This is a genomic window from Paraburkholderia caledonica (genome assembly GCF_000383275.1).
GTDB lineage: Bacteria > Pseudomonadota > Gammaproteobacteria > Burkholderiales > Burkholderiaceae > Paraburkholderia > Paraburkholderia caledonica.
This window is the reverse complement of record NZ_KB911034.1, coordinates 57,672-115,342: the sequence shown is the minus strand read 5'-3', so window position 1 is coordinate 115,342 and position 57,671 is coordinate 57,672. Positions and strand designations below refer to the sequence as shown.

Sequence of the window (57,671 nt, the reverse complement as noted above, 5' to 3'; positions counted from 1 at the left end):
CGCCACCAACCGCACCGACTCGAACGGTGCACCGGTGCTCGTGCCGCTGCGGCAGATCGCGGACATCGTCAAGACGACCGGCCCGGACGTGCTGAATCGCCGCGACCTGCAGCGCGAGGTCATGCTGACCACGAACGTGAACGGCCGCTCATCCGGCGAAGTCGCGTCGGACATTGCGAAGACGCTCGACGCGATGCATCTGCCCGCCGGTTACCGCTACCGCTTCGAGGGTTCGACCAAGAACATGAACGAGTCGCTGGTGTTTGCAGTCGAGGCGCTCGCACTCGCGGTTATTTTTATCTACATGATTCTCGCGTCGCAGTTCGCGAGCTTCGCACAGCCACTCGCGATCATGGCGTCGCTACCGCTTACGCTGATCGGCGTGCTGGTCGCACTGCTGCTGTTCGGCAGCACGCTCAACATGTTTTCGATCATCGGCTTCGTGATGCTGATGGGGCTCGTCACCAAGAACGCGATCCTGCTCGTCGACTTCGCGAACCAGGCGCGGCGCGGCACGCTGCTCGACGCCTCGGGCAAAGGCCGCGTGATGGAGCGGCGCGAGGCGTTGCTCGAAGCGGCACGCGTGCGCTTGCGACCTATTCTGATGACCACGCTCGCGATGATCTTCGGCATGCTGCCCCTCGCCGCTGCGCTCGGCGAAGGCGGCGAGCAACGCGGGCCGCTCGGGCAGACAGTGATTGGCGGAGTGATTACGTCGTCGATATTGACGCTCGTCGTCGTGCCTGTCGTGTACACCGTGCTGGAAGATTGGGCGGACTGGTTGCGCCGGAAGTTGCGGCGCCGCGCCGGCTGAGCCGCAGGGCGTCGGCGAAATTGTTAAAGTAATAGTCTTTCCCTGATCAGCGGTCCCACACCATGCGCACCACGCGAGCCATCCACGCTGTCGAGCGCTTGAAAACGCGCAGCGGCAATCCGCAGTTCGCCGCGATCAGCCTTTCCGGCGGCCTCTTCTATCTCGTCGACAAATCGGGCGGCACCGACAAGAAAGTCTCCGATCCGCTCGGGCTTGACGACTTCGTCAAATTTGTCGATGCATACGGTCCGCAGAAACCGCGCAAGGCGAGCAAGCTCGACATTGCGTTCGAAGCCCAGATCAAGAAGAGCAAAGGCGGATGAAGCGTAAAGCCGTGCAGCGACCGCGTGGCTCTACGACTTCTCGATCTCGCGCCATTGCCCGTCTGCAGCACTGCTCGCGAGCACCGCATCGATAAAGCGCAGACCGGCCACGCCGTCCTCCACCGTCGTGAGCAGCAGGCTTTCGGCCGGCAACGCGCGGCCCTCGTCCAACGCTTCGATCTGCAACGCGGCGTCTTTATACAACTGCGCGAATGCTTCGAGATAACCTTCAGGATGACCTGGCGGCACGCGCGTCGCATGAATCGCGCTCGCGCCGCTTACGCGTCCACGCGTCAGGCGTTCGGCCGCCCCGCCGAGCGGTGTGAACCACAGTTCGTTGGGCTGCTCCTGGTCGAACGATATGCCCGCTTTGGTCCCATAAACGCGCAGACGTAAAGCGTTTTCCGCGCCGCTCGCGACCTGGCTCGCCCATAGCATGCCGCGCGCGCCGTTCTCATAACGCAGCATCGCCTGCACATGATCGTCGATGCGGCGCCCCGGCACGAACGTGTGCAACTCGGCGGAAAGCGCGGCAGGCGTCATACCCGTGACGAAAGCGGCAAGGTGATACGCATGCGTGCCGATATCGCCGAGACAGCCCGCCGGGCCCGCTAATGCCGGGTCCGTGCGCCAGCCGGCCTGCTTGTTCAAGCCGCCCGTTTCGATCGGCTCGGCCAGCCAGTCTTGCGCGTATTCGACCTGTACGACGCGTATCTGCCCAAGCTCGCCCGCCTCGACCAACTCGCGCGCGTGACGCACCAGCGGATAGCCGGAGTACGTATGCGTCAGCGCGAAAAGCTTGTTCTTCTGATGCGCGAGTTTGGCGAGCGCTTCGCCTTCGGCAAGCGAAATTGCAAGCGGCTTATCGCACACCACATGAATGCCGGCTTCGAGAAACGCGGTGGCAACCGGCGCATGCAGATGGTTCGGCGTCACTATCGCGACGGCGTCGATACCGTCGTCGCGCGCTGCTTCCGCTCGCGCCATCTCCTGCCAGTCAGCGTAGCTACGCGCAATGCCCGCCTCGGCGGCGCTTGCTCGCGCGCGTTCGGGATCGGACGACAATGCGCCGGCGACGAGTTCGAAACGATCGTCGAGGCGCGCCGCGATCCGATGCACCGCGCCGATGAACGCGCCCTGTCCACCGCCGACCATGCCCAATCTGAGTCTTCTGGATGGCATCTTGTCCGCTCCTTTGCCTACCGCTGGCTCACTGTTGAAATCAGCGCCCTCAGATGCCGAGCACCCGCTTTAACTGCGCTGCATCGACGCCGCTGCCCGCGAAATCGTCGAATGCATGCTCGGCCACGCGAATGATGTGCTCGCGGATGAACTCCGCGCCTTCGCGCGCGCCGTCATGTGGATGCTTGAGCGCGCATTCCCATTCGAGCACTGCCCAGCCCGGGAAATCGTATTGCGCCATTTTGGAAAAGATCGCGCGAAAATCGATCTGGCCGTCGCCGAGCGAGCGGAAGCGCCCCGCGCGCTCCACCCAGCCGCTATAACCTCCGTACACGCCTTGCCTGCCGTTCGGCCGGAACTCCGCGTCCTTCACATGAAACGCCTTGATGCGCTCGTGATAGATGTCGATGAACGCGAGGTAGTCGAGTTGCTGCAGAACGAAATGGCTCGGGTCGTAGAGGATATTCGCGCGAGGATGCTGGTTTACTCCATTCAGGAAGCGCTCGAAGGTCACGCCGTCGTGCAGATCCTCGCCGGGATGAAGTTCGTAGCACACGTCCACACCCGCTGCTTCGAACGCATCCAGAATCGGCGTCCAGCGGCGCGCGAGTTCGTCGAACGCGGCCTCGATCAAACCGGTTGGACGCTGCGGCCACGGGTACACATACGGCCACGCAAGCGCGCCGGAGAACGACACGTGCGTGGTCAGCCCCAGGCGCTGCGACGCCTTCGCCGCCAGCTTCAACTGCTCGATGGCCCACTGCGTTCGCGCTGCCGGGTCGCCACGCACATGCGGCGCGGCGAAACCGTCGAATAATGCATCGTAAGCGGGGTGCACGGCCACGAGCTGCCCTTGCAGATGCGTCGACAGCTCGGTAATCGTGACGCCAGCGTTATCGACCGTCTCGCGCAGTTCGTCGCAGTACGCCTGACTCGACGCTGCCTGTTCGAGATCGATCAGGCGCGCATCGCACGGCACCTGAATGCCCTTGAAGCCGAGCCCCGCAGCCCAGCCAGCCAGATGCGCGAGGTTGTCGAACGGCACTTCGTCGCCCATGAACTGAGCGAGAAAAATCGCCGGACCTTTGATGGTTCTCATCGTATGGTTCCTTTAGCGGGGCACGCTGTCTGCCTACGCGCCCCGCTGCCAATAGACGGTGCAAAGGCTCAGAACGGCGAGTCCGGGAAATAGAACTGCTGCGCGTTCTCCTTCGTGATCAGCACCGACGGAATGATCGTGGTGGCCGGCAGCTTCTCGCCCTTCAGGCGGGCTTCGGCGGTGAGCTTGATTGCGTCGTAGATGAATTTCGGCGAGTACGACACGTCCGCCTGGATGCGTGGCGCGCCGTCCATCACATTCTTCACCATGCCTTTCGAACCCGCGCCGCCGAAAACGATCTTGACGTCGCTGCGCTTCGCCTGGTCGATCGCCTTGAGCACGCCGACCGCCATGTCGTCGTCGGCGGCCCAGACGGCGTCGATGTGCTTGAAGCGCGTCAGATAGTCCTGCATGACCTTGAACGCGTCGTCGCGATTCCAGTTCGCGTATTTCGCGTCGAGAATCTTGATGTTCGGATAGCCCTTCAGCACGCCGGTGAACGCGGTCCAGCGTTCGTTGTCGAGCGTCGTCGGAATGCCGCGCAGCGCGACGATGTCGCCTTTGCCGTCGAGCGCTTTAGCCAGATATTCGGCGGGAATCCTGCCGAACGCGGTGTTGTCGCCGGCCACGTAGGCGTCCTGCGCGCTGGTGTCCGTCAAGCCGCGATCCACCACGGTCACATACACGCCCTTCTTTTTCACCTGCGCGACCGGCTGCGTGAGCGAAGCCGATTCGAACGGGAAAATCACAAGCGCATTGATCTTGTTCACCGTAACCAGATCCTGCAACTGGTTTGCCTGTTCTGGCGCTCCGGCCGCTGTCTTCACGATGACTTTCAGATTCGGATGTTCTTTCTCGAGGTCGGCCTTCGCCTTGTTCGCCCACCAGACGATGCCGCCCGTGAAGCCGTGGTCGGCTGTCGGAATCGCGACGCCCAGCGTGACCTTGTCATCGGCTCGTGCAGCGCCCGCGGTGCCCAGTATCCCCAACGCCAGCATGCCGGCGCCGATCGCTCGAATGACCTGCTTCATGGTTGTGTCTCCAATTTGTGCTGTTGTGAGGCGTTCGTGCGCCCCTGCCATTGTGTCGCTTTGCAGCGCTACACCTACCGCCGTCCACGTTGAACGAACGCGACGAAGATAATCACCACGCCCTGCACCGCCGCGTTCAGATACACGCTGATGATGCTGGTCAAATTCAGAATATTGGCAATGACCGACAGCAGAATTGCGCCGATGACCGTGCCGATCACGCGCCCTTCTCCGCCCTTGAGCGCGGTGCCGCCCACCACCACCGAAGCAATCGCTTCGAGTTCCCATAGCAGACCGGTGGTCGGCGTCGCAGAGCCGAGGCGCGGCACATACAGCACGGTGGCCACGCCAACGCAGATACCGAGCAGCACATACGTGACGATCTTCACGGTATCGACACGTATGGCCGCATAACGCGCGACCTGTTCATTCGATCCGATCGCCTGCACATGACGTCCGAACGCAGTGCGATTCAGAATCAGCGCGCCGCCCGCCGCCGTCACGAGAAATACCCAGATCGGCACGGGCACACCGAACAGACTTGCGTAATAAACGGGACCATAAAGATCGGATAACGAATTATCCAGCGTCAGCGCGCCGCCGTCGGCGAGCCATGTCAGCACCGCGCGAAAAATGCCCAGCGTGCCGAGCGTGACGATGAACGGCTCGATGCGTCCCTTGGTGATCAGCAGCCCGTGCGCGCAGCCGAAAAGTCCGCCCAGCACGAACGCGAATGCGATGCCAAGCGTCACGATGACGAGCGGCGCGAACGTGTGCCCGCCTACGCCCGCTGCAAGCCCGTTCATCAGCCAGATCATGCTGCCCGCGATCAGCGCCGCCATCGAGCCGACCGACAGATCGATGCCGCCCGAGATGATCACGAACGTCATGCCCACCGCGATGATGCCGATGAACGACGTGCGCGTCAGCACGTTCATCATGTTGTCGAGCGTCGCGAAATCGCGATTCAACGCCGTGCCGACGATACACAGCGCGACCAGACCGACGAGCGGTCCAAGCGCATACAGTCGATGCGCGAAGCGCAACGCGCGGCCGGATTGGACGGCTTCAGTGGGTGCCGGTCGCATGGGCGATCAACTCCTCTTCGGTCAGATGGTCGAGCGTCAGCGTGGCTTGCAGGCGTCCCGCGCGCATGACGGCGACGCGATGGCACAAGCCGATCAGCTCGATCAGTTCGGATGAAATGACGATCACCGCGCGGCCCTGCGCGGCGAGACGATGAATCAGGAAATAAATGTCGCGTTTTGCGCCGACGTCGACGCCGCGCGTCGGCTCGTCGAGCACGATGACGTCCGGCTCCGGCTGTAGAAACTTGGCGAGCGCGAGCTTCTGCTGGTTGCCGCCGGAGAGCATGCGCGCGCGGCTCGACAGGTCGCCCGTGCGTATGCCGAATTCGCTCACTGCGCTCTTCAATGCGTCGCGGCCCGCTTTCATGTCGAGCAGCGGATGCGCGTAACGTTCGAGCGTCATAAGCGTCACGTTGTCCTGCAGGCTCAGGTTCACGTGCAGGCCCTTGCCTTTGCGGTCTTCGCTGAGATACGTGAGGCCGTGGCGCATTGCTTCGCGTGGACTTTTCAGATCGACGGGACGCCCCGCGATTTCGATGCGTCCAGCCGTGCGCTTGCGCAAACCGATGATCGCTTCGAATGCTTCCGTGCGTCCCGCGCCAACCAGTCCGGCGAATCCCAGCACTTCACCGGCTCGCACGTCGAAGCTCAGATCGTCGACCCATTCCGGCACGGCGAGCCCTTGCACTTTCAGCGCGACCGGCGCGGCGGCGGATACCGTGATCTTCTCGGGGAACATGTCTGACACGTCGCGGCCGACCATCAGGTTGGCCATCTGCTGCCGCGCGAGCGCCGCGGTTTCATTGCGCGCGACGAAGCGGCCGTCACGCATCACGATGACTTCGTCGGTAATGCGCTCGACTTCATCGAGCTTGTGCGAGATGTAAACGATGGTCACGCCATCGGCCTTCAACTTTGCCATCAGCGTGAAGAGACGCTCGGTTTCGGACGGCGTGAGCGTTGCCGTCGGCTCGTCCATGATGAGCAGGCGGGCGCGGCGCGACAGCGCTTTCGCGATTTCCACCATCTGCTTTTCCGCGACGATCAGTTCGCGCACCTTCGTGTCCGGAGCCTTGTCCAGTCCGACCTGAGCGAGGTAACGCGCGGCGTCGGCGCGCATCGCTGCATCGTCGACGAACCAGCCGCGCCGCTTCTCGTGGCCGAGATACATGTTTTGCGCGATCGTCAGATGCTCGGCCAGATTGAATTCCTGATGAATCAGCACGATGCCTTGCGCCTCGGCGTCGCGCGAACCGGCAAAGTGTTGCGCATGACCGTCCACCAGCAACGTGCCCGACGTTGCGGTTTCATAGCCGGCGAGAATTTTCATCAGCGTGGACTTGCCCGCGCCGTTCTCCCCGAGCAAACCGTAGATGCGCCCCGGCGCGAGATCGAAGCTCACGCCATGCAGCACGCGAACCGGGCCGAAGTCTTTGCGGATGTCGTCGAAGCGGATAGCGAGGCTCATGAGTCACGTGCTCCCGCGAATCACGAGCCGGTGCGGCAGCAGCACACCCGGCACGTTGGCGAGCGGATTGGCGAGCCGCTGCAGCAGAAGGCGCGCGGCGGTTTCGCCCAGTTCGCGCATGGGCTGCGCGATCGTGGTGAGCGGCGGATCGATTTGTGCGGCGATAGAGATGTCGTCGAATCCGACCACGGCGACATCGTCGGGTACGCGCTTGCCGACGCTTCGCAAGCCGTGAAGCACGCCCGTCGCGAGCGTGTCGGACACGGCGAAGATCGCAGTAGGCGCGTCGGGCGGCAGCATCAGCGTTGCCGCCGCCGACGCACCCGCCTCGTAGTCGAGGCTGTTCAGGTTCATGCGCCAGCCATCGAGCGGCGTGATGCCGGCGTCGGTCAGCGCATCCAGATAGCCTTGCTGACGCTGCCGCGCGTACAGATAGTCGATGTCGGAATTGATGAGGCCGATGCGCCGATGTCCGCGAGACAGAAGGTGCCGCACGGCGTCGCCCGCGGCCCGGTAGTTGTCGATACCCACATACGGCACGCCCACCGCCGGATCGAACTCGCAGCACGCCACCCACGGCAACGCGCCGGATGCATCGCTTTGTGCCTGCTGGATCGTCGCCGGGTCGAGACAGATCGCGCCGTCGGCGCGGCGGCGGCGCAGCAGGTCGAAGTAGCCGCGCTCGCGGCCGGCGTCCGCGCCCGTGTCGCAGAGCAGCATGAAGTAACCGTGCTGGCGCGCAACGCTGTCGATGCCGCGGACGATCTCGGCGTAGAACGGATTGCCGAAGTCGGGGACCATGGTGAGCAACAGGCGGCTTTCGGCGGTGCGCAGATTGCGCGCGAGCTCGTTGACGCGGTAGCCGCTCGCGTCGACGGCGGCGAGCACCTTGTCGCGAGTCGCGGGGCGCACGTTCTCGTGGGCATTCAGCACGCGTGACACAGTCGCCACCGACACTCCCGCCTGCCTCGCCACGCCCGCGATAGAGAGCCCTTCCGCCGAGCGCGACGCCCGCGAAAGCGGTTGCGGCCGCGACTCGTCGCCGGTTGCGGACACCGCTGCGGGCTTCGCTTTTGATGTCGATCTGGACAAGGCAGCGGCTTCCGGAAATGTAATCGATTACATTTTTTAGCGAACGAGTGTCGAAGTGCAAGGCCGGATTGCTAGGGATTTACACGGGGGCATCGGCGAAAAGCGAGGCGGCGACGAACACACGAGCTCCGCGACGAATGCGCGAACCCGGGCGGCGCCTGCGAAAGCCCGCTCGGCGCGATGCCCGCCTCGGCCCCGGACTGCCGGCACCATTTGGTACAATCCCGCAGTTACCCTGCCGCGGCTTGCGCATCGAGTGTTAGTGCGAACGTCAGCGGGCTCTCCGCCGAAGCCGCCGCGCAGTGGGAAAATCGCAAAACTCGCCAAACCAGAACCGCCAAACCCACCATGAACATCGAGCAAGCGCGTTTCAACATGATCGAACAGCAGATCCGCCCCTGGGAAGTGCTCGACCAGGACGTGCTGAATCTGCTGTCGATCGTCAAGCGTGAAAACTTCGTCCCCGCCGCGTACCGCGATCTGGCTTTCGCCGACTTCGAAGTGCCGCTGCCGGCCGGTCAGCACATGCTGGCGCCGCGCGTCGAGGCGCGCACGCTGCAGGAACTGGCGGTGAAGAAACATGAGAGCGTGCTGGAAATCGGCGCCGGTTCCGGTTACATGGCGGCGCTGCTCGCGCACCGCGCGCAACACGTGCTGACAGTCGATATCGAACCGGAACTCGCGGAACTGGCAAAGAACAACCTGATCGCGAATGGCGTGCTGAATGCCGAAGTCGCGACCGGCGACGCCGCGCGCGGCTGGGCCGCCGCTGCTCCGTACGACGTGATCTGCGTGTCGGGCGGACTGCCCGTGCTGCCGCAGGAAATTCTCGAACACCTGAAGATCGGCGGCCGTCTGGCGGCGTTTGTCGGCACCGCGCCGGTCATGAAGGCGCAGATCATCACGCGCATCGACGAAAAGCAGTACCGCGTTGCCGACGTGTTCGAAACCTACGTCGAACCGCTCGTCAACGCGGTGCAGCCGCCGCGCTTCAAGTTCTGATTCGCGTGTTTTTCACGGACGGCCGGCGCGCCGCCGTCCTCTGAACGGAAGTCTCGCTGATGCAAAACCTGACCGCTCCCGCACTCGCCGAATGGCTCGCCGACACGTCGCGCCCCGCACCCGTGCTGCTCGACGTGCGCGAGCCGTGGGAAATCCAGACGGCGTCGATGGCCGGCATCGTGTCGATTCCCATGCGTGAAATTCCCGCGCGCAGCGAAGAACTCGACGACGACGCGCAGATCGTCTGCATCTGCCACCACGGCGCACGCAGCGCGCAGGTCGCGATGTTCCTCGAATCGCGCGGCCACGCGAACGTCTTCAATCTGCAAGGCGGGATCGACGCATGGTCGCGCCAAGTCGACCCGTCGGTTCCCACTTACTGAGCCCACGGGCAATGAAGCGTCAGCGCGCGCCGCTCCTGGCGTCTGCTCTGGCGCTTGCTTGCGCGCTTGTCTGCGTGTTGCACGCGCCGCTCGCGCAAGCAGTCGATCTCTCCCAACTCTACGACGAAGCACTGTCCAACGACGCGCCTCTTCAAAGCGCGCGTGCCGCGCTCGCCGCCAATAGCGAGGAACTGCCGCTCGCACGCGCGAAGCTGCTGCCGCAAGTCTCGGCGTCGCTCAATGGCAGCCGTCAGAGCACGGACTTCGGCGGTGGCTTTCCGGCGTCGTATGGCAACACCTACGGCTATGTGGTCTCGCTTACGCAGCCACTCATTCATGTGGACAGCTGGTACGGCTATGCGCAGGGCAAACTCGCGGTCGCGTCCGCGCAGGCCTCGTTCGCGCAGGCGCGCCAGGATCTGATCGTGCGCCTTGGCGAGGCGTACTTCGACGCGCTCGCCGCGCAAGACAGCGTTGCCATCGCGCGGTCGCAGAAGGCGTCGATCGCGCAACAACTCGAATCGGCAAAGCGTTCATTCGAAGTGGGCAACACGACGATCACCGACACGAACGAAGCGCAGGCCAAATACGATCAGGCGGTCTCGCAGGAAATCGCCGCGCAGAACGATCTCGCCGTCAAGCTGGCGGCGTTGCAGCAGATCGTCGGGCATCCGGTCGAGCATATCGACGGTCTCGCGGCCGGTGCACCGCTGCCGCCGCCCGTGCCCGCGGACATCAACCAATGGGTCGATGCGGCGAGCGACGCGAACTATCAGGTCGTACTCAGACAGATCGCGCTCGATAACGCGCAGCGCGAAACGTCGAAGGCGAAAGCCGGCCATCTGCCGACTGTCGATCTGGTTGCGAGCCGCTCGCATAGCAGCCTGGGTGCGGCGGGAGCCGGCAACTTCGGCGGGAATTTCGGCGGCGGCTTCGGCAGCGGCGCGAATACGCCTTCGCCCGGCACGCCTGCGCTGGCAGCTGAACTCGGCAACCTGGGCTCCTCGTACACGAACAGCACGATCGGCGTGCAGGTCACGATTCCGCTTTTCGCAGGCGGCGCCACGCAAAGCCGCGTTCGCCAGACGCTCGCACTCGAAGACCAGGCTGCCGCCGATCTCGACACTGCCCGGCGCAACGCGGCGCTCTCCGCGCGCCAGGCGTTTCTCGGTGTGGTCAGCGGGCTCGCGCAAGTGCGTGCGTTGCAGACTGCCGAGCGCTCCGCGCGCACGTCGCTCGAATCGAATCTGCTTGGCTATCAGGTCGGCGTGCGCATCAACATCGACGTGCTGAACGCGCAAGACCAACTCTTCTCCGCACGGCGTGACCTGGCAAAGGCGCGTTACGACACGCTGATCAATAGTCTCAAGCTGAAGGCCGCCACTGCGAACCTCACCGATCAGGACGTCTTGCAGCTGAGCTCGCTGCTATCTCCCGTCGACGATGGCGCATTGACCGCGCTGCCACAAGCGCCCACAGTGCCGCATCCGGGCGCCGCGGCGAAGGGCGCGGCGGGCAAGCTCGGGCGGCGGGGGTTGTCCGGTACGGCCACAACGCAATAGCCGCTGCTGCAGTTCAAAGCCGGGCTGATCCGCGGACTGATCCGTTCACCCCGCATATAAATCTATCGCGCTCTCGCGGCGATCTTCCACGCATCTTCCTGCAGAACGGGACCCAACTGTGCGGCCTCACTCTCGCATTTGTCCTCGCGTGCGGCCGCTTTGAACCCTCTCCCATCTTTCTGAATGTCATCGGGGCTTAACTTGAGTTACTCAAGATCCGTTCCCATTCGATCTCTTACAACCGACATCAGGAAGCCTATGTTGTTCCAACCACCCGCACGCCGCCCGCTATCGACTTTCGTTGCTTTATGCACCCTGCTAGCGCTGGGCGCGTGCGGCAGCAGTGACGACCTCCAGAGCAGTGCGGCCGTCGCGCCCGCCCCGCCGGCGGATCCTGGATTTGTGGACAGTGCGTCCATTCCTCCCGTGCCGGCATTCGTCGACAATGCCGCTTCCAATCAAAGAAACGACGCGCACTTCGCGACCCTCGATACGAATGCCGGCGTACGTGTGGTCGCGCGCTTCCTCGACCTGTGGCAGCCGTCGACGATGATTGTCGACGCGGGAGCGTCCGCTCCTGCAGTCGACGGTTTCCCCGCCGTGGTTGCCTCCACATGCTCAGGTCTCATCAACTCAGGCACAGCGTGCGGCACGGTCCTCAATGCGGCCGTGTTGAATCAGAACACGCAGTTCGTCGTCAACGAGACGGTCTCGCGCACCCAGGCGCAAGCGGATGCAGCGTATTTCGACGACCGCCGCAACAAGGGATACAGCGTGACAGACGGTATGGGACCGTTGACCGGCGCATGGCTCGGCCTCACGCAGCAGACCACCACCATCACGTCGATTCCGGCGAACGCGACCACCACGCTGTACAACGACGCAGGCAACAACACGGGCGTTGGCCGTCCGGCCAACGCCGCGTTCGGCACCGTGGTCGACTTTGTCAACGCAATGAGCACGAACGGTTCGACAGAACCGGCGAAGCGCTTCTACAAATACGCGAGGCCGTACCGCTGGAGCAGTTCGGTGGTGGTCGTGCCGACACTCGTGCCGGCCGAAAGCACGACGCCCGCCACCGATGGCGGCTTCATCAGCGGCCATACGGCGGAGGCAATGCGCGACTCGATGGCCATGGCTTACGTGGTCCCGCAGCGCTTTCAGGAAATGATGAGTCGTGCGATGGAACTCGGCGAAAACCGTATCGTCGCAGGCATGCATTCGCCGCTCGACGTGACAGGTGGACGTATGCAGGGCCTGGCGGTTGTGGCTGCCAATCTGTATAACCCGGCCAACGCGTCTTTGAAGGCCACCGCCTACGCGCAGGCCCAAAGCGCTTTGATGGCGCAAACCAGCACGACGAACAGCACGTTCAACACGTTCGCGCATTCGGGCACGACCGCGACGGACCGTTTCGCCGACTACACGGCCAACCGGTCGAACTATTTGCGCCGCATGACATTCGGCTTCGCGCAAATCGAAGCGACCGATGCAGCGCCGGTGGTTCCGAAGGGTGCAGAACTGCTGCTGGAAACCCGCTTTCCGTACCTCAGCGCGGATCAACGCCGCGTCGTGCTGAAGACGACAGAACTTCCGTCCGGGTATCCCGTCATGGACGATGCCGAGGGCTGGGGCCGCCTGAACATGTTCGCAGCCGCGGACGGCTACGGCGCGTTCAACGGCAATGTGATCGTGTCGATGGACGCGACACAAGGCGGCTTCAACGCGCTCGACACCTGGCGCAACCCGATCTCGGGCACGGGCAAGCTCACCTTGCAGGGAACCGGCACGCTGAGACTGGCCGGAGCCAACACCTACTCGGGTGGCTCGCAGATTGCAGGCGGCACGCTCGAAGCCGACTCGGCGTCCGCGCTCGGAACAGGTGACGTGTATCTAGGTGCGGGCTCGCTGGTCGTCAATGCGCCCGGTGTGGTTTCGGTCGTCGGCAAATTCACGCAGCTTGCAAATACGACGCTGGAGCTCAATCTCGGCGCCAATGGACAAGGCTCGATGAAGGTCGGCGCTCAGACCACGGTTCTCGGCGGAACGCTGCATGTGAAGTTCGTCGACGGCTTCAAACCCAAGGCGGGCGATACGATCACTGTGATCAGCGGCAATGGTTCGAACGTGAAGTTCTCCGCTGTTTCCGTTGATGGCTTCAAAGCCACGCCGGTCTACTCATCAACCGGCGTTCAGGTTCATCTCGATTCGTAACTGAGGCGGCAAGGCTCCCCGCCTTCGCTACATCGGCAGCGAGTCCGCTCCACGCGGACTCGCTGCCTTGCATTTACCCCTGAATGAACGCCAGCAGATCAGCGTTGAGCACATCTGCGTTCAACGTCAACATGCCGTGTGGGAAGCCCGGATACGTCTTCAATGTTCCGTTCTGCAACAGCTTGATCGACTTCAGCGCCGCATCGGCAAACGGCACGATCTGGTCGTCTTCGCCGTGCAGCACGAGAGTCGGCACGCTGATCGCGCGAAGGTCTTCGGTCTGGTCCGTTTCCGAGAAAGCCTTGATGCCTTCGTAGTGCGCCTTGGCGCTGCCCATCATGCCCTGACGCCACCAGTTCTGGATCACGCCCTGATGGACCGTCGCGCCCGGACGATTGAAGCCGTAGAACGGCCCCGCCGGAACGTCGACGAAGAACTGCGCGCGGTTGTCGGCAAGCGCCTTGCGAAAGCCGTCGAAGACTTCGAGCGGCAGACCTTCCGGGTTTGCTTCGGTCTTGAGCATCAGCGGCGGCACGGCGCTCACCAGCACCGCCTTCGCGACGCGGCCAGCCGGTTCGCCGTGCCTCGCCACATAACGAGCCACCTCGCCGCCGCCAGTCGAATGGCCGATATGTACCGCATTGCGCAGATCGAGCGCTTCGACCACCGCGAACGCGTCGGCGGCGTAGTGGTCCATGTCGTGTCCGTCGGAGACTTGCGACGAGCGGCCGTGGCCGCGCCGGTCGTGAGCGATCACGCGGAAGCCCTTCTGAACGAAGAACAGCATCTGCGTATCCCAGTCGTCGGAAGACAACGGCCAGCCGTGATGGAACACGATCGGCTGCGCGTCCTTCGGACCCCAGTCTTTGTAGAAAATTTCGACATTGTCCTTCGTTGTCACGTACGGCATGGTCGTTTCTCCTGTTTCACGTTTTGGGCAATAGCAGACTGGATGATCCGGCGCGAGTGTTACGAAAGCCACCATGGTGGCAACAAACTGCAGAGCGAATCTGGCAACGCGCTGAAAGGAGAATACTGACACGCGCCGCGTTATGGAAGCGCGATGAAAAGAACTGATCGTTGCGCCGCTGCCATCAATCGCCTCTTGGCACGCTCACTCTCGTCGCAATTTATTGCGCCGCTTCGTCCACCCGATTGAGAAATTTCGCAGGGTTTCCCGAATACCAGACAGGCACCATGCTCGGTCCATTTCGGGAGCCGTGTGATGAGACTCATGAAGATAGCGATGCTGGCCGCAACCGTGTTGCCGTTGGCGTCGTATGCCGCACTCGGCGGCCCGCCGGTCACGGGAGCGTCCATGCCGCTCATGCTGCGCGCCGCCACGCCGCAGTCCGCTCCGGCGTCCGCAAGCAGCCAGCCGGCCGGCGGGCTCGTTAGCGCGGCGCCCTACTCGGTGCGTCAGTCGATCGACGCGAACGGCGTCACGATCCGCGAATACGTGTTGAGCGCCAACGTCGTGTTCGCCGTGACCTGGGACGGCCCGGTGCGCCCGAACATGCGCGCACTGCTCGGCAGCTACTTCGCGAATTACGTTGCGTCCGGACAAAGCGGCGTGCGCGGCTCCGGTCCTCTGATCGAAGGCAACGACGACTTCCGCATCGAATCCGCGGGCCGCCTTGGGCGCTTCTTCGGCAGGGCCTGGGTGCCGCGTCTGATGCCCGCGGGCGTGCGTCCGGGCGATCTCGAATAACAGCCATGCGCTTCCCGGGAAAACACATGAATAGATTGAAAAAGACGCTGTCGCTCGCGGCGGTCATCGGCGTTCTGGCGCTTGCCGCCTGCGGCGGCGGGGGCGGCGGGAGTGCCGGCTCCGGCACTCAGGGCAATAATTCGGCCGGCTGGAACGCCACACCGCAATGGACACCGCACGGGTCCGGCGCCTCCGGCGGTTCGGGGAACTCGTCGCCGCCCGCTACAGGCGACAACACGGTTACGATCCGTGTCGACAATACGATGGGCGGCGTCAACCTGCTCAAGGCGTCGATCAGGCTATGCGTGCCGGGCACCCAGAACGCGCCGCAATGCGTGACCGTCGACAACATGCTGGTCGACACCGGCTCCACCGGCGTGCGGATCGCAGCGCGCGCCATTCCCACACTGGCCACGCTGCTGCTCACGCAAGTCGGCGCAGTCGACGACATAAGCGGCTCAGCCCCCATTGTCGAATGCATGCCGTTCGCCTCCGGCTATACGTGGGGCTCGGTCAAACGCGCCGACATTACGATCGGCAGCAAGACAGCGAGCAACCTTCCAGTCCAGGTGTACGCGGACAACGCATTCGCCGCCCCCGACGACTGCACGAACTACGGTGCCGACCTGGGCGGCGGCGCCTTCGCTGGCATTAACGGTATTCTCGGCGTCGACAGTTTCGCTACAGACTCAGCCGACGCGGTCACTACCGCGATTCCTGGCAATTACTACTACTGCCCGTCGCAGAACTCGTGCATTAGCACACGCATGCTAGCCGGCAAGGAAGTGAAGAACCCCGTGGCCGCATTCGCCACGGACAACAACGGCACGATCATCCGCCTGCCCGCTGTGCCGGTCGGCGGCCAGACGAGCGTCACGGGGCAACTGGTGTTCGGCATCGGTACGCAGCAGAACAACGCGTTGCCGCCGAGCGCGACCGTGCTCGCCATCGACAAATACGGCGCTTTCACGACGCAGTATCGCGGCAAAGTTTTTACCCGCAGCGTGATCGACAGCGGCACTAATGCATACGCCTTCCCCGACGACACCATCGCGACGAGTGCGGACGGCTGGTACACGCCTGCCACGCCGCTGAATATGAGCGCAACAATGGAGGCCACCAACGGCACAGGCAAGCCGCTCGATATGCCGTTCTCCATTGCTGATACGAGCAACCTGCGGTTGTCCGGCTACTACGCTCTCAGCAACGCCGGCGTGAACTTCGCGTACAGCGGAAAAAACAGCATGTTCCTGTGGGGGCTGCCGTTTTTCTATGGCCGGGACGTCTACACAGTAATGGGGAACGCGAACGTCGGTAACCAGAGCGGACCGTTCGTCGCGTTCTAGCGTACTGACGCAAAACACGCGCAATGCATGAGGCCGGCGCGGCACGCGCTGGCCTCATGCAAACGCCTGATGCAAGACCTGATGCAACCCCTACGGCGAACTCCTAAAGTCAGCGCATAAAGCGATCGCCCGAAGCTTCAATCCGTCTCCCTCAAGACCTCGGCCACCGTCGCAAAAATCTCGTCGATCTGAGCCTCTTCAATAATGAGCGGCGGCGAGAACGCGAGAATGTCGCCGGTATAGCGTGTCAATACACCCTTTTGGAAACATCGCACGAAGACGTCGTAAGCGCGTGTGCCTGGCGCGCCGTCGCGCGGCGCAAGCTCGACGCCGCCCACCAGCCCGAGATTGCGAACGTCGATCACATGCCGTTCACCACGCAGCTTATGAATCGCGCGCTCGAATAGCGGGGCCATACGCGCGGCCTGATCGAACAACTGCTCGCGCTCGTAGAGGTCGATCGTCGCGCATGCCGCCGCAGCCGCAATCGGATGTCCCGAGTACGTATAGCCATGAAACAGCTCGATGCCGCCTGGCGCGCCGTTCACGATCGAGTCGTGAATCTGGCCGCTTGCGGCCACCGCGCCCATCGGAGCGGCCGCGTTGTTGGTGCCCTTCGCCATCGTCAGCAGGTCGGGCGTGACGCCGAAGTACTGCGCGGCGAACGGCGCGCCGAGGCGGCCCCAACCGGTGATGACTTCGTCGAAGATCAGCAGAATGCCGTGCTTGTCGCAAATCTCGCGCAACCGTTGAAGATAACCTTGCGGCGGAATCAGCACGCCTGTCGATCCGGCCACCGGCTCGACGATCACCGCCGCAACCGTCGACGCATCGTGCAGCGCGACGATCCGCTCGAGTTCGTCGGCGAGATGCGCGCCCCACGCCGGTTGGCCCTTCGAATAAGCGGCCTCTTTGATGTTCAGCGTATGCGGCAAATGATCGATCGACGGCAGCAGCGCGCCCGAAAACGCCTTGCGGTTGGGCGCAATGCCGCCCACGGAAATACCGCCGAAGCCGACGCCGTGATAGCCGCGCTCGCGTCCAATGAAGCGGGTGCGTTGTCCTTCGCCGCGGGAGCGGTGATAGGCAAGCGCGATCTTCAGCGCGGTGTCGACCGCTTCCGAGCCGGAATTCACGAAGAAGATGTGCTTCAGATCCCCCGGCGTGTGTCGCGCGATTTTCGTCGCGGCCTCGAATGCTTTCGGGTGGCCCATCTGGAACGTGGGCGCGAAATCCATCTCAGCAGCCTGAGCCTGCACGGCGGCCACGATTTCATCGCGGCAGTGCCCTGCGTTCACGCACCACAGGCCCGCGGTGCCGTCGAGAATGCGCCGCCCATCATGCGATGTGTAGTACATGCCCTTCGCGCTCGCGAGCAGACGCGGCGCGCTCTTGAACTGGCGATTGGCGGTGAAGGGCATCCAGAACGCGGACATATCGGGTTGATTGGCGCCGGCGGATTCAGTCATCTCATATCTCCATGCAGAACTGTCGACGGGAATTAGCGCTTCAGCGCTTAGTCCCGTCCCATGCAAAGGCCAGTAAGCGGTCTTTCAGTGTAGGCACAACACAGCGCATGCACAAAGCAGCGGCGCATGTGCACCGCCAAAGCCCGCTGGCCGATCGTCACGCTTCGTCGCGGCGCGGCGCGCACCTGAACGAGGCGCATCGAAGCCATGTGCACCAGATTCGTACGCCAAGCCGCATAAGCCAGCTCGCGTGGAGGCGCGCCGCAGCGCGCGAAGCCGCAGAGCGCTGCGCATTCCTCACATGGCATGTGCCTTGCAGTACACGAGCGGCAAGTCATGCGGGGCAAGCCCCGTGGCTGAAATCGACGCCCATAAACATTCATCATCAATGGCAAGGGGATATACATGAAACGTCGCAGTCTGTTGAAGTTCGGCTCCATGTCCGGCGCGCTCGCGCTTGCAGGTCGCGCGCCGTTCGCGCACGCACAGTCCGCGAGCGGCCCGATCAAGGTGGGCATCCTGCATTCCCTGTCCGGCACGATGGCGATCTCCGAGACATCGCTGAAAGACACCGCGCTGATGACGATCGCTGACATCAACAAGAACGGCGGCGTGATGGGCCGTCAGCTTCAGCCGGTGGTGGTGGACCCCGCTTCGAACTGGCCGCTCTTCGCCGAAAAAGCGCGTCAATTGATCACGCAGGAAAAGTGCGCGGTGGTGTTCGGCTGCTGGACGTCGGTGTCGCGCAAGTCGGTGCTGCCGGTGTTCGAAGAGCTCAACGGCCTGCTCTTCTACCCGGTCCAGTACGAAGGCGAAGAGATGTCGCGCAACGTGTTTTACACGGGCGCCGCGCCGAACCAGCAGGCGATCCCTGCAACCGAATATCTGATGAGCGCGGAAGGCGGCGGCGCGAAGCGCTTCTTCCTGCTCGGCACCGACTACGTGTATCCGCGCACGACCAACAAGATCCTGCGCGCGTTCCTGAAGTCGAAGGGCGTGCAGGAGGCCGACATCCAGGAGGTCTATACGCCGTTCGGCCACAGCGACTACCAGACCATCGTCGCGAACATCAAGACCTTCTCGCAAGGCGGCAAGACGGCTGTGATCTCGACGGTGAACGGCGACTCCAACGTGCCGTTCTATAAGGAACTCGGCAACCAGGGGCTGAAGGCTTCCGATGTGCCGGTCGTCGCGTTCTCGGTCGGCGAGGAAGAACTGCGCGGCATCGACACGAAGCCGCTGGTGGGCAACCTCGCGGCATGGAACTACTTCATGTCCGTGCGCAACCCGGCCAACGAGAAATTCAAGAAACAATGGGCCGCGTGGGTCAAGGAGAACAATCTGCCTGGCGGTACCAAGCGCGTGACGAACGACCCGATGGAAGCGACTTTCGTCGGCATCCACATGTGGAAGCAGGCTGTCGAAAAGGCGAAGAGCACCGAAGTCGACAAGGTACGCGTGGCGATGATCGGCCAGCAGTTCGCAGCGCCGTCGGGCTTCACGCTCGAAATGGACGGCAACCACCATCTGCACAAGCCGGTGATGATCGGCGAAGTGCGCGCAGACGGTCAGTTCAACGTAGTGTGGCGCACCAAGACCGCGGTTCGCGCGCAGCCGTGGAGCCCGTTCATCGCAGGCAATGCAGGCAAGCCGGATGTGGTCAGCTCGATCCCGGCGTTTCTGAAGCGCTCGCGGGTCGCTTAACGGCACCGCGTATGACGGCGGCTCGAGTGGCCGCCGTCATGTGTCGAGGCGAACTCGGGCGAACTCGGGCGAATTCCAGGTGAACTCCCGGCGACCGTTACCGTGTTCCGGCACGCGCAGTGGGTTCGCCGCGAATCCGGCATGCGCAGCAATCGCAATCGAAACTCACGCGCGCCTGGCGAGCGATCACGGCCGTAATGCTTGCGACCCGTTCCGCTCGACACTGCCCCATGCGATTCGGCGGCTGAACGTAGCCGTGCAGCGTGCGGCACAACACCGGCCCGCATTCAACCGGTGCGATGCGAGCTTTGCAAAGCGCGTCGCCGGTCATTCTTCAAAGGCCATCATGGCGTTTTCATTCCTCACTTTTGCACAGCGGTTCGCGCGACGCAGCGTCAACAGCACCGCTTTTGCGTTGCTCACGTTGGTTGCGTTGGGCTCGCTGACGCCGCATGCCGCGTTCGCGTTGACCGCGGCCGATGTCGCGCCGCTCGCCGCCGACGACTTCGACGCGAAGTCCGCAGCCATCGACAAACTCATCGCCAATCACGACAAGGAGTCGGTCGCGGTGCTGAAGGCGTTGTCCGAAGACGGCGTGCTCGCCACCGACTCAGGCGCCGTGCTGCTGCAGGACGGCGACGCGACGCGCGATGCCGTCACCGGCAAGACCGTCGCCGCAAGCGACGCACAACCCGTCACGTTGAATAATCTGCTGCGCTCGAAAGTGGCGGGCGCTCTCTCGGGCTTACAGCTCGACTCGCCCGATAAAGCGACGCGCGAGCAAGCCATCAACGCGCTGCTGAAAAACCCTGACCCGTCGATCAAGCCGCTCGTCGACACGGCCCGCGCAAAAGAAACCGACCCGGCTCTGAAGAAGCGCCTCGACACGCTGTGGGCAATGACCGCGCTGCATGACGCCGACGCGGCTAAACGTCTCGAAGCAGTGAACCTCGTCGCCGCGCGGCACGACCTCGACATGAACGAACTGCTGCGACCGCTCGTCGCGAAAAAGCCCGACGGCACATTCGCGGAAGCCGACGCTCGCGTGCGGGCCGCGGCGCAAAGCGGTATCGACGAACTCGACGCAATCCAGCGCCGCGGCGAAATCGCCGGCACGCTGTTCGCGGGTCTGTCGCTCGGCAGCGTGCTGCTGCTCGCTGCACTCGGGCTCGCCATCACGTATGGCCTGATCGGCGTCATCAACATGGCGCACGGCGAATTCCTCATGATCGGCGCCTACGCCACGTATGTCGTGCAGAACCTCTTTCAGCGCTTCGCGCCGGGCGGGTTCGACTGGTATCCGCTCGTCGCGGTGCCCGCGTCGTTCGTTGCGGCGGCACTGGTCGGCATCGTGATCGAGCGGCTCGTGCTCAAGCATCTGTATGGCCGTCCGCTCGAAACGCTGCTGACCACCTTCGGCATCAGCCTGATCCTGATTCAGGCGACGCGGATGCTGTTCGGCGCGCAGAACGTGCAGGTCGTCAATCCTTCGTGGATGAGCGGCGGCGTGACCGTCATGGCGAACCTGATCCTGCCGTACAACCGGCTCGCGATTCTCGCGTTTTCGCTGATCGTCGTCGGCATTGCATGGGCCGTGTTGACGAAGACGCGCCTCGGACTCTTCGTGCGCGCCGTCACTCAAAACCGCCGCATGGCCGCATGCGTCGGCGTGAAGACCGCACGGGTCGACTCGTATGCGTTCGCGTTCGGCGCGGGCATCGCGGGACTCGGCGGCTGCGCGTTATCGCAGATCGGCAATGTCGGGCCCGACCTCGGGCAAAGCTACATCATCGATTCGTTCATGGCAGTCGTGCTCGGTGGCGTGGGTCAACTGGCGGGCACGGTGATCGGCGGCTTCGGGCTCGGACTCGTGAGCAAGGCGATCGAGCCGTTCTGGGGCGCCGTGCTCGCGAAGATCGCGGTGCTCGTGCTGATCGTGCTGTTCATCCAGAAGCGTCCGCAGGGCATGTTCGCCCTCAAGGGCCGTAGCGCGGAGGCATGAGATGACATCTGCAACTTCTTCTTCGGCCGCGTCGGCTCATGTGGGTGCAACGGATGGCAACCCGGCCGGCAACTCAGCTGACCGCGTCGCGCAGTCGGGCTTTGCCCTCGGCTTGCCGCCGCGTCCCGCGCTGCTGTCGCGCCGTGCATGGCTTGCGCTGATCGCGCTGATCGCCGTGTTCGGCCTCGGCGTGCCGTTCGCTACGCTGGTGGTGCCGGAAGCGAGTCCGCTGCATCTGTCCGCTTACGCGACGACCATCACCGGCAAGTTCATGTGCTACGCGATCGCGGCGCTCGCACTCGATCTGGTGTGGGGTTACTGCGGCATTCTGAGTCTCGGACACGCGCTCTTCTTCGCACTGGGCGGCTACGCGATCGGCATGTACCTGATGCGCGCAATCGGCCACGACGGCAAGTACGGCAGCGATCTGCCCGACTTCATGGTGTTCCTCGACTGGCATCAACTGCCGTGGTATTGGCAAGGCACGCAGCATCTCGGCTATGCGCTCCTGCTCGTGGTGCTGGTGCCGGCAGTGGTGGCATGGGTGTTCGGCTTCTTCACGTTCCGCTCGCGAGTGAAGGGCGTCTATCTGTCGATCATCACGCAGGCGATGACGTTCGCTGCCATGCTGCTCTTCTACCGCAATGAGACGGGCTTTGGCGGCAATAACGGCTTCACCGATTTCAAGCGCATCGGCGGCTTTCCAATCACGCATGCCGGTACGCGCACTGCCCTGCTGCTGATCACGTTTGCGGTGCTGATCGTCGCGTTCCTCGGCGCGCGGGCCATCGTCACCTCGAAGCTCGGCCGCGTCGTGACCGCCGTGCGCGACGGCGAAACGCGCCTGATGTTCCTCGGCTACAGCCCGCTCGCGTACAAACTCTTCGTATGGACCGTGTCCGCCGTGTTGTGCGGCATTGCCGGCGCGTTGTACGTGCCACAGGTCGGCATCATCAATCCGGGTGAGATGTCGCCTGGCAATTCGATCGAAATGGCCATCTGGGTGGCCGTCGGTGGACGCGGCACGTTGATTGGGCCGATTGTCGGCGCGTTTGCAGTGAACGGCGCGAAGAGCTTCTTCACGGCAAACTTTCCTGAATACTGGCTGTTCTTCCTCGGTCTGATTTTCGTGCTGGTCCCGCTGTTTCTGCCGAACGGCATCATGGGACTGGTCGAACTCGTGACGCGCAAGAGGAACCGCTCATGAACGAAAACCCGATGGTTCCCGACCTGGCTTTGCCCGAACATCCTTCTGAACACGCGTTGAGCGGCGTCGCGAGCATGGGGCACGTTGTCGTTCCCGGCGAGATCGACGTTTCCCACGGCACGATCCTGTATCTCGAAGACGTGACCGTGAGCTTCGACGGCTTTCGTGCGTTGAATGCGCTGACACTTTCTATCGACGCGGGCGAATTGCGCTGCATCATCGGACCGAACGGCGCGGGCAAGACGACGATGATGGATGTGATCACCGGCAAGACCTCGCCTGATTCCGGCAAGGTATTTCTCGGCCAGTCGATCGACCTCACGCGGATGAACGAGCCGTCCATCGCGCGTGCCGGCATTGGACGCAAGTTCCAGAAGCCGACGGTTTTCGAGCAGCATCCGGTGTGGGAAAACCTCGAACTCGCAATGAAGACCGACAAGGGATGGCTTGCGTCGCTGCGGGCGCGGCTAGATCGCGAAGCGCAAGCACGCATCGAAGAAACGCTCGTCCTGATCGGTCTGGAATCCGAGGCGCGGCGTCTTGCCGGCGAACTCTCGCACGGACAGAAGCAGCGGCTCGAAATCGGCATGTTGCTGATGCAGCAACCGGCGCTGCTGCTACTCGACGAACCTGCCGCGGGCATGACCGACGACGAGACGATGCAGCTGGCAGACCTGCTCAACCATCTGCGAGGCACGTGCTCGATGATGGTCGTCGAACACGACATGGAGTTCGTGAAATCTCTATCGGGCGATACCGGCAAGGTCACGGTGATGGCCGAAGGGCGCGTGCTCGCGCACGGCACGCTCGACGAAGTGAAACGCGACGAGACGGTGATCGAGTCGTATCTTGGCCGCTGAGCGGACAGGCCAGTCAAAGGGTCGAACGGACATGCTAGAAGTAGAAAACCTGAACCAGTACTACGGCGGCAGCCACATTCTTCGCGATGTGAAGCTCACCGTGCCCGATGGCAAACTCACCGTGCTGCTCGGCCGCAATGGCGTGGGCAAGACGACGTTGCTGCGCTGCCTGATGGGCGTCGTGCAGACGAAGAGCGGCTCGATCGCCTGGCGCGGCGCGCCGATCACGAAGCTGCCCACCTATTCTCGCGTCGAGAAAGGGCTTGCTTACGTGCCGCAAGGACGCGATATTTTTCCGCGGCTCACCGTCGAAGAAAATCTGCTGGTGGGCGCCGCCAGCAAGAAGGCACCGAAGAAGATTCCCGATCGCATCTATGAGTTGTTTCCCGTGCTCAAGGACATGCGCAGCCGTCGCGGCGGCGATCTGTCGGGCGGTCAGCAACAGCAGCTCGCGATCGGCCGCGCGCTAATGAGCGACCCGCAACTGCTGATCCTCGACGAACCCACGGAAGGCATTCAGCCGTCGATCATTCAGGACATTGGGCGCACGCTGCGTCAGCTGGTCGAAGAGATGGGCATGACCGTGCTGCTCGTCGAGCAGTACTACGACTTTGCTAAGGACATTGCCGACCGCTATTGGGTGATGAGCCGCGGCGAGATCGTCGCGGGCGGCGAAGGCGCGAACATGGATGCGGATGGCGTGCGTGCGCTGATCGCGGTGTGACGCTCTCGCGTGGGTGAGCGTGCTATGCTCGGCGCGTCTCGGGCCGGGTCCGCACGCTCCTGGGCTTGCGGCTTCCCTTCTTGTACCTTCCTGTACCAATACGTCGATCGCACGTTCATTCGCATGTCGCTTCACGAAAATCACGCCACGCTCGCTACTGTGCAACCCGAAGCGAAAGCCGAGCCGCATGCGCATTGGCGCGCGCGGCTCGAACTTGGCTTCGTCAGGCATGGCGAGCGCAGCGTCCTGCAGCATCGGCTGCACGATGGTCCGCTGCGTGTCCAACGGCCGTTGTATCCGGAAGGTCAGGCTGTTTGTCACGCAGTGATCGTGCATCCGCCGGGCGGGATCGCGGGCGGCGATCAACTCGATATAGAAGTCAATGTGGGTGCTCATGCGCATGCTGTCATCACGACGCCCGGCGCGACCAAGTGGTACAAATCCAACGGACGCTCCGCGCGGCAGCATATCGCTGTCCGCGTCGATGAACATGCGAAGCTCGACTGGCTGCCGCAGAACAATATCGTTTTCGATCACGCAAAGGCAGACCTCGACTTCTCGCTGACACTCGACGAAGGCGCAACGGCGATCGGTTGGGATGCGACGCAGCTCGGGCGGCAAGCGGCCGGCGAGCGGTGGTCCGATGGAAGCCTGCGGGCGGTGTCGCGTATCGCGCGGGCTCGCGGCGAGCTGTTGTGGCTTGAGCGGGCGAGCCTCGTTGCCGGTGACCCGTTGCGCGACGCGGCTCAGGGGCTTGGAGGCTTTCCTGCGTATGGCACGCTATGGGCCGTTGGCGCAGCTTGCGACGACGCGCTGGCTGAAGCGCTGACCGCGCAGCTTCCCTTCGACGACTCCGTGCGCGCAGCGGCTTCCTGCGTGACCAGTGGCGTATTGCTCGTGCGCGCCGTGTCGCGATCAATGGAGACGTTGCAGCGCGCGTTGACGCAATGCTGGTTGCAGTTGCGGCCTGTTGTGCATGGCGTCGAGGCGGTGCCTTTGAGAATCTGGACGACGTAGGCAACCTGCGCAAAACCACCACGCCTTCGCCGCACGCGGCAGCGCCGCAGCTTCTTAACCAACCACACCCGCAATCACACCCGCAATCACACCGCTTTCACACCCGCTTTCACCGCGTAAGACAAGTCCGCACCAACTCGAAGCAATCACGAGCCCCTATCTGGTGCATCGTCCGGCAAACCTCCTCAGCAGCCCCGCCGCACCACGATGGCACACACCTTGCGTTGCTAGCGGCCGATGCTGCCGCTTCCTCGCCGCCAGCCGCCTGCCCGCCACCACCACAGCTACTACAAATGAACCGACCAACGCTTCGTTCCGCCCGCCGCACGCTCCTCGCCGCACTGCTCGTTTCGCCTGTCCTCGCAATCACCGCCCCTGCGGCGCACGCCGATACGCTCGACAACATCGCCAAGGCAGGCGTGCTCAAGGTCGCCGTGCCGGAAGACTATCCGCCGTTCGGTTCGGTCGGCCCCGACATGAAGCCGCAAGGCTACGACATCGACACCGCCGCGCTGCTTGCGAAGTCGATGAACGTGAAGCTGGAACTGGTGCCCGTGAACAGCGCGAACCGCATTCCCTATCTGCAAACGAACAAGGTCGATCTGGTGATCTCGTCGCTCGGCAAGACGCCCGACCGCGAGAAAGTGATCGACTTCTCCAACGCGTACGCGCCGTACTACCAAGGCGTGTTCGGCCCCGCCGACATCAAGGTCAGCGGCCCTGCCGATCTGACCGGCAAGACGGTCGGCGCGACGCGCGGCGCACTCGAAGAACTCGGTCTCACGCAAATGGCGCCGAACGCCACGATCAAACGCTTCGAGGACAACAACGCGACCATTGCCGCGTTCCTGTCGGGCCAGGTTCAGTTGATCGCTGCAGGCAACATCGTCGCCGCCGCGATTCTGGCTAAGAATCCGCCGCGCCGTCCTGAGCCTAAGTTCGTCATCAAGAACTCGCCGTGTTTCGTCGGCATGAACAGGAACGAACCGCGCCTGCAGCAGAAGGTGAACGCCGCCATCGCGCAAGCCAAGCAGGACGGTACGCTCAATACGATGTCGAAGAAGTGGTTCGGCGCAGCGCTGCCCGCGGATCTGTAAGCGCGTCGTTAGCCGGGCTTGATAGCGTCGCTGTTTTGTCCGGCATTGCATGGGTCGCATCGGCGACCCGCAACGCATATCATTGTCGCAGCCCGATTCCTTCGGATCGGGCGCAACCCACCGCACTCATTCGATGAAGCTGACACCTCGCGAGAAGGACAAGCTGCTGATCTTCACCGCCGCGCTGCTTGCCGAACGGCGCCGCGCACGCGGCCTCAAACTGAATTATCCGGAAGCGGTCGCGTTCATCACCGCCGCGCTGATGGAAGCGGCGCGCGACGGCAAGACCGTTGCCGAGGTCATGCACTACGGCACGACGCTGCTCACTCGCGACGACGTCATGGAAGGCGTGCCAGAGATGATCCCCGACATCCAGGTCGAAGCCACGTTTCCCGACGGCACGAAGCTCGTCACGGTTCATCATCCGATTCCCTGATCCGCTGAATCCCGCTAAACCTAACAAGGCACGCCCATGATTCCCGGCGAACTCATCACCGACGACGGCGAACACGAACTCAACGCGGGCCGCGCCACCGTCACGGTGCTCGTGTCGAATACCGGCGACCGGCCGGTGCAGATCGGCTCGCACTACCACTTCTATGAAGTGAACGACGCACTCGCTTTCGACCGCGAAGCCGCACGCGGCTTCCGGCTGAACATCGCCGCGGGCACCGCCGTGCGTTTCGAGCCCGGCCAGGAGCGCACCGTCGAACTCGTCGAACTGGCGGGTGAGCGCATCGTCTATGGCTTCAACGGCAAGGTGATGGGCAAGCTGTGACGCGCCGCGCGCGCTCATCCGCTTGCACCGCCCTGCTCAATTCCGGACTGACATCATGACCTTACGCATTGGCCGCCGCGCATACGCGGAAATGTTCGGCCCCACCACCGGCGACCGCGTGCGTCTCGCCGATACCGAGTTGCTGATCGAAGTGGAGCGCGACTTCACCACGTACGGCGAAGAAGTGAAGTTCGGCGGCGGCAAGGTGATTCGCGACGGCATGGGCCAGTCGCAGCGCGTGCATGCCGACGTCGTCGATACCGTTGTGACCAACGCGGTGATTCTCGACCATTGGGGCATCGTGAAGGCCGACATCGGCATCAAGAACGGCCGCATCGCGGCTATCGGCAAGGCGGGCAATCCCGACATTCAGCCGAACGTGACGATCGCGATCGGCGCATCCACGGAGGTGATCGCCGGCGAAGGGCTGATCGTGACGGCGGGCGGCATCGACACGCATATTCACTTCATCAGTCCGCAGCAGATCGAAGAAGCGCTCGCCAGCGGCGTGACGACGATGCTGGGCGGCGGCACGGGTCCGGCGACGGGCACCAATGCGACCACCTGCACGCCGGGTCCGTGGCATCTCGAACGCATGCTGCAGGCAGCCGACGGCTATCCGATGAACCTCGGCTTCCTCGGCAAAGGCAACGTGAGCCAGCCGGAGCCCGCGCTCGAACAGATCGCGGCGGGCGCAATCGGCCTGAAGCTGCACGAAGACTGGGGCACGACGCCGGCCGCAATCGACAACTGCCTATCCGTCGCCGACGACACCGACACGCAGGTCGCCATTCACACGGATACGCTGAACGAAGCGGGTTTCGTCGAAGCGACCGTGGCGGCGTTCAAAGGCCGCACGATTCATACGTATCACACGGAAGGCGCAGGCGGCGGCCACGCGCCGGACATCATCAAGGTATGCGGCGAAGCGAACGTGCTGCCTTCGTCGACGAATCCGACGCGGCCCTACACCGTCAACACGCTCGAAGAGCATCTCGACATGCTGATGGTTTGCCACCACCTTGACCCGTCGATTGCGGAAGACATTGCGTTCGCCGAATCGCGCATTCGTCGCGAGACCATCGCCGCGGAAGACATCCTGCACGATCTCGGCGCGCTTTCCATGCTGTCGTCGGATTCGCAGGCGATGGGCCGCGTGGGCGAAGTCATCATCCGCACGTGGCAGACCGCGCACAAGATGAAAGTGCAACGCGGCGCGCTGCCCGAGGACACCGCACGCCACGACAATTTCCGCGCGAAGCGCTATGTCGCCAAGTACACGATCAACCCGGCAATCACGCACGGCATTGCGCATGAAGTCGGGTCTATCGAGCCGGGCAAGTGGGCCGATCTCGTGTTTTGGGAGCCGGCGTTTTTCGGCATCAAACCGTCGCTGATCCTCAAAGGCGGCATGATCGCAATGGCACAAATGGGCGATCCGAACGCGTCGATTCCCACGCCGCAGCCGGTGCATTATCGCGAGATGTTCGCTACGCGCGGCGGTGCACTCGGGCGCACGTCGCTGACTTTCGTTTCGCAACTCGCCGCCGATGCGGGCGTCGCGGAGCGCTATGGCCTGAACAAGCGTATCGTGGCTGTGAAGAACTGCCGAAACATCACGAAGGCAGACATGATTCACAACGCGTGGCGCCCGTCGATCAGCGTCGATCCGGAAACCTATCAGGTGATCGCCGACGGTCAACTGCTGACCTGCGAACCGGCGACTGTCCTGCCGATGGCGCAACGCTATTTTCTGTTCTGACCATGCGCACACTCGACAAACTGGTTGCACCGCATCTCAAACTCGCACCGGTGCTGGTGAAGCGCGCGCCGACGCTAACGCTTGCTTTCGACGAGCGTCGTAAGAGCCGACTTGCGGCCACGCTCGACACCGGCGAAGAAGTGGCGGTACTGCTGCCGCGCGGCACCGTGCTGCGCGACGGCGATGTGCTAATTGCCGACGATGGCGGTCTCGTGCGAATAGTCGCCGCGCCGGAAGCCGTGCTGGTGGTCCGTGCGAAAGACGCGTTGACGCTCACGCGTGCGGCGTATCACCTGGGCAATCGTCATACGCCTGTGGAAGTCGGCGCGGATTATCTGAAGCTCGAATACGATCCGGTGCTGGCCGATATGCTGAAGCGTATCGGCGCGACGGTCGATCAGGTTTCGATGCCGTTCCAGCCGGAGTCTGGCGCATACGGCGGCGGCCATAAGCACGGCCACGACGAGACGTTCGCTGAAGACTACGCATTGGCGCAGCAGGTGTTCGGCGAGCATCATGGGCATGAGCATTCTCATGATCACGAGCACGGGCACGATCACGGGCACGAAGGCCACGTCCACGACGAATCTTGCGGCCACGCGCATCACCCTCACCATGCGCATCGCTGAACTTACCGCGCTACTGCACCTCGCGTCGCCGGCGCTGCCTATCGGCGCCTTCAGCTACTCACAGGGTCTGGAAGCGGCGATCGAAGCGCAACTGATCACCGACGCCGACTCGGCTCGCGCCTGGATCGCGAGCGGCCTCACCGATGTGCTCGCGCATGGCGAACTGCCGTTTCTCGCGCACCAGATGGAGCGCTGGCGCGCACACGACGCGGCCGGCCTCGCGCAAGCGAACGGCGAGTTCCTCGCGAGCCGCGAGTCGGCCGAGTTGCGGCGTGAGACCGAACAGATGGGCTGGTCGCTGCGGCAATTGTGCGCGTCGCTCGAATGGGGCGATGCCGCGCGGCGCGCGACGCTCGCCTCGATGACGCCGCTCGCGCAACCCACCGCGTTCGCTTTTGCAGCCTATGCACACGATGCCGCCGTCGACGCCGCGCTTGCCGCGTACGCGTTCAGCTGGGTCGAGAACCAGGCCGCCGCAGCATTGAAAGCCGTGCCGCTGGGACAACTGGCGGGGCAACGCATCATCGTCGCGTTGCGCGAGCCGATCAATGCGGCGGTCGAGCGCGCTTTAGCCACGTCGCCGGAAAACATCAATACTTTCGCGCCGCAGCTCGGCATTCTGTCGGCGCGTCACGAGTCGCAATATTCGCGGCTTTTTCGCTCATAAAACGATCCATCATGAACGCACCTCATCATCCCGCTCACTCGTCCGTCCGCACGAAGAAACTGCCGCCGCTGCGCGTGGGCGTCGGCGGTCCGGTCGGCTCGGGCAAGACCACGTTGCTCGAAATGCTCTGCAAGGCGATGCGCGAACAGTACGACCTGGTCGCGATCACCAACGACATCTATACGAAAGAAGATCAGCGCCTGTTGACCGTGGCGGGCGCGTTGCCGGCCGAGCGGATCATGGGTGTGGAGACGGGCGGCTGTCCGCATACCGCGATTCGCGAGGACGCGTCGATCAACCTGGAAGCTGTCGATCGCATGCTCACGCGTTTTCCGGATGCGGACATTGTCTTTATCGAATCGGGCGGCGATAACCTCGCGGCGACCTTCAGCCCGGAACTGTCGGACCTGACGATTTACGTAATCGACGTGGCAGGCGGCGAGAAAATTCCGCGCAAAGGCGGCCCGGGCATTACGAAATCGGATCTGCTCGTGATCAACAAGACGGACCTCGCGCCGATGGTCGGTGCGAACCTCGACGTCATGGCTTCCGACGCGAAGAAAATGCGCGGCGAGCGGCCTTTCGTGATGAGTAATCTGAAGGCGCTCGACGGCTTGGACGACGTGGTGCGGTTTATCGAGCGAAAGGGGCTGTTAAAAGTTTGAAGGCAAGCGCTGAGTCTCCTCAGCACTTGCTTGTCCTCACTCCGGCAGCAACGCCATCAACACATCCACGGTGCGCGCGGTTGCCCCGCGATGACGCGCGGCAAACGCCGAGGCCGCGCCGCCCATCATGAGCCGTCGCGCCTTGTCGTTGAAGAGTTCGCGCAGTGCTCGCGCCAGATCGGCCGGATCCTGCACCTGCACCGCTGCACCTGCGGCGACTGCATCGGCCGTGGCCTGCATGAAGTTGAACACGTGCGGCCCGATCAGCACGGGCACACCCACCGCGCAGGCTTCAATCAGATTCTGTCCGCCGAGCGGCAACAGACTGCCGCCGATAAACGCGAGGTCCGAGGCCGCGTAATAAGCGCCCAGTTCACCCATCGAGTCGCCGAGCAGCACATTCACGTCCGCCGGCAAAGCGGGCACACCGCCGCTCACAGCCGCTGACGCAACCTTCGCATCCGGCGCCCATGTCGAACGTCGTGCGAGTCGCAGCCCGGCTTTCTCGACGAGCGCTGCAACCTCATTAAAACGCTGTGGATGGCGCGGCACGAGAATCAACAGCGCATTCTCAACGTCGAGGGCCGCGAACGCCTGCAACACGAGTTCCTCTTCGCCTTCGCGTGTACTTGCCGCCACCCACACGGGTCGCGCGCCGATTGCCGCGCGCCACGCATGACCGCGCGCCGCCAGTTCCGGCGGCGTGCTCATGTCGAATTTAAGATTGCCGAGTACCGCGACGTTGCGCGCGCCGAGCGCCGTCAACCGTTCCGCGTCCGATGGGCTCTGCGCCAGCACACGCGCAAAGCCGCCGAACACGTCCTTCGTCGCGCCGCCGAATCTGGCGGCCCGCTTATATGAGCGCGCCGACATGCGCGCGTTGGTCAACACCAGTGGGACGTCGGCGCGCCGGCATTCGTCGATCAACGTAGGCCACACTTCAGTTTCCATTACCAGACCGAGCGACGGCCGCCACGCGCGCAGAAAGCGCCGCACCGCGTGCGGCATGTCGTACGGCAGATAGCTGCGCATCACGCGGTCGCCGAAGATCTGCTCGCCAGTCGCGCGGCCGCTGGGCGTCATATGAGTCAACAGAATGCGTGCGTCCGGACGCGCTTTGATGAGCGCGTCGATTAGCGGTTGCGCGGCACGCGTCTCACCGACCGACACCGCGTGCACCCAGATCAACGGAGCGTCGTCTTCGGGCAAACGTCCGCGAACATAGCCGAAGCGCTCGCCGATATGTTGCCGATAACCGCGCTCCTTGCGCGAACGGATCAGCAGACGCAGCACCGCAACCGGCGCGATGACCCACCAGAGCGCGTTATAGATTGCCCTTAGCATCGGCGCTCCGCATCATGCAAGCGCACAGCGGGCAGCTCGCGAATACCGTGCCGATGCAATGGCCCTGGCGCAGCCGCATGGTCAGCCATCGGCGCGCGACGGTGCACAAAATCTGGCGAGCCCGAACGAACCGCGGCGCTCAAACCAGCGCCCTGCCCTTCAGGCGTTCAAGTATGCCGAGCGGCGCACATTCGGGTTGCACCATTGCCTTGACCGGCAGGAAGAACGTCTGCTCGAGCATGAACTGACCGGACATCACCGCGTGCGAAGTCTGATCGGAGAAGCACACCCACACGCTGCCCGGCGGAAACGGCATGGTCTCCTGCGGACTTGTCTTCTGATATTCCATGTCGGCCTTCATGCCGTCGTGCAGATGGAGCATCAGATGGTCGTACTCGCTGCGCGGCGATTTCGTTACGTGCAACAGATTCAGCAACCACGCTGCGCCCGGCATTTGCGGCTTGATGCGCGGCAGAAAGCGTTTGGCCATGTCCTCGAACGGTTCGCCGACTCGCCATACGCGCGGCACGCCATTCGGATTGACGTTGGTGAACACGCGCAGAATGCGTTCGCCGTAATTGGGCCGCGACGGAAAGGCGTCCACATGCAAGCGGCTATCGTCCTTGCGCCATGACGTTTGCCGTGTTTCTACCTGATGCAGCCGCAAACTCGTGGGCGCGACGCGCAGCTTGCCGTTGTATTCGGGAAAGAGCCCGTCGACAAGCGTGCGCGCATTCGTTTGATAACGCGCGATCAACGCGCGCACCGCAGACTGCGTGACCGCGTTGCCGGCCACGCCATGCAATGCGCCGCCATTCGGTTCGAGGCTGATGTTCTTGCGGTTCGGATCGGCCAGCGCGGGGTCGAGCAGCGCCTGCTCGCCGCCTTCAATCGCGAAACGCAGGTTCGGGAAATACAGCACCTTGCCGCGTTCGACTCCGGCGAGCAGCGTCTCACGCGGCACGGACAGGTTGCGCGCGTGCCAGTCGGCATTCGCTACTTCGATGATCTGGGTTTCGTTCATGATCGCCCTTGGAAACGGATGACGCGTGAGGCGAAGCGCACCGGACGAATCACAACAGTCCGAAGCCGGCAAGCGCGGACTTCACCTGTTGCAGCGTGGGCGGTTGCCCTGCCGTGCCGAGATTGACGACGTTCGGCGACCAGTAGCCGCCGGTGCGCCACGCGGTCGCGAAATTGTACAACTCGACCGTGGGCCGCTTAAGCGCCGCCGCGATGTGAACCAGACCTGTGTCAACACCGACCGTTGCAGCCGCGCCTTCGATCAGACCGACCACCGCGGGCAACGACAGCCTGGGCGGCACGATGGCCGCCGCGCCGAACTCTTTCGCGAGACGCTCGCTCGTCTCGCGCTCGGCCTCGCTGCCCCAGGGCAAGACGATCGACGCGCCGCGCCGCACGAGCGACTGCCCCAGCTCGATCCACGCGGTGTCGGGCCATTGCTTGTCGGCACGCGAGGTTGCATGCACGAACACCACGTAAGGCACCGGAAGATTGAGATTCGCCGCCGACAACGCCAACGCGGCGCGCCGCGTGTCGATGCCAAAATCGATTTCGTCGGTAGGTTGCGGCTTCGGGTCGTTCAGCGCCGCCGCCACCAGTTGCCGCGTGCGCTCGACCACATGCGTGCGCGGCTCGATCGGCACGCGCTTGTCGTAAAAGAAGCGCACCGGCCATTCAAAGCCCGCGCCGTCAGTGCGATTTGCAAGGCCGACGAGCGGTCCGCGCGCCATCTTCGCGACCCACGCGGTCTTGATGAGCCCCTGGCAGTCGATCACCAGATCGTAGTTCTCTGCGGCGAGCGCACGTCGGAATGCGCTTATCTCGCGCCAGTTGCCGATCGACAAGATGCGCTTGCGCCAACGGCGCAGCGACACGGGAATCGCGCGCCGCACGCCGGTCACGAGTTCGACGAGCCCCACGAAGCTTTCCTCGACGAGCCAGTCGATCTGCGCCTCGGGATGACGGCGCCGGATGTCGGCGATCACCGGCATGTTGTGAACGACGTCGCCCAACGACGACACCCTCACGATCAATATCTTTTGCACGCTCAAGAGTGGGAAAACCGGTTATCCGGCCCGAAGATGCATTGAAAGAAGTCCAACGAAACCTAGCGCTTCGCGTGAGACTTCCAGCGAGAGACGACAGAACGTAGACGTTATGTCACCAGGACGGCAATTCTAGCGCGACCTGGCAGACTGGCATGAAAAAACGCGGCGCGGTAAGTGAAACCCGCGCCGCGTTCTGGCCGATGGCCACGGCTCGCCAGCAACGCCAGCAATGCCAGCGCAAGCCCCGCCGTTCGAACGTTTAGAACGGCAGCTTCGCGTCGGCCTTCTCCGCGAGAATCACGCGGCGGAAGTCTTCCTGAATGCGCTTGAGTGCCGCGTCGTTATCGGCTTCAAAACGCATGACCACGACCGGCGTGGTGTTCGACGAACGCGCGAGGCCGAAGCCGTCGGGGTACTCGACGCGCAGGCCGTCGATCTTCACGACGTCGTCGGCGCCGGTGAATTTCGCGTTCTGCTGCAAGCGGGCGATGAGTTCGAAGTTCTCGCCTTCCTCGAGTTTCAGTTGCAGTTCGGGCGTGGAGTTCGAGTTGGGCAGCGAGTTGAGCAGCTTGCTCGGGTCTTCCACACGCGTGAGGATTTCCAGCAGACGCGCGCCCGTGTACAGGCCGTCGTCGAAACCGTACCAGCGGTCCTTGAAGAACACGTGGCCGCTCATTTCACCCGCGAGCGGCGCGCCGGTTTCGCGCAGCTTCGCCTTCACGAGCGAGTGGCCGGTCTTCCACATGAGCGGCTCGCCGCCCTTGTCCTTCACCCACTTCGCGAGGTTGCGGGTGCACTTCACGTCGTAAATGATCTGCGCGCCCTTGTTGCGCGACAGCACTTCTTCGGCGAACAGCATCAGTTGGCGGTCCGGATAAATGATCTGACCGTCTTTGGTGACGACGCCGAGGCGGTCGCCGTCGCCGTCGAACGCAAAGCCGATTTCCGCGTCCGTTTCCTTCAGTGCGCGAATCACGTCCTGAAGGTTTTCCGGATGCGCCGGATCCGGGTGATGGTTCGGGAAGTTGCCGTCGATTTCCGTGAAGAGTTCGACGAGTTCGCAGCCGAGCTTCTTGAAGAGCTTCGGCGCGAGGCCGCCGGCGACGCCGTTGCCGGTGTCCACGACGATCTTGATCGGGCGCGTGAGCTTGACGTCGCTCGCAATGCGCTCGAGATACGCATCGGCAATGTCGTACTCGGCGTAGGTGCCGCTGCCTTCGGAGAAGTTTTCGTCGACGATGCGCTGATGCAGCGCGAGAATCTGGTCGCCGTAAATCGCGGAGCCGCGCAGCACCATCTTGAAGCCGTTGTAGTCCGGCGGATTATGACTACCGGTCACGACGATGCACGAATCGATACGCCGTTCGCCGCCTTCGAGTTGCAACGGCACGCTCGCCGCAAAGTAGCCCACCGGGGTTGGCACCATGCCGACATTGACCACGTCGACGCCGGCCGCACGCAGCCCGTCCGACAATGCCTGGATCAATTCCGGGCCCGACAGGCGACCGTCACGCGCGACCACCACGGCGTCGCCGCCTTGTGCACGCACTTCGCTGCCGAACGCACGGCCGATCGAACGCGCTGCATCGGCATCGAGCGTCTTGCCGATTACGCCGCGAATGTCATATGCCTTGAAAATAGATTTGGAGATCATGTTGGCTCACTTGCGTGCAATGGAAAATTTTGACCGGCGCAGTCATGCAGAATCGGTAAATCATAGCGATCGGACATGATGCTGCGCCCTTGCCGGAAGCAATCCGGTTCCAACTTATAATTGCGCTTTTAGGACCAGCCTGGTAACACCATTCTAATGCTTAGACGCCCTCCATTTGTAAAGTTGCCAAGGCCGCCCGTGCCTCGACGGCCAGCCAGGTGGGCAGACTCGCGCCGAACGCATTGGCGGGCACTTACCGGATGCTGACGCTCAAGCGCTTTGCCAATCCCGACGTCACGCGCGCCTTCACGAACATTGTCTGGCTTGGCCTCGAACGGCTCACGCAAATCGGCGTGGCCATTGCAATCAGCGGCATGCTCGCGCGTTACTTCGGGCCGGACACGTTCGGCAAATGGCAATACGCCAATACACTGCTGCTGGTGCTCTCGCCTGTCACCTGGGTATGCGGCGCAGAGATTCTGGTGCCCACCATTGTCGAGCGGCCGCCCGCGCAGCTCGGCACCGTGCTCGGCAGTGCGTTCGCACTGCGCTTTTCGGTGTCGGTCGCAGCATTGCTGCTGACGTGGCTCGGCATTGCGCTCAATCTGTTCGATCCGCTCGTCGGCGCGATGCTCGCGGGACTCGCCGTCACGATGCTGTTTCGCGAACCGTTCGTCGGCGTGATCAATGCGTGGCTGCAGAGCATGACGTACAGCAAGCCGCAATTGCTCACCAGCATGAGTACGGCGGTTATCAAGGCTGGCTTCGTCTATCTGCTCGTGCGCGCCGCTGCGCAACCCGCGCGCTTCGGCTGGCTGTGGGCGCTCGAGTCTGCGGCCATCGGCAGTGTACTGGTGGTCTATTACATTCGTCGGCATGGCGGCAAGCTGCGGTTACATTTCGACCGCTCTCTCTTCAAGCACTTCGCGAGCGCGGGCACGGTGTTCTGGCTCGGCCTGATCTGTATGTATCTGTTCCTGAAACTGGATCGGCTCATGTTGGAGCGGGCCATTTCGTTCGCCGATCTCGGCCGCTATTCCGCCGCGCAGCAGTTGAACGAAAACTGGATCACGCTCGCGCTGATGCTCGCGCAGACCATCGCGCCGGCGTTCGTCTACCGTGTGCAGCAGGCCGCACGGTTGCGCCGCAACGTCTGGCGCCTTACCGCAATGACCGCCGCGTTGATGGTGGCGGGCGCCGCGGTGCTCGATCTGCTCGCCGGCTTTATCATTCGCCGCGTGTTCGGGCCGGGCTTCGAAGGCGCGATCGAAATTTTCCGCTGGGCGGTATGGCTCTCCGTGCCCGCCGGCATCGAGGCAATCGGCAATCTGGTCGTTCTCAAATATCAGGCGAAGTTCGTGTTGCTGTTTAAATGGCTGCTCGCGCTAGCCGTTGCGTTTGTCGTCAATCTGCTGGCTATTCCGCGGCTCGGCGCTTATGGCGCGCTCGTGGGCCTTGCATGCGGTTATCTCGCTGCGGCGTCGGTTAATCTTTATTACATCCGTTTCAAATTGCACCCATGACGCTTACCGCCGTCGACACGCCGCCGCACTGCCTTGATGACGTCGCGGTGCTGATGCCCGCCTACAACGGCCAGGCCGACGTCGATCTTACGCTCGCGTCGTTCAATGAAAGTGCGCTGGTGCACGTTCTGATCGTCGATGACGGCAGCACGCCGCCCATCGTCGCGCCAACGCTTGCGAACCTGCAAATCGAAGTGTTGCGCATGCCGCAGAACGGCGGCATCGAGCGTGCGTTGCAAACCGGTATCGACGCGCTCGCGCAGCGCGGCTTTCGCTATGCCGCTCGTATAGACGCGGGCGACCGCAGCGTGCCGCAACGGCTTGCGAAGCAGCGCGCATACATGGAAGCGCATCCGCAAGTGGCCGGGCTTGGCATGTGGACGCAGGTGGTCACGCGTGCGGGCGCACCGCTTTTCATGCTGACGCCGCCCGCCGAGCCCGCGGCGATTCGCCGACTGCGGTTCTTCCGCTCATGCCTTGCGCATCCTTCCATGATGCTGCGTATCGACGCCGTGCGCGCTGTCGGCAATTACCGCGCGGCCTATCCGTCGGCGGAAGACCTCGATCTGTTCGTGCGTCTGATGGAACGTTACGACTGCGCGAACCTGCCGGAACTGGGTCTTTACTACGAACTGAACGAAGGCGGCATCAGCGCGACGAGACGCCGCCGCCAGGTGCTCTCGACACTGCGGCTGCAACTGCGCTACTTCAACGTCGCGAATCCCTACGACTGGTTCGGCCTCGCCAAAAATCTGCTGCATCTCGTGACACCGTACCGCGCGTTGCAGCGGGTCAAACGCAGCCTGCTCGCGCCGCGCGCGACTCATTGATCCGCATTGTCACGTCCGTTCGTCCTTTCATTCACCGCCGAGCACGTTCCCGCATGAAGCCAGCCTTGAAGTCGACGCCCGCGTTGCGCATTACACTCGTGTGTAACACCGCCTGGGCAATCTACACGTACCGGCAAGGGCTGATTCGCATGCTGGTGGGACGCGGCGTCGACGTGACGGTGCTCGCGCCGCGCGACCGCACGTTCGAGCTGCTCACGGCCATGGGCTGCCGCTGCATCGAATTGCCGGTCGCCTCCAAAGGCACCAATCCGCGCGACGACCTGCGCACGTTGTACACGCTGTACCGGCGCTATCGCGCGATTCGCCCGCACGTGGTATTTCATTACACGATCAAGCCGAACATCTATGGCTCGATAGCCGCGAAACTGGCGGGCGTGCAGTCGGTTGCGGTGACGACAGGGCTCGGGTATGTGTTCATCCAGCGAAGCCGCGCCGCGCTGGTGGCCAAAAAGCTGTATCGTTTCGCGTTCCGTTTTCCGCGCGAAATCTGGTTTTTGAATCGCGACGATCAGACAGCGTTTGTCGAACAGAATTTGTTAGTGCATCCTGAACGCGCCCGGCTGTTGCACGGTGAAGGCGTCGATCTCGAACAGTTCGGCTTTACACCTCTGCCCGAGCGCGCGGAATTCAAGTTCGTTCTGATTGGCCGTTTGCTGTGGGACAAAGGCGTCGGCGAATACGTGGAGGCTGCACGGCAGCTTCGCCAACGTTATCCGCAAGCGCGTTTTCAGCTGCTCGGTCCGGTCGGCGTCGACAACCCGAGCGCGATCACGCGCGACGAAGTGGCGGCCTGGGAACGGGAAGGCATCATCGACTATCTCGGCGAGGCGCATGACGTACGGCCTTTTATCGCCGATGCGGATTGCGTCGTCTTGCCGTCGTATCGCGAAGGCGTGCCGCGCACGCTGATGGAAGCATCGGCGATGGGCCGGCCGATTGTCACGACCGACGTGCCGGGCTGCCGCGAGGTGGTAGCACACGGGGTCAATGGACTGCTTTGCGAAGCGCGCAGCGCGGAAAGCCTCGCCGCGGCGCTCGCCGGAATGCTCGATATGAGCGGCGCCGAGCGCCGCGCCATGGCAGAACGCGGCCGGCAGAAAGTCGCGCAGGAGTTCGACGAACGCGTCGTCGTCGAAACGTATAAGGACCTGGTGCAAAAAATGACAGGCGTTTTACTTTAACGGAGCAACAGCATGACCACGAAGGGCACGATTCTGGTAACGGGCGGCGCGGGCTTCATCGGTTCGCACACCTGCGTTGAACTGCTGAACGGTGGCTACGACGTCGTGGTAATCGACAATCTCGTGCATAGCAACCGCGAGTCGCTGCAACGCGTGGAACGAATCGCAGGCCGCGGCGTTGCGTTCTACGAAGCGGACGCGCGCGACGAGGCGGCGCTCAACCGTGTGTTCGACGCGCACCCGATTACCGGCGCCATCCACTTTGCCGCGCTGAAAGCGGTGGGCGAGTCGGTTGCGAAGCCGATCGAGTACTACAGCAACAACGTGGGCAGCCTGCTCGCGCTGCTCGGCGTGATGCGCGATCGCAACGTGAAGCAGTTCGTGTTCAGTTCTTCGGCGACGGTGTACGGTGTGCCGAAAAGCTCGCCCATCGACGAGTCGTTTCCGCTGTCGGCCACGAACCCGTATGGTCAGTCGAAGCTGATTGCCGAACAGGTGTTGCGCGATCTCGAAGTTGCCGATCCCTCGTGGCGCATTGCCACGCTGCGCTATTTCAATCCGGTCGGCGCGCATGAAAGCGGGCTGATCGGCGAAGATCCGGCGGGCGTTCCTAACAACCTGATGCCGTATGTCGCGCAGGTCGCGGTCGGCAAGCTCGACAAGCTGCGCGTGTTCGGCGGCGACTATGAAACGCCCGACGGCACCGGCGTGCGCGACTATATTCATGTGGTGGATCTCGCGCGCGGGCATCTGGCCGCGCTCGACGCGCTCGTCAAACGCGACGCGAGCTTCGTCGTCAATCTCGGGACGGGCCAGGGTTACAGCGTGATCGACGTCGTGAAAGCGTTCGAGAAGGCGTCGGGGCGGCCGGTGCCGTATGAGATCGTGGCGCGCCGTCCGGGCGATGTGGCGTCATGCTTTGCCGATCCGCGCGCCGCATTGGAACTGCTCGGCTGGCGCGCGGAGTTCGGCATCGAAAGAATGTGTGCGGATCACTGGCGGTGGCAGTCGGCGAATCCGGACGGCTTCCGCTGATCCCTGTCGCGGCGAGGTTGCGCGGCTGCCGCAAAACGCGGCATCCGTGCATGTGTGCGCGCCGTCTACCGCTCCTGCTTCCGCTCGACTCCTTTTTCCTCGAATCGCCACGACGTTTGCTGGCACGCGCTAGATGACTTATTCGCGGCAGGGATACGGGCGCTTTACTTCACCCGGGCTGCAAAGCCCGACACGCTGCCAGCGCTGCCGCAGACGGATGGTGCTGCCGTACCTTTGCGCAGCGTTGGCCCCCCCGGTTTGCCGCATCCCGTGCTATCGATCAGGACGGGCCATGAGCCATCCACAAGGCGGCGACGACGAAAGCGCCACTCAGTATCGCAGCGAAAGCGGCGGCCATCAGAACGCCCCTACCATCGTCTGTCGTGATAAGGAAATGGCCTACGAGCTTGCGCACTGATTTCATCAGAACTCCGTTTTGAGTGACTCGTCTGGATGCGATATCTTCTGGCGCCTGGCGCCGTTGCAGTACCGCAACCCAGTATCGATGCCGATCGACAGGACGCAAATCCAGCGGGATGGACTGAGATCATCACAGGAAGCCACGAGCCTGCCAGGCCGTCGCGGAGGTCACGATGACCGTCTGACTGCACATCGGGGCCGTCCGAACCTGTTTTTGCCGGGTTGTTCTTTCTGTTCAACGCTCCTTTCATTCCACAGTAGTTTGCCGCTACCCTGTGCGGCAGCGTGCGCGCAGATTTCGCTGAGCCAGGCCACTCTCCAGCCGCGACGTGGCTCGTGCGCAGGCACGAGCCACAAGGCAAAAGCTCGGCGGTCAACAGCGATAGCCGTGCGGCACGGGATCCGGGCGATCCGCCTTGGTGGGGGCGGATTGCCAGTTCCACCCTATGCGCGGACGCGCTCAACGTTCCGGGCGTAGCGCGATGCCAGCCGGGGCTCATCCCGCCGACGGGACCTAGTAAACTGGCGGGCGCGTCGCGGGCTCTGCGGGCGTCTGACATGTGGCCGCGCGCGCCGTCCGGCGCGAACCGTTCACGAGCGGCTGGTCGATTCAGGTCAGTGCATCAACACGGTGCAAGTGAGAAGTTAGGCAGGGCAGTTGGGCAGCGAATCAAATACTTCTTGCAGGCGGCGGAACGTTATGGTTCAATTCCTCGCAAAGCTATATTCCTAGCCGCTCCTGCGGCATTACCTGGAATTGGGTCCCCGGACCTGAATTAATAGAAATTGCAGTTGTATCAATAGAAATTGCAGTGGCGCCATGGGAGCTCCCATGGCGAAGTCCGTCGACATCGATGTGGCATCTGTCACTCGTGTTCTATGGGGTTGCCTCATAGTTGGACCGCGTTGTACACGCGGAACTTGACGACTTTTCACGGTCTGCTGCGCGCCTTGCCGGCGCGGTTCACCTCTCTGCCTCTCCCCTCCGAAACTGAACTGTGTAGCCCGGTTGCGCTTTTGGCGCATTATCCTGGTCGCACAGTTGATCAATCGTGCCGGCCTTTCCGGCATTCAATTACCCCAACGGCGCGCGTAAGCGCACCCCGGTCGCTGCCTATGCCCTCGCGCAAGCGTCGCATTTCGCAGCTCCACGCGGGTTTCCTTCCCAAGACCAGCAGACCTCCTATCCAGCGCACCGGATCTCAAACTCAACACTGCTCTCTCGCCAGTCACTCAAGTCCCATAAACCAGCAAGCCGCCCGGCAACACAGCTGACTTCCCGCCCCCTGTCAGCGTGTCATGAAGGCCCTGAGCCAATCAAAACCGGCGCGACAGATTCGCGTCCATGGGCCTGTTCGCGCATACCGCCCGCGCGCACAGTCAGCTATGGCGGCCACCTTCAACAACCTGAGGTTACAGATATGGGTATGCTCGCAGATGCAGCGCACGAGATTGTGATCGCCAACACGAGGCTCAGCGGTAGCCTGAGGCATCAGGAGCACCGGCGCGTGCTCGTGACGTCCTTTTTGAGATACGCCCGGCAGCAGGGCGCGCTGACCCGGTCACTGTCAGACGTCCCAGCCTGGCTTGTCCACATGTATGCGGGCCACTGCATCACACAGGGCATGGGGGCCGGCACCCTGGCCAATGTCTTTTCTGCTATCCGAGTGGTTCTGAGCGCGATGGGAAACGACCTTGCACGCGAATGCAGCAACCGCCAGCTTGGTCTGCCACGTCGGGACAGAGTCGGCACACGGCGTGCCCAGACACCGACCGAAATTGCGGCGGTGTGCGACCGCGCGCGCCGGCTTGATGAGGGGCTGATGCACATGGTCCGGCTCGCTGAACTGTTCGGACTGCGCAGGAATGAGGCGCTGATGTGCGGCAGAGATCTCCCCATGTGGCTCGCTGCACTCCTCGCCGGGAAGAACGAGCTGGCCGTGATGCGCGGTGCAAAAAACGGGCGACCCCGTCGGGTGGCGGTCCTGGAAAACAGGCGCACGGAGGCTATCCACGCGATCGATGCCGCACTTGCCTACTGCAAGGAACGTGATTTCCGGTTCATCGTCGGACGGGGTGGAAACCTGAAATCGGCGATCCACCGGTTCAACTCGCTCGCGCGCCGCATCGGCATGACCGGTGAGGTGTCTTTCCATTCATGCCGATACTCCTATGCGCTTGCACTTGCCAGCAAACTGCTGGATGAGGGCACGCCGCCGTACGAAGCCCTCGTGCGGTTGAGTGCAAGTCTGGGGCACGGCCCTGGACGGGCAGTAATGATATATCGGACCTATTGTCAGCCGATTTCCGATCGTTTCAAGGGCTGCCTCGCCCTCAAGCGTAATGAAGCACACCGACGCAGCCCGCCAAAAAAGTTGCCGCGCGCAGCGGCACGCCATCGGGCGAAGCTTCAGCACGCCATGTTGAGCGGGTTCCCGGTCGGCCGCACCGGTCAGTCTGCCGGTACTCAGGGACGCGCCCGCGATACCAGAAAGCGTTGATGCGAATCTGCGAAACGACCGGTCGCCCGGGCGCGCTCCGCGCGCAGCTGGCAACAGCGTCAGAAAAACAGCATGTCACTAACCGATAGTTTGCCTGCCCCCAACTCTACCGACATTATGGATAACTACATGTCAAACAGAAACAGCACTGACTCAATATCGACTTCAAGCCCCGGTCCGCGGCCTTCGAGCAATGAGCAGATAGAAAGTGTCATCACCGCGTTTGATGTCAACGCAAAGACAGCCGAAGATCTGCGTTGCGCCTGGGCCGAACTGGCTGCATTCCTTGAGCAACGCGGCGTGTTTCCCGAGCGCGTAGAAGATATTGGAAAGGATCTGCTGGCGATGTACGCCACACAGTTCCACTCAAGCGGGCTAGGGGACAACAGACTGGCCGCACTGAGCACGCTTCTGAAGCGTGCAGGACATTCCACGTCAACGCTTGCTGCACTCGTCGTGAACACGCGACGGGTACGACTGAGCAACGGGCCAAACGGAAAATACCGGTTTGAGCGGCAGCGAGTAGATGACTTACCTTCTTCACGGTCAGCACTGAAAGGCGACGCCCCATCGCTCACCGCCGGATAGCGCACGTCTGACATTGCCCGACATGTAAGGATGAGCCAAAGGCTTCATACGGATGATCTGGCGCAATCGATATGCCTTTACAGAGGACACCTATTTTTTAAAGACCGACACATTACCAGATCCAGACCTGCATCCGGCCACGACCGGTTGCAGACTTTGCAGCGCCACCCACGTACCACCGTTATTCCACAAGAAGGAGTTTCAACATGCACCACACTACGATCATCTTCAACAGCAGCTTCGACGCAGCCGAGCGCTGCACGGGCGAGATCATTCAGGCCAAGCTTGGCGGCAAGCTGAACGTCGTCGACGTACGCAAAACATTGATGCCTGTCGCATCCAACCCCATCGTTCGCGTTCGCCCGGAAAAGCTTGAGGACCTGTATTGTGACATCGCGTCCACGCAGGCTGCCTGCACCGTACAGGTCACAGCCGACTGCACCGATGCCGTTCTGCGTTTCATGGAACAGTACCCCGGAACCGCAGCAGAGTTCGGCGCGGTTGTCCTGAGTACGACACGCAATGAAGAATCCCAGAAAAAGCTGATTGATACCTTTGCGGCCATGGTACGGCTGGGCATGAAAACGAGCGCGGCACGATTTCTTCTTGTTCAGGCACCTCGCGAGCAGCCTCCTGAAATCGCCTTTTCCACGCTGTTCGAGTACCTGGAAAGCCCGGACGTCCAGGCAGTCGTGCCCCCCGCAGTCCTGTATGAATCGGTGGCATTCGCAAAGATCCATGATCAAGCGCTTTCCGTTTCGGCAATGCTGAACAGCGAGATCAATTTTCAGACGCTGCTGGATGCAGCGCGCCAGCGCAACGAGAACGAAGATGTACTGCGTGATCTCTCAAAAAAGCTGCTCGTGCAGCGCGCATTGCTCGCATGTCGCAACGACATTGAGAGGGCGACCGATGCCCTGCAGCTTCCCGGCGACGCGGCACCGATGCGCGAGCCCTTGCCACGTGAGCGCCTCGCAGTACCTGAAAAAGACGCGGCGGTCTGCTTCGCCCCGGATGTAATCCCCGTGTATTGACATCAACGACGACAGGCGATGTGGAGTCCGGTAGCTGGTTCGCTGCCGGCTCGCGCCATCCAATTTCGCCTTCCGCGGGGACGCCCCGGTTCTCCCAGCAATGTCCCGCGTGGCCTATGCGCCGGAAAGCCCGCTGACGCAACCGGACGAACGCCAACTGCACAACGGAGCAAAGTCATGCTGAGAATTGTTCTGCCTCACCACACGAGTGTCGAGTCGTTGATCGCGATCATGGCCCTTGCGGATCATCTTGACGCAAAAGACGATCTAGGCCGCCTGCCGGATCATTACTGGCAAGCCGTATTGTCGGCTCCGACCATGCATCTCGTTGAACACCACCTGCCACAGGGCGAATCCCCGCTTCTGCGTGCGTTCAGTTGTCATTCCGGCTCTGACGTCGATTCCGTCCACCGTACTCAATGCATCCCGTGGGGGGAGTCAGACGAGGTACTCTTCTGGGCGCAGCATGAATCCTGGGAGTCGCCCACGGAAACGCTCCATGGCCTGCGCATTGAAATAGTTCCAAAGATTGCGTTTGATCGTCCGGAGCTTTTCATCAGCAAGCCGCGAAGCCCCTCTCTCGGCGAAAGCCTCGTTACAGAATTTCGCACGCTTGCCGCGGACATCGCTGTTCAGCATCCAGCTTTCGGCTTTTATGCAGGCGTCGCCCCGCTCAGTGCGCTCAGTCTGTTCATCGGCGGCGCAGGAACGCTGGATGTCGAGAAGCTTCGCTCATTCGTGCACGCGGTGTTTGTAGAGAAAGGCGGCGCGGGGGTCCTTTCTGAAACAATCAAACGCACATGCGAGGCACGAGGATTTGCCCTCGAACCGACGCCAGACCCGAAAGTCGGCCCCGTCGCGCATGATGGCCGTCCAGCACTCGCCTAGTTCGTGTCAACGCCGGCTGAGACCTGACCCACGCGCAACGCGGCGGGGCGCCACCGTTGCGCGGTCCTCCCAGGCTTTCGAAAGAGAATAGCCTCAGAAACATGTACCGGAGTAACACCACCGCTGGACTGGGAGCTAAGATCGGAAGTGGTGTACTGCATGGAAACGGAACTCGTGAGACTTGAGCGAAATTCGTGAGACTGAAAAGACCGAACTAATGAGACTGCCGGGACTACCCTCCCGGCTGATCCACGGCAGAGCAGCTGCAATCAACAGGTGCCGAGATGCTGTTCCACGACAGCCAGCGCAGTGACGAGCTCGCGAATGTATGTCTTTCGGTGCTCGACAGACTCAAACCGACCGGGGCTGTGTGGAAACGCATTGATCGCCTAAACTGAATCAACGCGTTCGGGTCGGGGGTTTCATGAAGCGATTCGTTGAAGGCGAAGACCGCAAGCAGGTAACGTTGTTGCCAGAATGTCTGGATGATTTCGTTGCCGAGGATAACCCGGTGAGGATCATCGAGGCCTTCGTCGAAGAGCTGGAACTGGAATCGATGGGTTTCGAAGGTGTCACACCGTCGACTACAGGTCGCCCCTCCTACCATCCGGCAGTGCTGCTGAAGATATACATCTACGGCTATCTCAACCGGATTCAATCGAGTCGCCGCCTGGAGCGTGAATGTCAGCGCAATCTCGAGCTGATGTGGCTCACAGGCCGACTGGTACCAGACTTCAAGACGATAGCTGACTTTCGACGGGACAACGGCACCGGCATCCGCAACGTCTGCCGCCGGTTTGTCGTTCTTTGCCGTGATCTGAAGCTCTTCTCGCAGGCACTGGTTGCCATTGATGGAAGCAAGTTCAAGGCATCGAACACTCGCGACCGTAACTTCACAACGGGCAAGATCGACAAGCGGCAGCAGCAGATTGAGGAGAGCATCCAGCGCTAGCTGAGTGCATTGGAGACGGCTGACCGGACGCAGCCACCCGAGCTTGAAGCGAAGACCGCGCGGCTGCAGGAGAAGATCGGTCAATTGCGCGATCAGATGCATCGCCTCGAACAGATTAAAGAAGAACTCAAGACGCAACCGGATGGCCAGCTCTCGCTGACTGACCCTGATGCGCGCTCCATGGCGACGAGCGGCAGGGGCTCGGGCATGGTGGGCTACAACGTGCAGATGGCCGTTGAGGCCAGGCACCACCTCATCGTTGCCCACGAGGTAACAAACTCCGGCCACGACCGGTCGCAGCTCAGTCCGATGGCGCAAGCTGCTCGTGATTCCATGAGCAAGAGAAGATTGAAGGTCATCGCCGACCGTGGCTACTACAGCGGGCCACAGATAAAAGCTTGTGCAGACGCAGGTATTGCCGCCATTCTGCCGAAGAACCTGACATCAGGTGCCAAAGCCCATGGTCGCTTCGACAGAGCGGACTTCATCTACATTGCCCGGGATAACGAATACCTTTGTCCTGCTGGGCAGCGCGCGATACACCGCTTCGCCCGTGAAGAGCATGGCATGCAACTGCATCGTTACTGGAGCAGTGCCTGTCCTCGTTGTGAAATCAAATCACAATGTACTCCGAGTGACTATCGACGAATCACGCGATGGGAACATGAGTCTGTACTGGAAACTGCGCAGAAGAGACTGGACAGGATGCCGGATGCGATGATGGTGCGCAGGCGAACCGTTGAACATGTCTTCGGAACGTTCAAGCACTGGATGGGCTATACGCACTTCCTGACGCGCAGGTTAGCCAATGTCAGTACTGAGATGAGCCTGCATGTGCTGGCATATAACCTCAAGCGCGTAATGACGATATTGGGATTCTCGCGAACCATGAGGGCCATGCGGCTGGTGGGTACGTGAGGCACTTGGGCCTTCCAGCATACGCGGGGAAACGGCTTGCGTTAAGGTAGCGCGGCCACCCAACATCTCTCAGTTGATCGATTGATTCCGAGAGCGCAACGCGGCTATATAGTCGTCGAATCAGATTTTTTGCACGTCAGATCTGCGTTTCGGGTTTCCACACAGCCTCGACCCAGAAGAGACGTTCGCGATCGCGTAAAGCGGACACTCGACGGTCAAGCTAGCCCTAGCTCCTCGCATTTAGCGCGCGCATCCTCGCTGTCGGCAATCTAGCGAGATAAGTCGATTGGCCGCTCCTGGCCTTACGCAGAAGATCAGCCCCTACCCGTTTTCGCATTCTTCGAGACCACTGTATTTTCGACGCGCAGGGGATACCGCCAGAAACAGATGATTTGATCATCGCAAAAGCACCTGCCGCGTCGCAGGCTAAATACGCGGAAAGCGGTATTCCTCGAAAAAATGACCCGTTCCCATAGGCAGGTGGAGCAGCCGCGCGTGATATTCGACATCCATGCTGCGCCGAACGATCAGATCACCATTGCTATCGATCTGCAAAGTATCGTCTGTTGTCACGTGATTCAGCCCATAGTCGGACCGTGTTTCTTCAGGTGCGAAAGTAAGATGCATCACCCCACTTTTGCAAGTGACACGCTTCGCTTTCATGAAGCCAGTCCGATACTCGCCGATCTTGACATCGCCGTAGAACGTAGCGACCACGTACTGATTCTCGCTCGACGGCGTCAGGGTGGCGTAGTCGGGAACCCTAACGATGCCGTGATCATCCGTCTTGTAACGACCGACCATTGCTTTCCATGCATCTATGTCCTCGATAGGGAATATCAAACTGATCGGCAATCTCGTCCCGATCTGCTGAGTCGGATCGCCGCGCACCATGCGACCTGCACCGGCGTACTGGCCGCTCAAATTGGGGCATCCAGCCAGCGATGCATTCGCTAAAGACTGCGACTGAACGTCGACCACCGTGTGCTGCACGCATCCTCCGGCGCATAGGAGTAACGCGAGCGACACGGCGAGAAGCATTTGCTTCATTGGTCACCTTTATTCGAGTATTCAGTCATGGGGGGCTGGAAGCGTGAGCATTGAACCGAGGGCTCATTGTCAACGATCTACATCGCTTCGTCGACCGTCTCTTTGTGGTCGACGGCTGCCTGACGTGCTTTGCGGCAGCCAACTCGTTTGAGCATTGAGATGTAACCTTCGGGCATGGCTCCCTGCATGCTTGGTAGCATCTATCGCGACAGCGACAGCAAGTAATCGGCGCCACCTCCATCGTCGGTCCACGCGTCTGTCGAAGCCCTGTCGGTCCACGACTCATGCTCAGTATCGCGCATCCGTAGCTTCTTGCCGCTAGACACGTCTTCTATCCACGGCGTCGTCGCCAGTTGAATCCTCGTGACAGACCAATCGACGAAGAGATCCGGCATGCCTGGCGTTTGATTCAAACGCTCCTTGTAAAAGAACGGATCTACTCCGATCCATATCTCACCTTTTACCCAATCTCCGCTGCGCACAAACCTCGGAGGCCTGGCCTTGCAATAGACCTTAACTCCGAAGTCTATGACCCACACCTTCGGCGTCGCGAAAATGACTTTTGCAATGACGTTGTAGACGGAAGCGCGTTTTCTCTCGCATTGCATCACATGCGTTGAATAAGGCACCACCGCCGAGCCATTGAACTCGAGGGCGAGTTTGTATGATGCCCCGACTCGGAAGTCATCGTAATTTCCGTCTTGGATAACCCACGAGTTAAGGCCGACGACGAGTTCGTTCACTTGCACCAGATAGCTAATTTTGATGGGACGATTGTACCTGGTGCGGCTATAGCGACCGCGATGGCGTCTGGAAGCGTCGATCGGCGTCGATTGTTAGCGATCTACATAGCGCCGTCGAATGTCCCGTATTGGCCGTTACCTCCACCCCAATCGGCCCAGGCTGCCGAGGATACTGACAAGCAAAAAAGCGGCAAGTAGTAGCCCGAGCAAAACATAAGTCAGCAGAAATTTGATTGGCGACTCGGCTTTGTATATGGTGCCGCCGCGCGTATGGGCCACCTCTTCCGTTTGATAGCTTGATATCGTCGCTGTCAAGCCGGCCGTCGATGCGAACAGCGTTCCGATCCATCCAAAGTGGATAGTATTGGTCGGGTATATGTAGCATATACCCCACGAGACGATGGCTACCACGAGTAGCCCCCATACCACTTTCTTCATCATTGGACCCGGCTGGAAACATCCTAACCGGGCGATTGTCGGCGATCCGAGCGGTACTGTCGAACGGCGCTTCCTGGCCGCACTCACCCTTTCTCACGGCCCGACTCAACTGGCTCTTGCTCGTCCTGGGAAAGAAGGTCGGATAGTTCAGACGCGTAGAGGCGTTTCATCTTCTTTTCGAGCTTGCGATCGTATTGCCGGTCGTTGGACTCTGAGGATTGAGGCTTGCGGGCGTATTGCTGGGCGAAGCGACTAAGCTCGCCAGCTAGCCGAGTTTTTGTGCGGTTCGTAGTCATGTGTGGATCCGGTACTAATCCAAGTTTCGTCTTGCGTCAGCCTGCGCCGATTGTCGGCGATTCAGGGGTCGACGTCGACTGACCGCTCCTGGCCGACTAATGCCTCATGCAATCGGCAGCAACACAGAGCGGCCAACCGAATCTTTCCGAAGCAGATGTTCACAGTAGCATTTCTACTTCCGGCCTTTAGCGGTCCTGCTTAGCATGCAGCGTCCTCATGACGATCCGTTTAGCGATTCTGGCCTCCGGGAGGAACCCTCCCACCGTGAGAGCAATCGCAAAAATAAGCATCGCGACCGGGATAACACTCGGTCCGCTCAATGCAAACTCATGCCTCACGATTAGCTTTGCAATAACGGTTCCGAGCGTACCAAACCAAATCATGAGGAATAGCGCGACGAACGGATGGGGATATATGGAAACCTTTACCCGCCGCTCCGCCATTTCCTCTACCACAGATCCGTAAATCGTGGGAAGAAAGGAATTGCGATACCTGATGTTGCAGTGGGAACTGGCTCAATATGGAGAACAAACCATGAACACCGCTCGAAACGTCCTGATCACCGGTGCAAACAAAGGCATCGGCTATGAAACTGCGCGACAACTCGGGAGACTGGGATTTCGGATCTGGCTTGGGGGTCCCGCGACGCGGCGCGCGGCGAGGCAGCGCGGCAGTCCCTGCTAGCGGAAGGCCATGACGTCCGGCTCCTGACTATCGACGTGACCTCGGACGAGAGCGTATTCGCCGCTGCCGCACGCGTACGGGACGAGGACGGCCGACTCGATGTGCTGATCAACAATGCCGGCATTCCGGGCGAATCGCACGCGTCGCCAAGCCAGCAACCTGTCGACGACATCCGCGCTGTGTATGAGACGAACGTTTTCGGCCCGATTCGGGTGACTCAGTCGTTTTTGCCGCTGCTAAGATGCGCTGGTCGGGGCACCGTCGTGATGGTGAGCAGCGGTCTCGGGTCTCTGAGCTGGCTGTCCGACCCGGTGAACCAGTTCTATGGCGTCAATATCCTCGGCTATAACAGTTCAAAGACGGCGCTCAACGCCGTCGCGCTGGCCTTTGCGAAGGAACTCTCCTCATTCGGTATCAAGGTCGACGCGGTCGATCCAGGCTACACCGCCACTGACTTCAACAACCATTCGGGTTACCGGACGGTGGAACAGGCGGCCGCCGGCATCGTCTGGCTGGTAACCCAAGACCCGACGGAGGCAGCGGGACACTTTTATTTCGAGCACGACCGGATTCCGTGGTAAGCGATCTTTGTCTCACAGTGCATGCATACGCTATATCGCCTCGCCCGCGCGGGTTGCACTGCGCCCTCGCGATCTTCCGCCCTCGCAGTCGTGCCAACAGCGACACGGCTGACGAAAGTTCGCAGCATGCCGAGCCCCTCAGGCCTGCACAGCTCGCTCGGAGCCACATCCCCGAAGCCTCGCTATGCGCACAGTTCACCGATTGCCGCTTGCCACGGCCGCCTGCTCGATGACCTTCGCGATTTCTTCGGGATGTGAGAGAAAGGCGACATGGCTCGAATTGACTTCGGTTACCTTACTGCCGGCGCGCTTTGCCATCCAGCGCTCAAGGTCCGGATTGACCGTCCGGTCCGACGCCGCGACGACTGCCCAACTCGGCTTTGATTTCCACGCAGCCTGCACGACGGGCGCCGTGAACGAGCCGACGGCGGGCATCACCTGGGAAGAAGCCATGAATGCGGCCTCCGGCTCGGGAACGTCGGCTGCAAAGTCGGCATGAAACCGCGAAGGGTCGATGTACAGATGACCATCGTCCGTCTCCTTGATGCTCTTGATCGCAGCGGGCATTCTGGTGGTCAGATCCTTCAGGCTCTCCCCAGCGTCGGGTTCGAAGGCAGCGATGTAGACGAGGCCCGAGACACGCGCATCGTTGCCGGCTTCCGTAATGACCGCTCCACCATAGCTGTGTCCGACGAGGATGCTGGGGCCGTCCTGCGCATCGACCACACGCGTGGTCGCCGCGACGTCGTCCTTGAATGACGTTTCAGGTTCCTGGACCACGGACACCTTGTAGCCGTCGCGGGTAAGAATGTTCGATACCGCCTGCCAGCCGGAACCATCAGCAAAGAATCCATGGACCAGGACAACGTTCTTGACGGGAGCAGCGGTGGCGATCTGTGCGGACAATGCTGCCACGCCGAATGCGATGGCAGTGGCGAAACGGCGAACTCGGGTGGTCGTTTTCATGGAAGGCTCCGGTCAATCTAGAAAAAAACTCGAGGTATTGGATTGGTGGATCTCGCGGTAAATCACGCGTCGACCACAGCTTCGCGATGCAATTCGGGCCAATCGGAATAGCCCGTCGAATCTCCGCCGTACCAGTATTCTTTCGGCGCCTCGGCGAGCGGACCACCGACTCGCAGCCGGTCAACCAGATCGGGATTGGCGATGAATGGCCGCCCGATGCTGAACAGATCGGCGTCACCTGCAGCGAGCGTTTCCTCAGCGAGCCTCAGCGTGTACTGGTTGTTGGCGATGTACGCGCCGTCGAACTGTTCGCGCAACTCGGTGAAGCTCACGCCGCTGTCGGTGTCGCGAGCAAGTTGCGTTACGCCTTCAATGTCGTGGACGTACAGCAGCCCGAGTTGCGACAGCGCGCGCACATAAGCACCGAAGGTGGCCATCGGATCGCTGTCGAGAGGCGTTTCGCCGGGTGCTGTCGTCGCGGGCGAAATGCGGATGCCAACGCGATCGCCTGGCCAGACTTCGAGTACTGCCTTGACCACCGCGAGAGGAAAGCGCAGCCGGTTTTCGATGGAACCGCCGTACTCGTCGGTTCGCTGGTTCGTGCTGTCGCGCACGAACTGTTCGAGCAGGTAGTTATTGGCCGAGTGAATCTCGACTCCGTCGAATCCTGCACGCTTCGCATTGGCGGCGGCATGGCGATAATCGTCGACGATGCCGGCGATTTCGTCGGTCCGAAGCGCGCGAGGCGTGACGAAATCCTTCATGCCGTCGTGAACACGAATCTGGCCTTGTGGCTTGATTGCCGATGGCGCGACCGGTATTGCGCCATCCTGCATGTCAGGGTGCGACATTCGCCCGGTGTGCCAAATCTGGAGAAAGATCTTGCCGTCACGGCGATGAACTGCCTCGGTGACGCGTGTCCACGCCGCCACCTGGTTGTCCGTCCAGATGCCGGGGGTGCGAGGATAGCCGCGTGCCTGCGCAGAGATATTGGTCGCCTCGGTAATGATGAGGCCAGCGCCTGCACGTTGCGCGTAGTAGTCGGCTGCGTAGTCGGGCGGCACACCCGCATCGTCGGCGCGACTGCGTGTCATCGGCGCCATGACGACGCGGTTCTTCAGTTGCAGGCTGCCAATCGTCACGGGTTGAAGTACGGGGCTAATGGAAGCATTTTTCATGATTTGTCATCCTAACTATATAGCGAATAATTCGATGTCTTGTGTTGCCGTCCCGCCAGATCAGTCGACCGTTTTGGCCCAGACCGCCTGAGCGTTGGTGAACTCGCGCAAACCGAAGTGCGACAGTTCCCGACCAAATCCGCTCTTCTTGACTCCGCCGACAGGAATGCGCGGGTTCGAAGCCGAGAAGCCGTTAATGAAGACGCCGCCCGTTTCGAGCCGACGGGCGATGCGCTGCGCGCGGGCTACGTCGCTGGTCCACAAACTGCCGCCCAGACCGTAGTCGCTAGTGTTGGCAAGCTGAATTGCATGCTCGGCGCTCTCGGCCACGGTGATCGCGGCGACCGGACCAAATGTCTCTTCATCGAACGCTGCCATGCCTGGCGCTACATCCGCGAGCACGGTCGGTTCATAGTAATTGCCTACCCCCGCGACCTTGTTGCCACCGAGCAGCAACGTTGCACCCGCTTCAATGGTGCGCTCCACCTGAGCATGCAATTCGTCGCGCAGGTCGGCGCGCGCCATGGGTCCGATGGTGCTGGCCGGGTCCAGAGGGTCACCCGCCACAACCTTGCGCGCCGCCTCGACGAACTTGCGTGTGAACTCTTCCGCGACAGGCTGCTCGACGATGAACCGCTTTGCAGCTAGACAGACCTGCCCCGCGTTCTGGAAGCGCGCCTCGATCGCCGCCTTGACCGCGAGGTCGATGTTCGCGTCGGCCAGCACGATGAAGGCGTCGGCGCCGCCGAGTTCCAGCAGCGTCTTCTTGAGCGCCTTGCCTGCCGTCGATGCCACGGCCGAGCCCGCACGCATGCTGCCCGTCAGGGTGACGGCGGCCACGCGCGGATCTTCAATCACATGCGCAACCGTTTCGTTATCGGCATTCAGATTCGTAAACAGTCCGACCGGAAAACCAGCGGCCTCGTAAGCGTTTTGCAACGCATACGCTGAGCCCATCACATTGGCCGCGTGTTTCAGGATGAAACCGTTGCCCGATAGCATGATCGGCCCAGAAGCACGAATGACCTGCCACAACGGAAAATTCCACGGCATGACGGCGAGAATCGAGCCGATCGGCAGATAGGAAACATAGACTTCGTCATCGCCCTTGACCGGCGCAGCCTCGTCAGCCAGGAACGCGGGGCCGTTCACCGCGATCCAGTCGATCGCTGCGGCGCATTTCTCGACCTCCGCGCGTGCGGCGCTCAACGTCTTGCCCATTTCCGCAGTAATCAGCGATGCCAATTCTTCCGACCGCTCCCGCAGCGTGATCGCCAGACGGCGGTAGGTCGCGACGCGCTCGGTCATCGGCGTTGCACGCCACAGGCGAAACGCTGCGGCATTGTTCTCAAGCATGCGCTCCACGTCGTCTGCCGACTGAAAGGCATAGTGGGCGATGAACTCGCCGGTGGCGGGATTACGCGACGTTGCGCCAATCGTAAGGGGGCTGCTGAGATTCGACATGGTTACCTCGGTGACGTTAAGGACAATGGGTAAGTTGCTGCATTGACGTCACTTTAAGCGTGCCGATTCGGGTCAAGAAGGCGTCTTGTCATCCTATGAGCGGCAGTCACTGGTAGGGGCCTGGAAGCCCAGCTTGATGCGTTGTCTCATGCACCGCGCAAGCTATGACGGTCACGGGTGGAACCGTAGCTGAGTCTTCAGATAAGCAAGAAACGCCTTCACTTTCGGCGACGGCACGCGCTCCTTCGGAAACAGCGCATTGAGATCCTGCTGTGGACCGATCCAGTCCGGCAACACTTTGCACAAGCGTCCCGCTGCGACTTCCGGAGCCATGCTTGCCTCCATGGCCAGCAACACGCCGTTGCCGGCCCGCGCGGCGTCAAGAAGCAGCACCGGATCACTGGCGACGATCACCGGATCGACCGCAAACTGCTTTGCCTTGCGTCCGGCCATGCGCAGTGGCCATGCGTAGCCGCTATCGGTGCGCGCCTGATGCAGCGCAAGCGCCGCATGGAGGTGCAGATCGTCTGGACTGTCCGGCGCGCCATGCTTGTCGATGTAGGCGGGGCTCGCGTAGATCGAGGTCGAAAAGCTGCCCAGCCGCTGCGCCACCAGGCTCGAATCAGGAAGCGCGCCGAGGCGCAGAGCGACATCGACGTTTTCGCCGATCAGATCGAGCGGCACATGCGTCGCGATGATATCGACGCGCATTTCGGCGTAGCGCGCACAGAAGCCAGCGATCAACGGCGCAATCCACGTGGCGCCGAACGAATACGGCAGCGTCACACGCAGCCACCCTCCCGGTGTTCCACGAATCTGCTGAACGGCGTTTTCGGCATCGTCGAGCTGTCTGGCGATTGCGTTGCACCGCTCGAAATAGGCCGCTCCTGCTTCCGTCAGCCGTAGCTTTCGTGTCGTTCTGTGTAACAGGGCCGCGCCGAGGTGCGCTTCAAGCTGGCGAACGCGCCGACTCACGGTCGTCTTCGGGATCTGCAAGGCTTTCGCCGCTGCCGTGAAGCTCCCGTCCTGCACAACGCGAACGAAGACGAGCGTGTCGTTGAGATCTCTGGTCATGGTAGTCGCGAGTCCGCTATACAAAGCGTGGCATTGTCCCATTGGTGGCTCAATCCTTGCCGGGCTGCCTGACTAATCAGCTGACGCCTTCTGCCCTATCGTTTCCTCCATCAACACGGAGGAAAAATGAAACTTGGCGAATACACGGAATACGATGCGATCGGACTGGCCCAGCTGGTCGCTAACGGCGAGGTCACTTCGGCCGAGCTTGCCGACCTCGCGCTTCAGGCCATCGGAGTCGTCAACCCCGACATCAACGCGGTTATCGAAAGCTGGCCGGCTTCCGAAAGCGGCCACGCAGTTGCTTCGGGCGGCCCGCTTGCCGGCGTGCCGTTTCTCATCAAGGACCTTGCGGTCAGCATGCAAGGCAAGAAGCTCGAGCTGGGCAGCCGGCTCGCGAAAGGCGTCGTCGCGACCGAGGACTCATGGTTGATGTCGCGCTTTCGCGCAGCGGGGCTGGTCACGATAGGACGCAGTGCGACGCCGGAAATGGCATTCAGCACGACCACCGAGTCCACACTGCAAGGCGCAACCCGTAACCCCTGGCTCCCGCCGTTGAGCGCCGGCGGCTCAAGCGGCGGCGCCGCCGCAGCGGTCGCAGCGGGCGTGGTTCCGCTTGCCCATGCGACCGATGCAGCGGGTTCCATTCGCGTACCCGCCGCTTACAACGGCCTGTTCGGACTTAAACCGACGCGCGGTCGCAGCTCGAACGGTCCCTCGCTCGATGAGGTATTCGCCGGTTTCGGCGTGCAGCTGGGCGTCAGCCGTAGCGCGCGGGACAGCGCCGCACTGCTCGACGCGATTCAGGGCCACGCCTCTGGCGAGCCCTACGTGACTGCGGCACCGGAGCGAAGCTTCCTGTCGGAAGTCAGCCGCGAACCCGGCAAGCTGAAGATCGGCTTGATGGTCGATCCATGGAACGGCGAGCGTACCGATCCGGTCATCTCGGCCGCAACGATATCGACAGCGCGTCTTCTGGAAGCACTCGGGCATACCGTCGTTGAAGTCAATCCACCGCTTGGTGTTTCGTGGGACGCTTTCGTGCGGATGAACGCGACGATATGGACGGCAACACTCGTCGGGTGGATCGAGGGTCTTGCGGCTGCGACCGGCCGCCCGATCGACGACACGACGCTCGAGCCGGCAACCCTGGCCTGTTTTCGACACGGCAAGGAAGAGAAAGCATCTGAATTTGCCGCGTCCCTGGCTATGCGCAATACGGTTACGCGTTCAGTCGCCAGGTGGTTCGAGGACATCGACCTGTTGCTCACGCCTACTCTGCCGCAGATGCCGCCAGCTATCGGCGCCTACGGGACCGGCGCCAAATCGATGAGCGGTC

General features: G+C 62.0%; 51 protein-coding genes and 1 pseudogene (2 of these 52 cut by a window edge). 33 read left to right on the top strand and 19 right to left on the bottom strand.

Translation table 11 applies throughout. The features are described from left to right. Together H281_RS34195 and H281_RS0100570 are read left to right on the top strand one after the other, a co-directional pair. On the top strand, nucleotides 1–814 hold the end of the coding sequence (locus H281_RS34195) for an efflux RND transporter permease subunit (protein ID WP_020065141.1). It extends 2,381 nt beyond the left edge of the window; 814 of the gene's 3,195 nt are visible here — the last part of the coding sequence; its start codon lies off the left edge, out of view; the stop codon is at nucleotides 812–814. 62 nt (nucleotides 815–876) lie between these two features. Further along, nucleotides 877–1,137, top strand: a complete 261-nt coding sequence (locus H281_RS0100570) for a hypothetical protein (protein WP_020065140.1) — start codon at nucleotides 877–879, stop codon at nucleotides 1,135–1,137. A 30-nt stretch (nucleotides 1,138–1,167) separates the two neighbouring features. On the opposite strand, the gene H281_RS0100565 is transcribed toward H281_RS0100570, so the two are convergent. The 6 genes from H281_RS0100565 to H281_RS0100540 all read right to left on the bottom strand — a co-directional run bounded on the left by H281_RS0100565 (nucleotide 1,168) and on the right by H281_RS0100540 (nucleotide 8,097). Next, entirely contained in the window at nucleotides 1,168–2,319 is a 1,152-nt protein-coding gene (locus H281_RS0100565) for a Gfo/Idh/MocA family protein (RefSeq protein WP_027804173.1), read from the bottom strand. Nucleotides 2,320–2,368: 49 nt separating this feature from the next. Then, nucleotides 2,369–3,418: a sugar phosphate isomerase/epimerase family protein gene (locus H281_RS0100560; protein ID WP_020065138.1), complete on the bottom strand. Its 1,050-nt coding sequence runs from the start codon at nucleotides 3,416–3,418 to the stop codon at nucleotides 2,369–2,371. A gap of 68 nt (nucleotides 3,419–3,486) precedes the next feature. Continuing rightward, nucleotides 3,487–4,449, bottom strand: coding sequence for a substrate-binding domain-containing protein (locus H281_RS0100555; RefSeq protein ID WP_020065137.1), 963 nt, complete (start codon nucleotides 4,447–4,449; stop codon nucleotides 3,487–3,489). A gap of 74 nt (nucleotides 4,450–4,523) precedes the next feature. After that, nucleotides 4,524–5,537: an ABC transporter permease gene (locus H281_RS0100550; protein ID WP_020065136.1), complete on the bottom strand. Its 1,014-nt coding sequence runs from the start codon at nucleotides 5,535–5,537 to the stop codon at nucleotides 4,524–4,526. Continuing rightward, nucleotides 5,518–7,005 carry a sugar ABC transporter ATP-binding protein gene (locus tag H281_RS0100545; RefSeq protein ID WP_020065135.1) on the bottom strand — a complete coding sequence of 496 codons (1,488 nt, stop codon included), beginning with the start codon at nucleotides 7,003–7,005 and terminating at the stop codon, nucleotides 5,518–5,520. Before H281_RS0100545 ends, H281_RS0100550 begins: the two co-directional genes overlap by 20 nt. Before the next feature lie 3 nt (nucleotides 7,006–7,008). Next, entirely contained in the window at nucleotides 7,009–8,097 is a 1,089-nt protein-coding gene (locus H281_RS0100540) for a LacI family DNA-binding transcriptional regulator (RefSeq protein WP_027804172.1), read from the bottom strand. 348 nt (nucleotides 8,098–8,445) lie between these two features. Here H281_RS0100540 and H281_RS0100535 point away from each other — a divergent pair, with 348 nt between their 5' ends. The 4 genes from H281_RS0100535 (at nucleotide 8,446) to H281_RS0100520 (ending at nucleotide 13,258) form a co-directional block, all read left to right on the top strand. Continuing rightward, a complete protein-coding gene (locus H281_RS0100535) occupies nucleotides 8,446–9,099 on the top strand; it encodes a protein-L-isoaspartate O-methyltransferase family protein (protein WP_020065132.1) in 654 nt (217 codons plus the stop codon). Between the two features lie 59 nt (nucleotides 9,100–9,158). Continuing rightward, on the top strand, nucleotides 9,159–9,482 hold the full coding sequence (locus tag H281_RS0100530) for a rhodanese-like domain-containing protein (protein ID WP_020065131.1): 324 nt from the start codon (nucleotides 9,159–9,161) through the stop codon (nucleotides 9,480–9,482). An 11-nt stretch (nucleotides 9,483–9,493) separates the two neighbouring features. Then, complete coding sequence (locus H281_RS0100525) at nucleotides 9,494–11,044, top strand: TolC family outer membrane protein (RefSeq protein ID WP_020065130.1); 1,551 nt, start codon at nucleotides 9,494–9,496, stop codon at nucleotides 11,042–11,044. A gap of 258 nt (nucleotides 11,045–11,302) precedes the next feature. Further along, nucleotides 11,303–13,258, top strand: coding sequence for an acid phosphatase (locus tag H281_RS0100520; RefSeq protein ID WP_027804171.1), 1,956 nt, complete (start codon nucleotides 11,303–11,305; stop codon nucleotides 13,256–13,258). Nucleotides 13,259–13,331: 73 nt separating this feature from the next. On the opposite strand, the gene H281_RS0100515 is transcribed toward H281_RS0100520, so the two are convergent. Beyond that, the gene (locus H281_RS0100515; protein WP_020065128.1) at nucleotides 13,332–14,168 is read right to left on the bottom strand and encodes an alpha/beta fold hydrolase; all 837 of its coding nucleotides are present in this window, start codon (nucleotides 14,166–14,168) and stop codon (nucleotides 13,332–13,334) included. Nucleotides 14,169–14,483: 315 nt separating this feature from the next. Between H281_RS0100515 and H281_RS0100505 the strand changes: the two genes are divergently transcribed. Both H281_RS0100505 and H281_RS0100500 read left to right on the top strand, forming a co-directional pair. Further along, nucleotides 14,484–14,969, top strand: a complete 486-nt coding sequence (locus H281_RS0100505) for a DUF2844 domain-containing protein (RefSeq protein WP_027804170.1) — start codon at nucleotides 14,484–14,486, stop codon at nucleotides 14,967–14,969. Between the two features lie 26 nt (nucleotides 14,970–14,995). After that, complete coding sequence (locus H281_RS0100500) at nucleotides 14,996–16,315, top strand: DUF3443 family protein (RefSeq protein WP_020065126.1); 1,320 nt, start codon at nucleotides 14,996–14,998, stop codon at nucleotides 16,313–16,315. A gap of 137 nt (nucleotides 16,316–16,452) precedes the next feature. Here H281_RS0100500 and H281_RS0100495 read toward each other — a convergent pair whose 3' ends face one another. Continuing rightward, the gene (locus tag H281_RS0100495) at nucleotides 16,453–17,784 is read right to left on the bottom strand and encodes an aspartate aminotransferase family protein (RefSeq protein WP_020065125.1); all 1,332 of its coding nucleotides are present in this window, start codon (nucleotides 17,782–17,784) and stop codon (nucleotides 16,453–16,455) included. Nucleotides 17,785–18,189: 405 nt separating this feature from the next. Here H281_RS0100495 and urtA point away from each other — a divergent pair, with 405 nt between their 5' ends. The 13 genes from urtA (at nucleotide 18,190) to ureG (ending at nucleotide 30,896) form a co-directional block, all read left to right on the top strand. Then, entirely contained in the window at nucleotides 18,190–19,488 is a 1,299-nt protein-coding gene (gene urtA / locus H281_RS0100485; protein WP_020065123.1) for an urea ABC transporter substrate-binding protein, read from the top strand. A 346-nt stretch (nucleotides 19,489–19,834) separates the two neighbouring features. Then, entirely contained in the window at nucleotides 19,835–21,490 is a 1,656-nt protein-coding gene (gene urtB, locus H281_RS0100475; RefSeq protein ID WP_051120881.1) for an urea ABC transporter permease subunit UrtB, read from the top strand. 1 nt (nucleotide 21,491) lies between these two features. Continuing rightward, nucleotides 21,492–22,697, top strand: coding sequence for an urea ABC transporter permease subunit UrtC (gene urtC / locus H281_RS0100470; RefSeq protein WP_020065121.1), 1,206 nt, complete (start codon nucleotides 21,492–21,494; stop codon nucleotides 22,695–22,697). Then, nucleotides 22,694–23,557: an urea ABC transporter ATP-binding protein UrtD gene (urtD, locus tag H281_RS0100465; RefSeq protein WP_020065120.1), complete on the top strand. Its 864-nt coding sequence runs from the start codon at nucleotides 22,694–22,696 to the stop codon at nucleotides 23,555–23,557. The genes urtC and urtD overlap by 4 nt, the downstream gene beginning before the upstream one ends. A gap of 31 nt (nucleotides 23,558–23,588) precedes the next feature. Further along, a complete protein-coding gene (gene urtE / locus H281_RS0100460; protein WP_020065119.1) occupies nucleotides 23,589–24,281 on the top strand; it encodes an urea ABC transporter ATP-binding subunit UrtE in 693 nt (230 codons plus the stop codon). Between the two features lie 123 nt (nucleotides 24,282–24,404). After that, a complete protein-coding gene (locus H281_RS0100455; protein WP_020065118.1) occupies nucleotides 24,405–25,298 on the top strand; it encodes an urease accessory protein UreD in 894 nt (297 codons plus the stop codon). Nucleotides 25,299–25,591: 293 nt separating this feature from the next. Next, entirely contained in the window at nucleotides 25,592–26,395 is an 804-nt protein-coding gene (locus tag H281_RS0100450) for a transporter substrate-binding domain-containing protein (protein WP_020065117.1), read from the top strand. A 133-nt stretch (nucleotides 26,396–26,528) separates the two neighbouring features. Beyond that, nucleotides 26,529–26,831, top strand: a complete 303-nt coding sequence (ureA, locus tag H281_RS0100445; protein WP_006048588.1) for an urease subunit gamma — start codon at nucleotides 26,529–26,531, stop codon at nucleotides 26,829–26,831. A 36-nt stretch (nucleotides 26,832–26,867) separates the two neighbouring features. Beyond that, a complete protein-coding gene (locus H281_RS0100440; protein WP_020065115.1) occupies nucleotides 26,868–27,173 on the top strand; it encodes an urease subunit beta in 306 nt (101 codons plus the stop codon). Nucleotides 27,174–27,228: 55 nt separating this feature from the next. Continuing rightward, on the top strand, nucleotides 27,229–28,935 hold the full coding sequence (gene ureC, locus H281_RS0100435; RefSeq protein ID WP_020065114.1) for an urease subunit alpha: 1,707 nt from the start codon (nucleotides 27,229–27,231) through the stop codon (nucleotides 28,933–28,935). A 2-nt stretch (nucleotides 28,936–28,937) separates the two neighbouring features. Next, nucleotides 28,938–29,564 (top strand): urease accessory protein UreE, encoded by a 627-nt coding sequence (gene ureE / locus H281_RS0100430; protein WP_020065113.1) that lies wholly within the window; start codon nucleotides 28,938–28,940, stop codon nucleotides 29,562–29,564. Next, a complete protein-coding gene (locus H281_RS0100425; RefSeq protein ID WP_020065112.1) occupies nucleotides 29,551–30,231 on the top strand; it encodes an urease accessory protein UreF in 681 nt (226 codons plus the stop codon). The genes ureE and H281_RS0100425 overlap by 14 nt, the downstream gene beginning before the upstream one ends. An 11-nt stretch (nucleotides 30,232–30,242) precedes the next feature. Continuing rightward, nucleotides 30,243–30,896: an urease accessory protein UreG gene (gene ureG / locus H281_RS0100420; RefSeq protein ID WP_020065111.1), complete on the top strand. Its 654-nt coding sequence runs from the start codon at nucleotides 30,243–30,245 to the stop codon at nucleotides 30,894–30,896. Between the two features lie 36 nt (nucleotides 30,897–30,932). Here ureG and waaA read toward each other — a convergent pair whose 3' ends face one another. The 4 genes from waaA to H281_RS0100400 all read right to left on the bottom strand — a co-directional run bounded on the left by waaA (nucleotide 30,933) and on the right by H281_RS0100400 (nucleotide 35,966). Further along, a complete protein-coding gene (gene waaA / locus H281_RS0100415; RefSeq protein WP_020065110.1) occupies nucleotides 30,933–32,240 on the bottom strand; it encodes a lipid IV(A) 3-deoxy-D-manno-octulosonic acid transferase in 1,308 nt (435 codons plus the stop codon). A gap of 139 nt (nucleotides 32,241–32,379) precedes the next feature. Then, nucleotides 32,380–33,264 (bottom strand): Kdo hydroxylase family protein, encoded by an 885-nt coding sequence (locus H281_RS0100410; RefSeq protein ID WP_020065109.1) that lies wholly within the window; start codon nucleotides 33,262–33,264, stop codon nucleotides 32,380–32,382. A 49-nt stretch (nucleotides 33,265–33,313) separates the two neighbouring features. Beyond that, a complete protein-coding gene (waaC, locus tag H281_RS0100405; protein ID WP_020065108.1) occupies nucleotides 33,314–34,315 on the bottom strand; it encodes a lipopolysaccharide heptosyltransferase I in 1,002 nt (333 codons plus the stop codon). Between the two features lie 256 nt (nucleotides 34,316–34,571). Beyond that, nucleotides 34,572–35,966, bottom strand: coding sequence for a phosphomannomutase/phosphoglucomutase (locus H281_RS0100400; RefSeq protein WP_020065107.1), 1,395 nt, complete (start codon nucleotides 35,964–35,966; stop codon nucleotides 34,572–34,574). Nucleotides 35,967–36,226: 260 nt separating this feature from the next. On the opposite strand from H281_RS0100400, the gene H281_RS0100395 reads away from it, so the two are divergent. The 10 genes and pseudogenes from H281_RS0100395 (at nucleotide 36,227) to H281_RS35360 (ending at nucleotide 47,857) form a co-directional block, all read left to right on the top strand. Continuing rightward, nucleotides 36,227–37,489 (top strand): oligosaccharide flippase family protein, encoded by a 1,263-nt coding sequence (locus H281_RS0100395; RefSeq protein ID WP_027804167.1) that lies wholly within the window; start codon nucleotides 36,227–36,229, stop codon nucleotides 37,487–37,489. Next, on the top strand, nucleotides 37,486–38,319 hold the full coding sequence (locus tag H281_RS0100390) for a glycosyltransferase (protein ID WP_020065105.1): 834 nt from the start codon (nucleotides 37,486–37,488) through the stop codon (nucleotides 38,317–38,319). The genes H281_RS0100395 and H281_RS0100390 overlap by 4 nt, the downstream gene beginning before the upstream one ends. A gap of 53 nt (nucleotides 38,320–38,372) precedes the next feature. Next, the gene (locus H281_RS0100385; protein WP_020065104.1) at nucleotides 38,373–39,521 is read left to right on the top strand and encodes a glycosyltransferase family 4 protein; all 1,149 of its coding nucleotides are present in this window, start codon (nucleotides 38,373–38,375) and stop codon (nucleotides 39,519–39,521) included. A 12-nt stretch (nucleotides 39,522–39,533) separates the two neighbouring features. Further along, complete coding sequence (gene galE, locus H281_RS0100380) at nucleotides 39,534–40,556, top strand: UDP-glucose 4-epimerase GalE (protein WP_020065103.1); 1,023 nt, start codon at nucleotides 39,534–39,536, stop codon at nucleotides 40,554–40,556. A 292-nt stretch (nucleotides 40,557–40,848) separates the two neighbouring features. Beyond that, on the top strand, nucleotides 40,849–40,974 hold the full coding sequence (locus H281_RS37460) for a hypothetical protein (protein ID WP_277394726.1): 126 nt from the start codon (nucleotides 40,849–40,851) through the stop codon (nucleotides 40,972–40,974). Between the two features lie 1,429 nt (nucleotides 40,975–42,403). After that, nucleotides 42,404–43,477, top strand: a complete 1,074-nt coding sequence (locus H281_RS0100370; protein ID WP_241077826.1) for an integrase domain-containing protein — start codon at nucleotides 42,404–42,406, stop codon at nucleotides 43,475–43,477. Between the two features lie 72 nt (nucleotides 43,478–43,549). Continuing rightward, nucleotides 43,550–44,065 carry a hypothetical protein gene (locus H281_RS36700; protein ID WP_164701809.1) on the top strand — a complete coding sequence of 172 codons (516 nt, stop codon included), beginning with the start codon at nucleotides 43,550–43,552 and terminating at the stop codon, nucleotides 44,063–44,065. Nucleotides 44,066–44,271: 206 nt separating this feature from the next. Then, nucleotides 44,272–45,099 (top strand): hypothetical protein, encoded by an 828-nt coding sequence (locus tag H281_RS0100365; protein ID WP_020065100.1) that lies wholly within the window; start codon nucleotides 44,272–44,274, stop codon nucleotides 45,097–45,099. A gap of 177 nt (nucleotides 45,100–45,276) precedes the next feature. Beyond that, nucleotides 45,277–45,987, top strand: coding sequence for a hypothetical protein (locus tag H281_RS0100360; protein ID WP_020065099.1), 711 nt, complete (start codon nucleotides 45,277–45,279; stop codon nucleotides 45,985–45,987). A 424-nt stretch (nucleotides 45,988–46,411) separates the two neighbouring features. Then, a pseudogene (locus H281_RS35360) lies at nucleotides 46,412–47,857 on the top strand (IS1182 family transposase). A 426-nt stretch (nucleotides 47,858–48,283) separates the two neighbouring features. On the opposite strand, the gene H281_RS0100350 reads toward H281_RS35360, so the two are convergent. The 3 genes from H281_RS0100350 to H281_RS0100330 all read right to left on the bottom strand — a co-directional run bounded on the left by H281_RS0100350 (nucleotide 48,284) and on the right by H281_RS0100330 (nucleotide 50,384). Then, entirely contained in the window at nucleotides 48,284–48,907 is a 624-nt protein-coding gene (locus H281_RS0100350) for a hypothetical protein (RefSeq protein ID WP_020065096.1), read from the bottom strand. A gap of 200 nt (nucleotides 48,908–49,107) precedes the next feature. Further along, nucleotides 49,108–49,650, bottom strand: coding sequence for a hypothetical protein (locus H281_RS34185; protein WP_164701808.1), 543 nt, complete (start codon nucleotides 49,648–49,650; stop codon nucleotides 49,108–49,110). A 521-nt stretch (nucleotides 49,651–50,171) separates the two neighbouring features. Then, a complete protein-coding gene (locus H281_RS0100330) occupies nucleotides 50,172–50,384 on the bottom strand; it encodes a hypothetical protein (RefSeq protein WP_020065092.1) in 213 nt (70 codons plus the stop codon). 618 nt (nucleotides 50,385–51,002) lie between these two features. On the opposite strand from H281_RS0100330, the gene H281_RS35355 reads away from it, so the two are divergent. Next, entirely contained in the window at nucleotides 51,003–51,650 is a 648-nt protein-coding gene (locus H281_RS35355) for an SDR family NAD(P)-dependent oxidoreductase (RefSeq protein WP_206362255.1), read from the top strand. Between the two features lie 195 nt (nucleotides 51,651–51,845). On the opposite strand, the gene H281_RS0100315 is transcribed toward H281_RS35355, so the two are convergent. The 4 genes from H281_RS0100315 to H281_RS0100300 all read right to left on the bottom strand — a co-directional run bounded on the left by H281_RS0100315 (nucleotide 51,846) and on the right by H281_RS0100300 (nucleotide 56,332). Continuing rightward, nucleotides 51,846–52,616, bottom strand: coding sequence for an alpha/beta hydrolase (locus tag H281_RS0100315; RefSeq protein ID WP_020065089.1), 771 nt, complete (start codon nucleotides 52,614–52,616; stop codon nucleotides 51,846–51,848). Nucleotides 52,617–52,678: 62 nt separating this feature from the next. Beyond that, the gene (locus tag H281_RS0100310) at nucleotides 52,679–53,794 is read right to left on the bottom strand and encodes an alkene reductase (protein ID WP_027804165.1); all 1,116 of its coding nucleotides are present in this window, start codon (nucleotides 53,792–53,794) and stop codon (nucleotides 52,679–52,681) included. A gap of 60 nt (nucleotides 53,795–53,854) precedes the next feature. Further along, entirely contained in the window at nucleotides 53,855–55,258 is a 1,404-nt protein-coding gene (locus H281_RS0100305) for an NAD-dependent succinate-semialdehyde dehydrogenase (RefSeq protein ID WP_020065087.1), read from the bottom strand. 171 nt (nucleotides 55,259–55,429) lie between these two features. Then, nucleotides 55,430–56,332: a LysR family transcriptional regulator gene (locus H281_RS0100300; protein WP_020065086.1), complete on the bottom strand. Its 903-nt coding sequence runs from the start codon at nucleotides 56,330–56,332 to the stop codon at nucleotides 55,430–55,432. Between the two features lie 126 nt (nucleotides 56,333–56,458). On the opposite strand from H281_RS0100300, the gene H281_RS0100295 reads away from it, so the two are divergent. After that, on the top strand, nucleotides 56,459–57,671 hold the 5' portion of the coding sequence (locus H281_RS0100295; RefSeq protein ID WP_020065085.1) for an amidase. It continues 242 nt past the right edge of the window; only the first 1,213 of its 1,455 coding nucleotides appear in the window; it begins with the start codon at nucleotides 56,459–56,461; the stop codon falls past the right edge of the window.

Bases quoted from the DNA above. Each gene is read 5' to 3' on its own strand.
- urtB (WP_051120881.1), top strand. From the start codon at position 19,835: ATGGCGTTTTCATTCCTCACTTTTGCACAGCGGTTCGCGCGACGCAGC.
- H281_RS0100525 (WP_020065130.1), top strand. From the start codon at position 9,494: ATGAAGCGTCAGCGCGCGCCGCTCCTGGCGTCTGCTCTGGCGCTTGCT.
- H281_RS36700 (WP_164701809.1), top strand. From the start codon at position 43,550: ATGTCACTAACCGATAGTTTGCCTGCCCCCAACTCTACCGACATTATG.
- waaA (WP_020065110.1), bottom strand. From the start codon at position 32,240: ATGCTAAGGGCAATCTATAACGCGCTCTGGTGGGTCATCGCGCCGGTT.
- H281_RS0100400 (WP_020065107.1), bottom strand. From the start codon at position 35,966: ATGATCTCCAAATCTATTTTCAAGGCATATGACATTCGCGGCGTAATC.
- H281_RS0100535 (WP_020065132.1), top strand. From the start codon at position 8,446: ATGAACATCGAGCAAGCGCGTTTCAACATGATCGAACAGCAGATCCGC.
- H281_RS0100520 (WP_027804171.1), top strand. From the start codon at position 11,303: ATGTTGTTCCAACCACCCGCACGCCGCCCGCTATCGACTTTCGTTGCT.
- H281_RS0100385 (WP_020065104.1), top strand. From the start codon at position 38,373: ATGAAGCCAGCCTTGAAGTCGACGCCCGCGTTGCGCATTACACTCGTG.
- H281_RS0100350 (WP_020065096.1), bottom strand. From the start codon at position 48,907: ATGAAGCAAATGCTTCTCGCCGTGTCGCTCGCGTTACTCCTATGCGCC.
- H281_RS0100500 (WP_020065126.1), top strand. From the start codon at position 14,996: ATGAATAGATTGAAAAAGACGCTGTCGCTCGCGGCGGTCATCGGCGTT.
- H281_RS0100545 (WP_020065135.1), bottom strand. From the start codon at position 7,005: ATGAGCCTCGCTATCCGCTTCGACGACATCCGCAAAGACTTCGGCCCG.
- H281_RS0100330 (WP_020065092.1), bottom strand. From the start codon at position 50,384: ATGACTACGAACCGCACAAAAACTCGGCTAGCTGGCGAGCTTAGTCGC.
- H281_RS0100455 (WP_020065118.1), top strand. From the start codon at position 24,405: ATGTCGCTTCACGAAAATCACGCCACGCTCGCTACTGTGCAACCCGAA.
- ureG (WP_020065111.1), top strand. From the start codon at position 30,243: ATGAACGCACCTCATCATCCCGCTCACTCGTCCGTCCGCACGAAGAAA.
- H281_RS37460 (WP_277394726.1), top strand. From the start codon at position 40,849: ATGAGCCATCCACAAGGCGGCGACGACGAAAGCGCCACTCAGTATCGC.
- H281_RS0100450 (WP_020065117.1), top strand. From the start codon at position 25,592: ATGAACCGACCAACGCTTCGTTCCGCCCGCCGCACGCTCCTCGCCGCA.
- H281_RS0100360 (WP_020065099.1), top strand. From the start codon at position 45,277: ATGCTGAGAATTGTTCTGCCTCACCACACGAGTGTCGAGTCGTTGATC.
- urtA (WP_020065123.1), top strand. From the start codon at position 18,190: ATGAAACGTCGCAGTCTGTTGAAGTTCGGCTCCATGTCCGGCGCGCTC.
- ureC (WP_020065114.1), top strand. From the start codon at position 27,229: ATGACCTTACGCATTGGCCGCCGCGCATACGCGGAAATGTTCGGCCCC.
- urtE (WP_020065119.1), top strand. From the start codon at position 23,589: ATGCTAGAAGTAGAAAACCTGAACCAGTACTACGGCGGCAGCCACATT.
- H281_RS0100530 (WP_020065131.1), top strand. From the start codon at position 9,159: ATGCAAAACCTGACCGCTCCCGCACTCGCCGAATGGCTCGCCGACACG.
- H281_RS0100395 (WP_027804167.1), top strand. From the start codon at position 36,227: ATGCTGACGCTCAAGCGCTTTGCCAATCCCGACGTCACGCGCGCCTTC.
- H281_RS0100555 (WP_020065137.1), bottom strand. From the start codon at position 4,449: ATGAAGCAGGTCATTCGAGCGATCGGCGCCGGCATGCTGGCGTTGGGG.
- H281_RS0100315 (WP_020065089.1), bottom strand. From the start codon at position 52,616: ATGAAAACGACCACCCGAGTTCGCCGTTTCGCCACTGCCATCGCATTC.
- H281_RS0100570 (WP_020065140.1), top strand. From the start codon at position 877: ATGCGCACCACGCGAGCCATCCACGCTGTCGAGCGCTTGAAAACGCGC.
- H281_RS0100365 (WP_020065100.1), top strand. From the start codon at position 44,272: ATGCACCACACTACGATCATCTTCAACAGCAGCTTCGACGCAGCCGAG.
- H281_RS0100515 (WP_020065128.1), bottom strand. From the start codon at position 14,168: ATGCCGTACGTGACAACGAAGGACAATGTCGAAATTTTCTACAAAGAC.
- H281_RS0100425 (WP_020065112.1), top strand. From the start codon at position 29,551: ATGCGCATCGCTGAACTTACCGCGCTACTGCACCTCGCGTCGCCGGCG.
- ureE (WP_020065113.1), top strand. From the start codon at position 28,938: ATGCGCACACTCGACAAACTGGTTGCACCGCATCTCAAACTCGCACCG.
- H281_RS0100310 (WP_027804165.1), bottom strand. From the start codon at position 53,794: ATGAAAAATGCTTCCATTAGCCCCGTACTTCAACCCGTGACGATTGGC.
- H281_RS0100550 (WP_020065136.1), bottom strand. From the start codon at position 5,537: ATGCGACCGGCACCCACTGAAGCCGTCCAATCCGGCCGCGCGTTGCGC.
- urtC (WP_020065121.1), top strand. From the start codon at position 21,492: ATGACATCTGCAACTTCTTCTTCGGCCGCGTCGGCTCATGTGGGTGCA.
- H281_RS0100305 (WP_020065087.1), bottom strand. From the start codon at position 55,258: ATGTCGAATCTCAGCAGCCCCCTTACGATTGGCGCAACGTCGCGTAAT.
- urtD (WP_020065120.1), top strand. From the start codon at position 22,694: ATGAACGAAAACCCGATGGTTCCCGACCTGGCTTTGCCCGAACATCCT.
- ureA (WP_006048588.1), top strand. From the start codon at position 26,529: ATGAAGCTGACACCTCGCGAGAAGGACAAGCTGCTGATCTTCACCGCC.
- H281_RS0100505 (WP_027804170.1), top strand. From the start codon at position 14,484: ATGAGACTCATGAAGATAGCGATGCTGGCCGCAACCGTGTTGCCGTTG.
- H281_RS0100390 (WP_020065105.1), top strand. From the start codon at position 37,486: ATGACGCTTACCGCCGTCGACACGCCGCCGCACTGCCTTGATGACGTC.
- galE (WP_020065103.1), top strand. From the start codon at position 39,534: ATGACCACGAAGGGCACGATTCTGGTAACGGGCGGCGCGGGCTTCATC.
- H281_RS0100495 (WP_020065125.1), bottom strand. From the start codon at position 17,784: ATGACTGAATCCGCCGGCGCCAATCAACCCGATATGTCCGCGTTCTGG.
- H281_RS0100300 (WP_020065086.1), bottom strand. From the start codon at position 56,332: ATGACCAGAGATCTCAACGACACGCTCGTCTTCGTTCGCGTTGTGCAG.
- H281_RS0100410 (WP_020065109.1), bottom strand. From the start codon at position 33,264: ATGAACGAAACCCAGATCATCGAAGTAGCGAATGCCGACTGGCACGCG.
- H281_RS0100440 (WP_020065115.1), top strand. From the start codon at position 26,868: ATGATTCCCGGCGAACTCATCACCGACGACGGCGAACACGAACTCAAC.
- H281_RS0100565 (WP_027804173.1), bottom strand. From the start codon at position 2,319: ATGCCATCCAGAAGACTCAGATTGGGCATGGTCGGCGGTGGACAGGGC.
- H281_RS0100560 (WP_020065138.1), bottom strand. From the start codon at position 3,418: ATGAGAACCATCAAAGGTCCGGCGATTTTTCTCGCTCAGTTCATGGGC.
- H281_RS0100370 (WP_241077826.1), top strand. From the start codon at position 42,404: ATGCTCGCAGATGCAGCGCACGAGATTGTGATCGCCAACACGAGGCTC.